This window comes from Planococcus glaciei, assembly GCF_900099655.1.
Taxonomy (GTDB): Bacteria; Bacillota; Bacilli; order Bacillales_A; family Planococcaceae; genus Planococcus; species Planococcus glaciei.
In genome coordinates this window covers 1-55,229 of record NZ_FNDC01000002.1, presented here as the reverse complement: position 1 = coordinate 55,229, position 55,229 = coordinate 1, and the positions used below count along the sequence as shown (strand labels likewise).

The following is a 55,229-nucleotide window of genomic DNA, read 5'->3' as shown; positions in this document are numbered from 1 at the left end:
ACGGCAATATTTGCCCCGTACTCGGCGTATACTTCCGCAATATTTTTCCCTAAACCGCTCCCGCCTCCCGTAATCAGCGCGGTCCGTCCGCTCAGATCAAAAAAAGAATTCGTCATCATCATTCTCCTTCCGCACATACCGGACGCCCGATATAAATACTGAACGTTCGGTATGTTAGTTGTAAAAAAAGACGCTTACAATCTTTCCTGGAAACTGAAACCAAAAATGTAAGCGCTTTAATTAATCATTTTTATTGAGTATACATGAATCCATTCTACAAGTTCAATATGTTTTTTAATTTTTCTGACTAATCAAGTTTTAGAATGTCCTCTTTCGAAAACTTTCCCGCACAACCTTAGCGTTTTTTGGGGGCAATCGCAACGGTGCAGCGCGATACACAAATTAACTTTTCTTCTTCGTCCATTATTTTTATATCCCATACCATTGTGGTGCGGCCTTTATGTAAAGGTGTGCCGACAGCCGTTACCGTTCCTTCCCGCTTTCCACGGATATGGTTGGCGTTGATCTCCAGCCCCACGGCAATTTCATTTTCCTGATCGATTAAATTCCATGTCCCGACGCTTGCGACTGATTCTGCTAATACGACTGAAGCTCCTCCATGAAGAAGGCCGAATGGCTGATGCGTTGCTTCGTGCACCGGCATTGTCGCAACGACGCGATCCGCCCCTACTTCTCCCATTTCGATTCCAAGCGCTCCCATAATGGTTTTTTCATAAGATTTGATTTTCATAAGCTTCCTCCTTTTCGTTAATAGTGAAAACATATCATACCGACGCAATGATGCCCACTCTTTTTCATATCCCTTTTTATGTTCATTGCAAAATTCTGCGGCTTGTTCTCCTCATCAATCCCGCTCGCCTGCTGAAGAACAACTGGCCAAAGACCAGAGCCGATTTATTCCGCTGTCGCTGTTTGCCTCTCTTCTCAAAACGGTATACTGAAAGAAAATGGATTTTGAAAGGAGCAAGACGAATGAATGCAGCAGAAGCGCAATTCAATGGCGTTGTTTTATTGTACGGTTACTTGCAGCGCCTTTTTGTTTACGGAAAAATTAAAAGTTTGGTAGGCACAAAACCGGAAGAGCTGAAACTTGAGCGCCTCTCTTCTCACTTGGATGCCGCCAGTGCCGTTTTTGGAAACTTCGACCGGCAGAACGGCTTAACGAAAATCCAAAAGCAGCAAATGCTTGAGGCTTTGCAGACAGCCGAGGAACTCATGCCCCTAACGCTCAATGCGCCAAAAGAGCCGCAGCTGGAGGATCAGCTAGCTGTTGCCGGTGCTGCACTGTATGCAGAAGAATATATTAACAATGGGCTGATGCACTTCGGCAAGCTCTTTAATCCGCAAGTAGAAGACCGGTTCCGCCAACATATTCCCTATTTTCAAAATCGGGTCAATAGCATCAATTACTTCGTGGAAAAAGTAGAAAACCAAAAAAGCCTGGCGTTTAACGAAACCAAGCAACTAACCAGCTGGTACAAAGATGTTTTAGGAAACGCCGCTCATATTTCGGATGATTTCCAGCAAATCCATCAATATCTTCATGCCTAAGAAGACAAAAAAGCTTCGGAACAGTGATGTTCCGAAGCTTTTTCTATTACCCCCTAGTACTTGGTTATAAACCATGACCTCATGTTTTGTAACACAATTGTAATATTAAAACTTATTGCCTATTTAAATTTTTGAATATACAATTAAATACACCTTAAGTATTCAATAAAATTTACTATTTTATATACAAATTATTCATTAAAAAGGAGAAAAAACATGAAAAAATTAGCTTACTCTGTACTTGCTGCAGGTTCTTTGGCTCTATTCGTTGGGGCTGCGAGTGCAGATGCAAGTTCGTACACGATTAAACCAGGGGATACGTTGTGGAAGGTCGCTTCTTCAAATAATGTCTCGATCGCCAACATCAAACAATGGAACAATTTAAAATCCGATTCTATTTACCCAAATCAAGTTTTAAAACTGACTGCCTCTCAGCCAGCTAAAACAACCGCTCCTGCCAAAACGACTGCACCCGCTTCGACTGGAGCCACCGTGCAAAACACATACATAGTAAAATCGGGAGATACGCTTTACAAAGTTGCTTCTTTACATAAAACAACCGTTAGCAATATCCAAAAGCTGAACAGCCTTTCTACAAACACGATTTTCGTTGGCCAAAAGCTGAAAGTAAGCGGCACTGTGGCAGCCCCTGCTGCACCAAAAGCACCTGCACCGGCTAAAACTACGGCGCCAGCGGTTTCCAGCAATACGTATAAAGTCGTCAGTGGAGATACATTGACGAATATCGCCCATCGCCATGGCATTTCCGTTACACAATTAATGAACTGGAATGGCCTGACTTCAAGTTCGATCCGGGTAGGACAAGTGCTGAATGTAAAAAATACAACAGTCGCCACACAACCTAAACCCACTCCCGTTTCACAGCCCGCCGTCCCAGCAGCTGGAGTGGCCGGGAAAGTGATTTCAACGGCAACTTCCCTAACTGGCATTCCATACGTATGGGGCGGTGCCACGCCAAGCGGATTTGATTGCAGCGGATTTATTTACTATGTATACAACAAAGCAGGCGTCAGCCTTCCACGCACCAACACAACTGGCTACGATGCGCGTTCATACGATGTAAGCAATCCAAAGCCGGGTGATTTGGTGTTCTTCAGCAATACGTACCGTGCAGGGATTTCTCATATGGGCATTTACCTCGGAGACAACAAGTTCATCCATGCCGGCGGCGATCGCGTCCAAATTACCAGCTTGAGCGATTCCTACTGGGGCAAACATTTCGACGGGTTCAAACGCCTATACGCGATGGATTGATCGCAGCAGTTCCTGTTTTTTCTCCTTAAACCAAAAACAACACCGGAATTTTTCCGGTGTTGTTTTCTTTTTTTATTCTTTTGTTGCCTTGAAGAAATTTGGCAGCTCGGACGCTTTCATCGGAAATTCGGCAGGGCGCTTTTCGATAAACGCTCCAATGCCTTCCTCCGCGTCGGCATTTTGCCCGGCCCAATGCAAGAAGCGGGATTCGATCACATGAGAAGCATGCGGATGTTCCTGCCCGAGCATTTTCCATAGCAATTGCCTGGTGAAACTATTCGAAGTGGCTGCGGTATTTTCCACAATGTCTTTGGCGATGTCGTAAGCCTTCGCCAACGGATCCTCCGATTCATATTGCACCAGGCCTGTTCTGACCGCTTCGCTTGTCGGGATGTAACGCCCGGTCAGCGTCCATTCAAGCGCTTTCCCGATCCCTACAAGGCGCGGCAAGAACCAGCCTGAGCTTGCTTCCGGACCGATGCCGCGCCGCCCGAAAACAAAGCCGATTTTTGCGTCTTTTTTGACGATCCGAATATCCATCGGGAGGGTCATCGTCAGGCCAATGCCCACCGCTGCGCCGTTGATAGCGGCAATGATCGGTTTGTTGACTTCGTAGACTTGCAGGCTCACTTGGCCGCCGAGGTCCCGGTATTCTTCTGCCGATTGTTCTGAAGAGAACGTCGCCCCTCCGTCCGACAAATCCATGCCGGCACAAAATGCACGGCCGCTCCCCGTCACCACAATGACCCGGATTTCGTCATTTTGATTCGCCTCTTTGTAGAAATGCAGCAATTCTTCGTTCATTTTGTCCGTATAGGCATTCATCTGCTCCGGCCGGTTTAATGTAAGCGTTAATATCCCATCTTTTAAATCGGCTTTAATCGTTTCATACAAGGCTCCCCACTCCCTCCTTATATTCGGAAATCAGCGTATCCACGATTTCTTTTGTAGTTTCTCTTTTCGTGATAGTGGTAACCCCATGCCCAGCGGACCAAATATCCCGCCATGCTTTGGCGTTGACCAAATGCGATAAATCGACTTCGTCTTTCGGCTTCAAGGTTTTCGGATCAATTCCCTGCTTTACGAGGCTTGGGACCAATACATTGACCGGCACCCCGCTGAACGAATCGGTGTACAGTACGTCTTCGATGGTGGAATCGATGACCATTTGCTTGTAGTCTTCCGGCGCGCTGCTTTCTTCCGCCGCTAAAAAGCGGGTCCCCATATAGGCGTAATCGGCGCCCATCAGTTTGGCCGCGGCAATGTCTGCCCCTGTCGAAAGGCCGCCCGACAAAATAATGGTGCCGCTGTAGAATTTTTTCACCGCGGCAATAAACGCGAACGGATTCAAGGTGCCGCCGTGCCCGCCTGCCCCTGCACAAACCAGCACCAAACCATCCACTCCGCTGGCAGCCGCTTTTTTCGCATGCCGCACATTGGCTACATCCGAATAGACAAGGCCGCCATATGCATGGACAATCTCAATAACTTCACCAGGCGAGCCTAACGAAGTAATGACAATGGGCGGCTCGTATTGGCGGATCAATTCCAGGTCATCGGCGTAGCGGCTGTTGGAGCCCGTATGGCAAATGAAATTGACGGCCCACGGCTTATCGCCGAGAGCACTTTTCACTTCTTGCAGCCAGGCTGCACATGTTTCAACTGGACGCGCATTTAATAGAGGGAATGAGCCGATTACACCGGCATTTCCCGCTTCGATGACCATTTTCGGCGTTGATACCAAGAACATGGGAGAGATAATTACCGGAAGCTTAAGCATACGTAACACCTCCCGAACGTTTGCCCTGGATCCCTTGCAGCTCGTTTCTTTTTGGCTGGATAGTATACATTTTCTAAAATTCCCCTTTCTATTTAAGCCCGTGAGTTTTCTGCAGCCCGCAGCGTATGCTTTAACACTTTTCCGGATGCATTGCGCGGCAATTCATCCAGATATTCCACTGCCAGCGGCACTTTGTATTTTGCGAGCTGGGTCGCACAATACGATTTGATTTCTTCTTCCGACACGGACTTCCCTTCTTTTAGGACAACGTAGGCTTTTGGCACTTCGCCGTATACTTCGTGCGGTACGCCGACAACTGCCGCTTCAAGCAATTGCGGAATTTGATACAGCACTTCTTCGACTTCCACCGGATAGACATTTTCGCCGCCGCGGATAATCATGTCTTTTTTGCGGTCAACAATATACAACAGGCCGTCTTCATCAAATTTCCCAAGATCTCCGCTGTACATCCAGCCGTTTTTAACCGCTTGGCGTGTTGCTTCTTCGTTCCGCAAATAGCCTTTCATCACCTGTGGCCCTTTGACGACGATCTCCCCTACTTGGCCGGTTGGCAGCGAATCGCCGAATTCATCCACCACCTGGATTTCTGTCTGCGGCAGCACTTCGCCGACCGAACCGATTTTATCCAGGGCAAAATGGTCTTTTAAGGAAGAGGCAGCCGGCGCATTTTCCGTCTGGCCGTAGCAGTTCTGGACACCGACAGCGGGAAACGTCTCTTTCAGTTTTTTCACCAGTTCATAAGGCATCGGCGCTGCCCCGTAACAGAACAGGCGCAATGACGGCAATTGGACGTTCTGGATATCCGGCAGATTTAGAATGATGCTGTACATCGCCGGCACACCGAAAAACATGGTTGGCTGGGCAGACTTCAGCATACTCAGCGTCTTATCAGGAGAAAACGCTTCTTCTATCACCAAGGAGCCGCCTTTATGGGTGACAGGCACAACAAAAACGTGAGCCGCGGCACAATGGAAAAGAGGCGTTGAGATCAGCATCCGGTCCTGTTCGGTAATCGCCATGGCTTCGGACCAGATTTCCGCGCATGCTTGTATATTGCCATGCGTCAGCATCACGCCTTTCGGTTTTCCGGTCGTTCCGGAGGTATACATCACCACTGCGGTATCTTCCGCATCCAAGGATACCGGCTTAAATTCGAGTGAAGCATCTTCCATAATGCTCCCTAACGTGTCTTCTCCGCCGATGGTTAACGTATCCTGGAACTTATGCGCCGTGTTTTTGATCACTTCTTCAATACGCACGTCATAGATCAGCGCTTTCGCTTCCGAGTTCGAGAAAATATACTGAACTTCAGGCGCTGCCAGTTTCGTATTGACCGGCATGGCAATAAAGCCGCCTAGCTGGATGCCGAAATAACAAACAAGAAACGTATCGGAATTCAAGGCATACAACGCGATAATGTCGTCTTTTTGATACCCCTTCTGCTGAAAATAAGCCGCCACCCGTTGTGCCTTTTTGTAAAACTCGCTGTAGCTCCATTCTCTCCCTTGATAAGAGGTATATACTTTCGCAGGCTGTGTATCTGCATATTTTGCAATAGATTGTGTAACGAGCATTTTTCCCATCCCCTTTTGTTTGATTGGCATAAGTATGCCAGACCTTTTATGAAAAGGCTTACATTTAAGCGGTAGTTCAAGCTTTTGCGATAGCTTCCTCACCTCAATAGTTTTAGTTTTCTGAAAACTTTTGCTTGAATTTCATCTTAGCTATTTTTATTTTGAAATGCAATGTCTTTCTATATATGCATTTAATTTTCAAACAAGAGTTTAAAGTTGAGTTTTTTTCCTTTTTCCGGCAAAGTTATAGATAGAAGAAAGAATTTTTCATCCAATTGAGAAAAGCCTTATCTCATGAATACTCATTATCCCCTGCATTTTCAAGCATTTTTCTTGATTAGAATAATTATCATTAAGTATTGATTTTAATTTGAAAACTGTTATCATTAGGAATGTAGTGCTTTAACTAATAATGAGAATGAGGTGTTCGATTCATGAGTACAGATAAAAGAACTTTAACGACTAGCTGGGGTGCACCGGTTGGCGACAACCAGAACTCACAGACAGCTGGCCAGCGCGGACCAGTATTGCTTCAAGATGTACATCTTCTTGAAAAATTAGCTCACTTTAACCGGGAACGTGTTCCTGAACGTGTTGTCCACGCTAAAGGCGCTGGCGCTCACGGATACTTTGAAGTTACACAAGACCTTACAAAATACACTAAAGCCGCTTTCTTATCAGAAGTCGGCAAAAAGACGGATATGTTTGCCCGTTTCTCTACAGTAGCCGGCGAACTTGGTTCTGCTGACACTGTTCGCGACCCACGCGGCTTTGCTTTGAAATTCTACACAGAAGAAGGAAACTACGATCTAGTTGGAAACAACACGCCGATTTTCTTTATCCGCGATGCGATCAAATTCCCTGACTTTATCCATACACAAAAGCGTGATCCGCGTACTCACTTGAAAAACCCTAACGCAGTGTGGGACTTCTGGTCGTTATCTCCAGAATCGTTGCACCAAGTAACCTATTTGATGGGCGACCGCGGAATTCCTGCGACTCTTCGCCACATGCACGGTTTCGGAAGCCATACATTCAAATGGACAAATGCTGAAGGCGTATCCCATTGGGTGAAGTACCACTTCCTGACTGAACAAGGCATCCAAAACATCACACAGGAAGTCGCTGACAAAATTGCCGGCGAAAACCCTGACTTCCATACAGAAGACTTGTTCAATGCCATTGAAGAAGGCGACTTCCCAGCTTGGAAAATGTACGTTCAAATCATGCCGTTGGAAGATGCGAACACATACCGCTTCGACCCTTTCGATGTAACAAAAACATGGTCTCATAAAGACTATCCGTTGATTGAAGTTGGACGCATGGTGCTTAACCGCAACCCGCAAAACTACTTTGCAGAAGTTGAGCAAGCAACGTTCTCCCCTGGCACATTGGTTCCGGGCATCGACGTATCGCCGGACAAAATGCTTCAAGGCCGTTTGTTCGCATACCACGATGCACACCGTTACCGCGTAGGCGCTAACCACCAAATGCTGCCGATCAATGCGGCGAAAAACGAAGTAAACAACTACCAGCGCGACGGCCAGATGAACTTTGGCGCAAACGGCGGCGGTTCTGTCTACTACGAACCAAACAGCTACGGCGGACCAGTTGAAGAAGCTGCTTCGAAACCAGCTCCACTTGCAGTGGAAGGGTTCACGGATTCTGTGCCTTATCGCGAAGAAGACTTCTACACACAACCGGGCGACCTTTACCGCTTGCAGACTCCGGAAGAGCAAGAACGCCTTGTTGCAACTTTCGTCGGCGGCTTAAGCGCGGTTACAAAAGAAGACATCAAACTTCGCCAGATCAGCCACTTGTACAAAGCGGATCCGGGATTCGGGACTCGTGTTGCTGAAGGTCTTGGCCTTCCTGTACCAGGCCTTACTGAAATCAAATAAGAATGCTGATGACAGCTGTCCCTTTTGGGATGGCTGTTTTTTGTTGATTTGGGAAGTTGGGCGTATCGGCAGTGAAGTTGGGCATAAAGTGGTGCGAGTTGGGCTTATCCGAATGAAAGTTGGGCGTATTTCCCTTTGACTTGGGCGTAAGTGGTCGGCTTGCTCGTATATGCTCTGAAGCCGCTCGTATTTCATCCGGACTTGCTCATATCCACCCCAAAGTTGCTCATAAAACAAAAACAGGAGAGCAGCCCCTTGGCCGCTCTCCCGTTTTCATTCACCTTTTATGCTTGCTGCAATCTCCATAGCCAAATCTTTGCCGTTTTGGATGCAGGCGCCGATGCCGACGCCGTAAAACGAAGCACCGGCCAGCTTGACATTCGGCACAAGTTCAGCCATTTTTTCTTCCAGCGCAGAAACAGCCGCCTTGTGCTGCATCGTGTAGTTTGGCATCAAGTTTTTCCATCCGGTCACTTCAATCGATACAGGCTTGGCGTCAATTCCCAGGCTTTTTTGGATATCGGTCAAAGCAGCTTCTGCCAGTTCGCTTTCCGATAAATCCTTCAATCGGCTATACGACGGATTCGAGCTTTTATAGAACAATCGAACGAGCAAGTTTCCGTTGCGGGAAGTGTGGCTCCACTTGCGGCTCGTCCACGTGCAGGCATTGCACAGCAAATCCGTATCTTGAGACACAATAAACCCGGTGCCGTCTGCAGGCAGCTGCGCATCCGGCAAATCAAACCCAAAATAGACACTGATCAATGAAGAATTCAAGAGCTGGCCAAATTCCGGTTCCAGCGCTTTTTCCTTCAACAGGTTCTCTGCTGCTTCATGAGGCGTTGCCAGAATGACGTAATCGGCCAGCACCGATCTTCCATCAGCCATCTTCACTTCATAGCCGTCCTCTGTTTTCATGACCGCTTCGGTAGCCACCCCTTTTATGATCGTTGCTTCATCCAGTTTTTCTTCCAGCCGGTCAATCAACATCGCCATGCCCCCGTCGAACGAAATGAATTTCTTGTTCGCAGTCCCTTGGAAATGCTGCTTGTTCGCTTCCAGCCCTTTGATGATGCTGCCGTATTTGTTTTTGTAATCGACCAAATAAGGCAGCGTGGAAGCCAGCGTCAATTCATGGAGATTCCCCGAATAAACGCCTGACAGTACCGGTGCAATCTGGTTGTCTACGAGTTCTTTTCCAAGAAATGCTTCAAGGAACTCCCCAATCGAACTGTCGCGCGTGAAGGTCTCATTGTTCGTTTCAAAGTCCCGCAGGGCTGCGCGCTTTCCTTCATCCGATACCAAAGTCGAACTGAAAAGGGCGTTTTCGTCCATCGGAATTCCAAATACCGTATCGGCGGGAATGGCATGCAATTGGTTATTCGCGTATAAATAGGAAATGCCCGTGCCGTTATAGACGACCCGGTCCTTCAAGTCCAGCTCTTCAATCAACGGCATGACGCTGGCATGGCGGGCAACAATCGAATCCGCGCCGGTTTCCATGATGAATTCGGCATCCTTTACGGTACGGATTTTTCCGCCCAGTTCTGCATCTTGCTCAATTAAAACCAGTTCCAAATCAAGATTCTGCTGTTTTTTTAGTTGCTGTAAATAATGCATTGCGGAAAGCCCTGTAATGCCTCCGCCTACCACTGCTACTGTTGCCATTCCTTATCCACTCCTTACTGTTGTCTTCATTTTACCAACAAACCGGACTGAAAGCAGGCGATATTATGTCAGTTTTGATACGCTTGCCCAGGTTTCCCCTTCTTTTATTTCCCGGGCAATAAAAGAGCACTTGATTGCGTTTTCACGCCCGTTCTGGTTTGATTGAATGAGAAGCTTTATCATTTGTATAAAGGAGAGAGACAGATGCTGACCCCAATAGATCAAAATATTTTAGAGCGCCGGACCATCAAAAAGTTCAAAAAAGACCCGGTGGATATTGAAGAAATCATAGAATTGCTGAATGTGGCAAAATGGGCGCCCAACCATAAAGTAAACCAGCCTTGGCGCTTTCAATTGTATGCAGGAGACGGCAAAGAGAAATTTGTGCAGGCCTTTATCGATGCCATGCCAAAAGAAGACGGAGCCGTTCCACAAAAAGTCTTGAACAAAGCACAGTACTTCCGCGACATTCCCTTGCATTTGGTGGTGATCATGCCGGAAGACCCGCGCCAAAGACGCTGGGACGAAGACTACGGCGCGATTTCATCGCTGCTGCAGAACTTCCAGCTCGCTGCCTGGGCACGCGGCATCGGGATGATCTGGCGCTCGAATGACTGGATTTACGATCCGGTATTCCGGGAAGCCATCGGCGTTAAGCCTGGCGAAAAGATTGTAGCGACCATGATGATCGGCTACCCGATGCATGTTCCGGAAAAACGAGAACGTACGGACATCCGCGAAAAATTAATCATTATCAGCGAATAAAAAAGATGGCGCCGGAAGCGCCATCTTTTTTTATTTTAAACTGATCATAGCGCCGACTGCTCCGGAAAACTCGCCGTTTTCCAAAAACAAAGGTGTCGCACCGCGCAATACCGTGTAACTTTCCACTACTTCTTTTAGCAAAGGATTGTGGATAAAGGAAGATCCGATGTAAATAATAGTTGAACTGGCACACTGGCGAGCGGCTAAGACACTCACTGTGCTGACCGTTTCGCCGACCAGGCCGACCACTGTTGCCAACAGTTCTTCTTTTGATAGTTTCCCAGCAACAGAAAATAAATCATTGCCGAAATTGCTGGCGGTCAATTCGCCGGAAATCGGCGGTTCTTTGCCTTCGTAAATATGTTTCACTTTCAAATCGATGCGGTCTCTAGAACCTTTGCTGGCCAATGCAACAATTTCTTCATAATCCGTGACGCCCGCCAGCAGATGGCTCAACCCCACCAAAGTTCCTCCGCCGACTCCTGTGCCGCCGAGGCGTTCCTGCATATTGTTCTGGATGCAGTGGATGGACGTGCCTGTTCCGACATTGGTCACGACGTACACATCTTCCGAACGCCCCATCCGGTCCAACAGGTATTGAACGCCGAGATGCGTAGCATCAAATTCCACCATTTCCTTTGAATTTATATTTATTAGCGAACGGAGTACACCCGATTTACCGCCGGTGATACAAATCGTGGGATTCTCCAACTCGTTTATCCAAGCGGCAACCCGCTCTATTTCGGCAATTGGGTATTTTATGAAATGGAGTGAACCGTTTTCGGTGTACGCCACTTTAATTAATGTCCCGCCTGCATCGATACCGACAATCATTTTTGCACCTGCTCTTTCTGAACACCCGTAGTGAATTATTGCATACGAAGAAATTCTACCATAATACTTTATGGATTGGGACAGTTTTCCATTGGGTTACTAGAAGCAAGTCTGGCAACCGTGAAAGAAATAAGCCATTTCGTATTTTGGAAAGCAGACGGGAGAATCATTTTAACTGAATAAAAAAGATGTCCATTATGTGGGCATCTTTTTTATTTCGGCCTCCTTCAATCTACACACCAACTCTCAGCATAACAACTGCAATGACGAAGCTTGCCTTCAGTGGCCCGGGAGTCGGGAAATTGTGGTTGACGAACTAAAAAGGGTTTCTTATACCCCTGTTTTCAATAAATTAAACAAAATTCATGGTAATCCACAAAGTTTTCTTCTTCTTTTTGTGAAATCTACTATATAGTTTAACCGGACAAAGTAATAATATTTTAATAATTCTAACTAAAGGGAGTGAATACATGAGCAAGATTGTAGAAGCTAATGCTGCCAATGCCAAAGTGGAAAAACCAAGCTTGTTTCAAAAATTACTAAACAAAGTTGAGATTTACGGAAATAAACTTCCGGATCCTGTAACGCTGTTTGCTGCCTTCACTCTCATCATCTTAGTGGCTTCTGCTATTTTTGCATCTCTTGGCGTTAAGTCGGTTCACCCTGGAACCGGCGAAGAAATCCAGGTCGTCAATTTGCTCAACGGCGCCGGCATCCGGTCCATTGTTGAAACCTTGGTTCCGAATTTCACAGGCTTTCCCCCTCTCGGACTCGTGCTCGTCGTTATGCTTGGCGTCGGCCTTGCCGAATCAACCGGCCTTGTGACGACGTTTATGAAAACGACGATTTTAAATGCTCCGGCAAAAATTATTTTGCCGACTATTTTATTGATTGCAGTCCTTGGAAATACAGCTGCTGATGCAGCGCAAGTTGTGTTGCCTCCAATCGCCGCTATGATTTTTGCTGCACTCGGGCGCAACCCCATTGCCGGCCTGATTGCCGGTTATGCCACAGTTACCGGCGCCTTCAGCGCCAACTTGCTTGTCAGCATGCTGGATCCGTTATTGTCCGGATTTACGCAAGCCGGCGCCAACCTGATTGATCCGAACTATGTCGCCAATCCGGCAATCAACTGGTATTTCATGATCGCTTCCACATTCGTGATTATTCCGGTAGCGATGTTTGTAACGACAAAAATTACAGAACCCCGCTTAGGCGCCTATACAGGCACGGTTGAAAAACTGGAAAAAGCGACGCCGGAAGAAAAGCGCGGCCTCCTGTGGGCAGCCATTGCTCTGGCATTTTACACGATTGTCATCTTGTTGTTGGTTCTTCCGGAAAATGCGATCTTGCGCAACCAGGAAACTGGCGGCGTCATTGTTTCTCCGTTTATGACTGGCATTGTGCCAATTATGCTGTTTGCTTTCTTGTTGCCGGCCCTTGCCTACGGATTTGGTGCAAAAGTCTTGAAAAGCGATAAAGATGTTGCCGAGCATTTAACAAAAGCGATGTCCGGAATGGGCGGCTATATCGTTTTGGCGTTCGTTGCGGCTCAAATGATTGCGTTCTTCGGCATGAGCAACCTTGGTCCGATCATTGCCATCGAAGGAGCCGGATTCTTGAAAGGCATCGGATTTGAAGGGCTTCCGCTTATCCTTGGTTTTATCGTAATCGCCGCTTTGATCAACTTGCTGATTGCCAGCGCTTCTGCCAAATGGGCGCTCCTGGCACCGGTATTCGTGCCGATGTTCATGCTGCTTGGCTACGACCCGGCGGTTACCCAAGTGGCTTACCGTATTGCGGATTCCATCACTAACCCGATTACACCGATGCTTGCTTACTTTGCCATTCTATTGACGTTCGCGAAAAAGTACGACAAGAATATCGGAATGGGGACCTTGCTTGCTTCCCTTCTGCCATATTCCATCGCGTTTGCGATTTTCTGGATCATCTTGTTCATTATCTGGTTCTTGCTCGGTCTCCCGCTCGGACCTGGCGGCGGGATCCATTTGCCACAATAAGGAGGAATTTCTATGACTTTAAAATGGGAAAACATCACATTATACACCGGCACTGGAGAAAAACTTACGCAATCCGCCATTGTGGTGGAAGACGGAAAAATCGTTGCAACGGGGCAAGAAGCTGTCCAAATGGCAGCTTCTGAAACCATCGATGGGCAAGGCAAAGTGATTTTGCCCGGACTATTCGACATGCACATTCACCTCGGGATGGACGGCGATGCCGATCCATTCGCCGAAATGGCGAAAGAAACGCAAGCCTCTTCCGCTTTTCGCCATCAGGCAAATGCCCTGAAGCAGCTGCAGTCAGGCGTCACTAGCGTAAGAAATCTCGGATCGAAATGGCATGTCGACCTTGCTTACCGAAATGCTGTCAACACTGGCCTTCTTACCGGGCCTACTGTTTACGGTTCTGGCCAGCCGATTGTCATGACCGGCGGCCACGGCTACCCGATGGCTTCAGAAGCAGACGGTGAAGACGAAGTCCGAAAAGCTGCACGCCAAACCTTAAAACAAGGGGCAGATGTCTTGAAGCTGATGGCAACAGGCGGCGTCATGACGCCAGGCGTTGATCCCGGTTCTCCGCAGCTGTCGGAAAAAGAAATGCGTGCAGCGGTCGAAGAAGCCTTGCATGCAGGAAAAACGACCGCTTCCCACGCACAAGGGACGCAAGGCATCCAGAATGCGGTGCGTGCCGGCATCACGACGATTGAGCATGGCATTTTTCTGGATGACGAAACGATCGAGCTGATGATCGAATACGGCACTGTCCTGGTGCCGACGCTTGCCGCACCATATTATATTGTGCAAAATGCTGATTCCGGCGCCATCCCGCCGCATGCAGTAAAAAAAGCCATTTTCTGTCTGGATGCCCATCAGGAAAGTTTCCGCAAAGCGGTCAAAGCCGGGGTAAAAATTGCGGCTGGTACAGATGCCGGGACTCCGTTCAATCTGCACGGCGACTTTGCCAAAGAATTGGAATTGATGCATGAATGCGGTATGCCGATCCGGGACATCATCACATCCGCGACTTATCAGGCGGCCAGCGCCTTGAACGTCCAGGACCAAAGCGGTTCCTTAGAAAAAGGAAAAGTTGCTGACTTTATCGTTCTTTCAGAAGATCCGGAAGACAATATTTCAGCATTCCGCAGCGTTGATGCTGTTTATAAAGGAGGAACTCTCGTCCATGACCATTCAAACAGAGAATCTGCCTATACAAAATAAAGGCTTGGAAGAAGTTTGTGCAGATTTGGACACGCTGTTTCCAAGCATGGTGGCGATACGCCGCCATTTGCACCAGCATCCTGAACTGTCCCATCAGGAAGTGGCAACACCGAAATACATTGCGGATTATTACCGGGAGCTCGGCCTTGAAGTGCGCGAAGGCGTTGGCGGACGAGGTGTTGTGGCGAAGTTCGAAGCGCAAGATCCGCTTAAAACTATTGCATTCCGCGCTGATTTTGATGCGTTGCCGATTCAAGACCAAAAAGAAGTTCCGTATAAATCCACCGTTGCAAATGTGATGCACGCCTGCGGACACGATGGACATACGGCAGCACTGATGGTTTTTGCCAAAAGTTTGGTGAACCATGCTGAACATATTCGCCATAATGTGGTTTTCATTCATCAGTTTGGCGAAGAAGAATATCCGGGAGGCGCCCAGGCGATGATCGAGGACGGCTGCCTCGACGGAGTGGATGCCGTTTATGGCTGCCACCTTCAAAGCACCATGCCTGCAGGCGTCATTTTCTATAAAGAAGGATTTATCCAGGCTGCGGTCGATACGTTCACCATTACAATTAACGGCAAAGGCGGACACGGGGCGATCCCTCACGAAACGGTCGACCCAATCGTTACCGCTTCCCATATCGTTACCGCTCTTCAGAGCATTGTCAGCCGCAACACAGATCCTTTAAAGCAATTGGTGATTTCAGTCGGTTCCATCAATAGCGGCAAAGCGAACAACGTCATACCGACAGAAGCGGTGATGACCGGAACCATCCGTTCTTATGAACCGGAAGTGCGCGCGCTGGCTGCGGAGCGCTTAACCGGCATTGCTACACAAGTCGCGCAGGCACTGGGTGCACAAGCTGATGTGGTGATTGATAAAGGCTATGATGCCCTCTGGAACCATCCGGAGGAAACGCTGCTTGCCAAACGGGCCATCGAACGGGTGCTGGGGGCGGAAGCGGTCGCTGAAACCCCTTCCGTAATGCCAGGAGAAGATTTTTCCTACTACACACAGCATGTCCCAGGAAGCTTTATTTTTGCGGGTGCCCAGCGCGAAAACGAACAGGAAGTGTATCCTCACCACCACGCCATGTTCGATTTTGACGAAAAAGCGATGCTGAACACCGCGAAGGCTTTCGCCGCTATTTTGTTCGAATACGACAAAACCAAATAAATGGAAATAAAAGCGATTCTTTTGGGAATCGCTTTTTATTTTTTGAATTTTTTATTTTTAATATCATTTCCTATGTTAAAATGGTTTGAAAAAAAGGAGGATGATCCAATGCCCCGGCTCCTGCAGAAAACCTTTTCCCATTCCCAGATGGAAGCTTTGATCAAAGTAGCAGAAGCGGTGAACTCTACGCTCAACCTAAATGAATTGTTTCAACTCACCTTAAAAGAATCCATTCAAGCCATACCGGATGCCGATGGCGGTGTCTTGTTTTTATATGACGACGAAATCCAAAAGCTTGTTTGCCTTTCTTATGTAAATTTCACCCATGCAGTCGAAAACATCAGCCTGGATGCGAATGAGTCGTTTACCGGAAAATGTTTTTCAACCCGCGAACCCGTCCTCATCAATTCTCCTCAAGGCCTCCCTGTCGAAACAGAAACGATGACGGTCCGGAACCGCCGATTGCTCGAAGAATCCATTGCCCCGCATAAAGGGCAAAATGCACTGCGCGCCATGTGTGTACCGCTTGTGACAGAAAATGACGAGTGCATCGGTGTCATTACACTCAATGGCTTTGCCGATGGCGGCACGTTTACTGACAAGGATTTGCGGCTTCTTCAAGCCATTGCCGGACAAGCGGCCATCGCCTTATCCAAAGCCCGGCTTCACGCAGATTTAAAAAAGAAGAATGAAGAGTTTGAACAAATCATCAGCTATCAGCAGCAATTGCTGTTGAAAATGAACGACGGCGTCGGTTTAAGCGATATGCTCAAGCAATTATCCCTCCAAATCCAAAAACCGCTATCGCTGTTGACCATTTACGGCGAATATTTGCAGATGGGCAATCAACCGGAAGGCTTGGACGTACAGGAATTCCCTATCCGCAGCGGACGTTTGCTCCTCGGCAAACTTTTTGTCTTAACAGGACCGGATGAGAAAATTACGGATACCGACCTTTACTTTATTCAGCAAAGCATTTTGTATTTCACGTTGGAAATCAACCGGGAAGCGGCACTTCGCGAAGCGGAACACCGCTTTAAAGCTGAACTGATGGACGACTTGCTGAACGGCATGCTGACGGAAAATTTCATCAAACGCGCCAAAAGGCTCGGCTTGGATATCGACAACCACTTTCTGCCGGTCGCGGTGGAAGCTTCCGTTTCCGCACAAGATAATTCGATGGCTGACTTACTGTACAAACGAGAACTTACGCACCTGTTCCAAGTAGAAGTGAACCAACGCTTTCCTGGCAGCCTTGTGGTTCAAAAGCAGCAGCATTATATTTTTCTGCTTTCCACACGCAAAGGCATCGCAAAAGATGTGCAGTTTGAAAAAGTAAAACGCCTGGCTTCAGAACTGCAGAACTTTATCGACCAACAGCAGCTGGAAGCCCGTTTGAAGTTCGGCGTCGGCCCATGCGTACACAGCATCGAAGACCTGCCTTCTTCCATCGAGGATTCATTGAAAGTCCTCCGATTCATGCGGACCACCCGGATGAAAGAAAATGTGGTCAATAGCCAGTCGCTTGGCTTTGAAAGCCTGTTGATCGCCAATAAGGACAAAGACATCAACGCCTTTGTGTCAGCGGCTCTTGGCCCTATCATGGAGCATGACCGCGGAAAAGAAGCGGAACTGCTGAAGACTTTGATGATTTATACGCAATTTATCCAGCATCCTGGCCAAGCCGCCAAGGAACTTCATATCCATTTGAACACCTTGCATTACCGGTTAAAAAAAATTGCCGATTTGCTTCAAGTGGACCTGCAAAATCCAGACGACTTATTGAATCTTCAACTGGCCTGCAAGTTGCTGAGAAATTTAGAAGATTGACAAGCACAGCAAAAAACCGGCTCCTGGGAATCAGGAAACCGGTTTTTTGCTTTTCATTGTGAAGCTTACAATTGTCTGAATCCGCCTGTATTGGCACGGACTTTGACTTCTGCGTATTTTTTAGCGTCGCTTTCTTTAGATAAAAGCGTTCCGATGAGTCCCCCGATAAAGCCCAGCGGAATGGAAACAATCGCGGGATTGGTTAACGGGAAGATCGGATTGCCGGTTATAATGGCCGCTCCTGCTTCCGGATTCATCACACTCGGGCTGATTGACACCAGAATCAAGGCAGAAATCAGACCCGTAAAGATAGCGGAAACCGCTCCGGTTGTGTTGAACTTTTTCCAGAAAATCGTGTAGACGATTACCGGCAAGTTCGCACTTGCCGCAATACAGAACGCCAAGGATACGAGGAAGGCCACGTTCAAGCTTTGAGCAAAAATAGCCAAGGTGATGGATAGGACAGCTACACCAACAGATGCATAGCGGGCAGCCAGCATTTGCTGGCGCTCTGTCGCTTTTCCTTTTTTGATGATTTGGCCGTAGATGTCATGGGCAAAAGCAGAAGCCCCTGATAATACCAGGCCGGCCACAACCGCTAAGATGGTTGCAAAAGCCACCGCAGATATGAACGACATCAGAATGTCGCCGCCCAACGCCTGGGCAAGCAGCGGTGCCGCCATATTTCCGGCCGGGTTTGTGCTGATAATGGTCTCAGATCCTACAAATGCTGCTGCGCCAAATCCAAGGAAAATGGTCATAACGTAGAAAATCCCGACAATCCATGTCGCCCACATAACCGAACTTCTCGCAGTTTTCGCATCTCTAACAGTGAAGAAACGCATTAAGATGTGCGGAAGGCCAGCAGTACCAAGCACTAACGCGAGCATTAAGGAAATCGTATCCAGTGGAATTTTGTATTTTACTCCCGGGTTTAAGAAAGCTTCCCCGTGCGGCGTTGCCGTTTTTACTTGTGCAAACATTTCCAGAATGCTGAAGTCAAAACGCTGCAGCACAAGGAATGATAAGATGACTGTACCGACCATCAATAGGACGGCTTTGATGATTTGAACCCAGCTGGTTGCTGTCATGCCGCCGAATAGCACATAGATGGTCATCATGATTCCGACAAGCAGGACCGCCCATAAATAATCAATTCCAAACAGCAATTGAATAAGCGCGCCTGCGCCTACAAGCTGTGCGATCATATAGAAAATAACGATTGTGATGGAACTTAACGCTGCCGCACCACGGACTTTTTTCGCATTAAAGCGGGCATTGATCATATCTGCCAATGTAAATTTCCCGAGGTTCCGGAGAGGTTCTGCAACTACGAACAAGACTACCAAATAAGCGACTAGGTAACCGATCGAGAATAGGAAGCCGTCAAATCCGAATAGCGCTATCGAACCGGCAATCCCTAAGAACGAAGCCGCAGACAGATAATCCCCCGCAATGGCCATTCCGTTTTGCCAGCCCGTCAAACCGCCGCCCGCCGTGTAAAAATCACTCGTCGTATTCGTCCGCTTCGCGGCAAAATAAGTGATGACAAGGGTCATGGCTACGATGACTAAGAAGATAATAATTACTGTAGCATTCATCGATTTTCCTCCTTGTCATAATTGAATTCGACTAATGTTTCCCGGGCCATTTCATCAAATTTCGCCGCCCGTTTCATGTAAACGGTTACAAGGATCCAAGTCATCGCAAAAAGTCCAAAAGCAAATACCCAAACCCAAGAGATATCCCCGATAAACGAAGCATCCAATAAATTCGTATACGAAATAATGACATTAAACAATAGATACAACCCTAAAAATAAGACCGTTGTCGGAATCAAAAAAGCTTTTTTCTTGCGCATTAATTCTCTAAATCCTGCTGATTCTTCAATTGCCTTAAAGTCCGGAATATGCCCTTCCGGCCTTTCCTCTCGAACAGCATGCTGCCGCTCATTCCCATTTGGATGGGCAATGGATTTTTCACTGCCAGCTATCGTCTTCGCCATTTTCAACACCCCTTTGAATTTTTATTTTTCTGAATCTAAAAATAATTAAAACATTTAAGTGAGGGTGCGTCAATAAAGGATATCCATAAAGTGGCATAAAGTCCTGTTTTATGGACATTCTTTTCGTGAAAAGAACCTTTATCTCTTTTGGCCAGAGATAAAGGTTCCTAATTTCCATACTATGACAAAACTGTCCGTTTACCAGAGTCCAAGCACTTTCCACCAGAGTCCGCCGGCACCGAACCAGACGATAATGTGAATGATGGAAATGATAAACCCGAGCATCCACCATTTCTGCTGGCTGACATAGCCGCTTCCAAAAAAGACCGGTGCCGGACCAGCGCCGTAATGCGTCAAGCAGCTGAACAAGTTGGAGAAAAATGCAAGAATCAAGGCAGACAATAGCGGCGGAGCACCTGAAGCGACAATGACCGATAAGAACGCCGCATACATTGCACTGACATGTGCGGTATTGCTGGCAAAAAAGTAATGCGAATAGAAATAAACAATCGCAAGAATTACCAAGGTTAATGTCCAGGACAGTTGGCCGACGGCATTCCCCATCAGCTCGCTGAACCACGGAATCATGCCTAGTTCATTTAAATATGTGGCCATCATGACGAGAACTGAAAACCATACGAGCGTATCCCAGGCACCTTGTTCTTTCTTAATATCCGACCACGTCAATACTCCGCTGAGCAGCAGCACACATAGTCCGATAAAAGCACTAGTCGTCGCATCGACGCCAAAATTCCCGCCAAAAATCCAAAGGGCCAAAAGAAGCACGAATACTCCGATCATATAGCGCTCTTCTTTCTTCAGCGGACCCATTTCTTGCAATTTCTCCGTTGCAATCGAAGAGGCTTCCGGTGTTTCTTTTAATTCCGGCGGATACAGTTTATAAATCACAAAAGGTATTAGGGCCAGACTGATCAATCCGGGCACCAGTGCCGCAAGCGCCCAACCGCCCCAAGTAATGGTCTCACCGGTGATTTCCTGGGTAATCTGGACAGCCAGCGGGTTCGCTGCCATTGCCGTTACAAACATCGCAGAAGTAATCATGTCTCCTTGAAAAGAGACTTTGACCAAAAAAGCTCCGACGCGCCGCTCTGACCCGTCTCCCACTCTGGATCCGTATGTTTCTGAAAGCGAACGGATAATCGGAAAAATGATTCCGCCAGCCCGGGCTGTATTGGAGGGCATTGCCGGGGCCAGTATCAAGTCACTCAGCAGCATCGAATAAGACAGCCCCAGCGTTTTTTTGCCGAACAACCGGACAAAAATATACGAAATCCGTGTACCCAACCCGGTTTTGATAAATCCCCGTGAAATGAAAAAAGCAATAACAATCAGCCAAATGGTCGTATTTTGAAATCCGCTTAACGACTGTTCCAAGGTCAGGATGTCCGTTAACACGATAAGGGTCAGCGCAAGGATGGCCGTGCTTCCCATAGGCACCGGTTTAATCACCAATGCCACAATCGTCGCGACAAAAATACTGAACAAATGCCACGCATCCGTCTCCAGTCCAGAAGGTGCAGGGATGAACCATAAAACCAAACCCAAGGCGGCACAAAATAAGAGCGATTTCCAATTTACTTCTCCCTGTTTTTCAGCAGCCATTCTTCTCCTCCTTTCCGAAAGCATCCCTTGACATTAGCAAAAAATCATTCATTTTCCCATTCTCCTGAACGGTTGAATGAATTCATCAGCTTGACCATGCGCTCAAAATTATTTAAAGCATCCAAGGCAAGAAGCCCGTTTCCTTCCGCAGATTTTGGATAGCCGATCGGTACGGTCCGCCGCACCAGCTGAGCGTACAGTTCCGCTTCTGTCAGCTTTCTTGCAAACTCTTTTTCCGCTATATTTTTCACCAATGCCAACGCTCCCGTTACGTGAGGCGTTGCCATCGAAGTGCCGGACAATGTGGCATATTTTCCGCCAGGATACGTCGAGTAAATGCGGACTCCCGGTGCAACCAGATCAATTTCGTCATTGGTATTGCTAAACGGCGCCAATTTCCGATTAAAATCAACTGCCCCTACTTGAATCACTTCCGGATAAGCTCCGGGATAAGCCGTTTCATCAGTGGACGGGCTGTCATCGCCTTCATTGCCAGCTGCACAAACAACAGGTATCCCGGCATCCACGGCACGTTTCACCGCGGCCTGCAGTTCCGGTACATCATCCGGTCCTCCAAGCGACATCGAGATTACACTTGTCTTCTCTCCATTTGGTCCTTGCCAATCAATCGCGTAATGGATGCCCTCGATGATGCCGGCGTAATCGCCGCTGCCTTCACCGTTCAATACTTTTAGAATCAACAAATTGGCGGACGGTGCCACTCCGGCAATGCCGCCTTCTGGACGTAATGATGCGGCAGCCGTTCCTGCTACGTGGGTGCCATGTCCATTGTTGTCGTCAAAGTTCTTTGGATCACTGCCAAAATCCGGCGTGAAATTTTTGCCGTCAATAACCCGGTCTTTCAAATCCGGGTGATCTACTTGGCAGCCCGTATCCAAAATGGCCAGGACATTGCCGCTCCCGTACTCCGCTTCTTCCCATACAGCCGGTGCCTGAATCATTTCAACACCTGGTGGAATTTGTACTGCTGCGGCAGTAATTTCTTCAACCCGATAAGGAATTAAATGGACATTATTCATCATTAGTCCCCCTTTATAAAAGACGCTTTTGTGATTAGATTGCCCCTTTTCGATTGTTCAGAAACATTAATCGAAAAGCTCGCAATTTTGCCGGGGAAGTGGCACGATATTGTCTAATCCTATTTAGACGGCAGCGATGTTAAACATGGCTGGAAAATTACCACTCATTATAAGGAGGAAATCAGATGGAGAAAAAGTGGATGATTTATGGAGCCAATGGTTACACAGGTGAATTGATTGCACGTGAAGCAGTAAAGCGCGGATTGAAGCCGGTTCTTGCCGGACGGAATGCGCAGAAGCTTGAACCCTTAGCCGTTGAACTGAATCTTGAGATGCGCAGCTTTCCAATAGATGAGAAAACCGCAACGCATCTTTCAGACATGGATGCCGTGCTGCACTGCGCCGGTCCCTTCAGCAAAACGAGCGCCTTGATGATTGAAGCTTGCCTTTTTGCCAAAGCCCATTATATGGACATCACCGGAGAAATTCCCGTCTTCGAACATACCCATTCCCAGCATGAACGGGCAAAAGAGGCAGGTGTTGTCCTTTGTTCGGGTGTCGGATTCGATGTCATTCCAACGGATTGCACGGCCTTGAAACTTAAAGAACTGATGCCTGACGCCACTTATCTGGCGCTCGGCTTTGATTCGGATTCTGGTATTTCCAGAGGGACTTATAAAACCATGATCCAAGGGCTGGGCACCGGCAGCGCCGAACGACAGGACGGAAAGCTGGCTTCCGTGCCCATCGGCAGCCAGCGCCGGACCATCGATTTTGGCCGCGGCAAGCGAGCGGCAATGGGAATTCCATGGGGCGATGTGGCAACTGCGTATTACAGTACCGGAATCCCAAACATTACCACTTGGATCCCGTTTCCAAAGCCGCTTGCTGCTGGCGCCGGATTAATGACTGCTTTGCAGCCGCTGCTGGATTCTTCCCGCGTCCAGGATACACTGTCAAATTGGGTGGAAAAACGCGTTAGCGGACCCGACGAAACGCTCCGCTCCAACTCACCCGCTTATATTTGGGGAGAAGCCAAGAATGACGCAGGAATCGTCAAAGTTGTCCGTATTCAAACGGCCAATGTGTACGATTTAACAGTTTACGGAGCTCTTGCTTCTGTCAACGGAGTGCTAATCGGCAATTTTGCAGGAGGCAGCTACACACCTTCCCAGTTATTCGGTTCTGAATTCCTTGAAACATTGCCGGGGTCCGGAAAATTTGAAGCCGATACTTTTTACCCCGCTTATTAAAACAAAAAAAGCTGTCCTCTGTGGACAGCTCAGCTCTTCATCAATTGCATGCGTTTATTGAATAAGGTTGGATACGATAAAAATCCAAGCAGAATACTGGTGACTGCAGCGGTTGTCAGCAACAGGAACATGATCAGCAATTGAAATTGCACCGCCTGAATCGGGTCTGCCCCTGCGATGATCTGCCCGCTCATCATACCAGGCAATTGGACAAGCCCCACTGTTTTCTGGCTTTCGATTGTCGGGATCATGCTGGCTTTGATCGACTGGATCAATTGCCGATGGATGGCCTGTTTCGGCGTTCCGCCCAGCGATAAGATCAATTCGGTCTGGTCCTGATGCGTCTCCACTTCCGCCGTGAACCGGTTCAGGAACAAGATGGACAGCACCATCGAGTTGCCGATGACCATCCCGCTGATCGGGATGATGTACTGCGCAGTCGGCGGGGTGATATTGAAGCCGATCAAAATGCTTTGGGTCAACACTTCAACAAACACCAAGGTTGCGGCAACCTTAGCGACAATCCCTCGAATAGCGGCTCCCTTTTTCTGTGCGTTATGCGTCGCAGCGACGATCATCAGTGTGACCATCAGGAAGATGTAGATCAGGCTATCCGATTCAAAGACGAATTTCAGCACATAGCCGACGGCAAGCAGTTGGATAATGGAGCGGATTGTAGCGACCAGCGTGTCTCTTTCAAGGCCCAGGTTGAACGTTTTTGATAAAACCAGCGGAATCAATACAAAAATCAAGGTTAAGGATAAAGTAAAATAACTCATCCGGCTTCCCCCCTTACGAACCGTTTGACTTTGTCATTCGCCGGATTGACCAGCAATTCGCTTTCGCCGGTTTCGATCACTTCACCGGCCATCATGACCCACGTATAATCGCCGATTTCCATGGCTTGCTGCAGGTTGTGGGTGATCCAAATAATCGTTGTGCCGTATTTCCGGTTGATCTTTACAATCAGCTCTTCTATTTCCTTTAAGGAAGTCCGGTCCAGTGAAGAGGTAATTTCATCCAGCAGCAGCACTTCGGGTTTATTGACCAATGTACGGGCAATCGAAACTTTCTGGCGCTGCCCACCCGACAGGTCTTTTACATTGCGGCTGATCAATTGCTCTTCCAGCCCGACGTCATGCAGCCATGCCAATGCATCTTGTTCCGGCAGCTTTTTGCCCTGCAGCTCTAACGGCAAATTCAAATTGTCATAAACCGTACCGCTGATCATCGGGGCACTTTGCAAAGCCATGCCGACAAGGCGGCGAAGCTCAACGGGTTCAATATTATCAATCGGCTTGTCTTTCACGTAAATTTCTCCTGTATCCGGCGACAGCAAGCCGTTGCATAATTTCAACAGTGTTGTCTTCCCTGCTCCGGAAGGTCCCACCAATGTGATAATTTTGCCTTCCGGAAAAGATCCTGTAATCTCTTTTAATATATGGGTATCGCCTGCAGAATAATTCACATGATTAAAATGTACAGCAGGTTTATATTGAATGGACACTCGTTTCACTTCCTTTTAAAAAGAAAACAGCACACAGTCAGCCGTGTGCTGTCTTCAACTAATCAGTTTTCCAGTCTGCGTTCTGCGAAGTCGTCATTCATTTTCAAGAAATATTCTCCGCCTTCTTCAATATGGGCCATTCGTGCAATAATGTCGCGGAACATTTTTTCTTCTTCCATTTGTTCTTCAATGAACCAATCAAGGAATGACAAAGTGGAATGTTCCTGCAGCTCATCTGCAAGTGTAACCAGTGCGTAGATATTGCTCGTTACATCTTTTTCCTGAGCCAGTGAACTTTGCAGAACGTCCATAGCATTCACATAGTCGTTTTTAGGTTCCCCGAGCGCCTGAAGCACCGGTTTTTCGTCCATCGTCACCAGGTAGTCGTAAAACTTCATCGCATGCTGATGCTCTTCACGCGATTGGATCAAATAAAAATTGGCGAAGCCATGATACCCTTTTTTCGAAAAGTACGCCGCCATTGCCGTATAGGAATGAGAAGCCTGTAACTCGTTATTGAATTGGTCATTTAATGCCATCGTCAATTTTGGTGGTAACATGAAAAATCCCTCCGTCTTCTTATTTAGAATCATTCTAATGTAGATACTATACCATACCCTGAATTCTATTGCAAAACACATGAGAAAATAATTTTTAATTGAGAATAATAATCAAGTAAAAAAGTATTTTTTAATTTATAATTGATAATAATTATTATCTAGAGAATAATTAGCAAGAGAATGCTGAACTTCCGAATCAATTGCTTACTATTAGTAACTAGTTGTAGTATAATAACTTCATGATTTAAATAGACTCTTCAAACAGGGGGAATTACAATGACACCAATCAAACTTGAACCGAAAGTGTTCGAAGTACTAAAAGATAAAATTGACTTGATCCAAATGGGCAATGAGGCGATTTATGTAGTCGGACCTATCCGGCTGCCAGTGAATTTATATGGAGAAACCGTTGTGTTCCAGTGGTATTGCTGGTTGAAACAAGATGAAGTGACGAACGATTACGAAACCATCATTGAAAAGCTGTCTTCTGCTAATTTGGCGGAATACCAGCAATCAAGCGTATTGGTTTATGGAGATTTTGAAAACAGCGAAGACGCGTTGATCCGCATGCATTCGATTTGCCATACAGGCGATATTTTCGGCAGCAAACGCTGTGACTGCGGATTCCAATTAAAGCAGTCGATGCAGCAAATCGCGGACCACGGATCCGGCGCTTTGTTCTATTTGGCGAACCATGAAGGGCGCGGCATCGGATTGTTCAGCAAAGCCATGGCGTATGTGCTTCAGGAGAACGGCTATGATACGGTCGAAGCCAATGAAAGCCTTGGTTTTGTCGACGATTCCCGCAATTACGACGATGCAATTGCCGTATTGAAATCGCTGCGCACTAAACCGGTGACATTGATGACAAATAACCCAAAAAAGATTTCCGCATTGGAAAATTCAGACCTTGAAATTGCCGGCCGCATTTCGTTATGGGGCGACGAGTCGGAATACAACGCCAAGTATTTGCAGACCAAAATCAATCGCTCCGGTCACTTGGAAGATGAGGGGGATGCTGTTCATGTCAAACCATGAATTTTATATGGACTTGGCATTAAATAATGCGAAGACAATGAAAGGCCAGACGGACCCCAATCCGCTTGTCGGTTCCGTCATTGTCAATGACAACCGCATTGTCGGCATCGGCGCCCATTTGAAAGCCGGCGAGCCGCATGCTGAAATCCATGCGCTTCGCATGGCCGGGGAAGCGGCGCGCGAAGGAACCATTTATGTTACGCTCGAGCCGTGTTCCCATCATGGCCGCACCGGTCCGTGTGCACTGGCCATTATTGAAGCAGGCCTGAAAAAAGTGGTGATTGCCACCCTTGACCCCAATCCGATTGTGGCCGGAAACGGCGTCAAGATGCTGGAAGAAGCCGGCATCGAAGTCCTTGTTGGCATCCGGGAAGAAGAATCCCGAAAGATGAATGAAGTTTTTAATAAATTCATTGTGACCCAACAGCCATTTGTCATCTTGAAAGCCGCTTCTACTTTAGACGGCAAAATCGCTTCGCATACGCTGGACAGCAAATGGATTACTTCGGAAGATGCACGCCGGGATGTCCACGTGCTGCGCAGTGAAAACCGGGCCATTTTAGTAGGTGTCGGCACTGTGATTGCGGATGATCCGGAATTGACTTCGCGGATTCCAAACGGGCGCCATCCCCTTCGCCTTGTCTTGGATTCCAAGCTGCGGATTCCATTGGATGCCAAAGTCGTAACCGATAATTTGGCAGATACGTGGATTTTCACCAGCAAGCAGCACGACCCTGAAAAACGCGCCCGCCTCGAAGCATTGGGCATTACCATTATTGAGACCAGTGGAAAACAGCGCACCGATATCCCGGATGTCGTCCGCATTCTTGGAGAGAGATCCATCTCTTCCCTGTTTATCGAAGGCGGCGGAACCATCAATGCCGCATTTCTGGAAAACGGTTTAGTCGATAAAGTGGTGTTGTATTTTGCGCCGAAATTAATCGGAGGCAAAGACGCCCCGACTTTCCTGGAAGGTTCCGGGTTTGAGCTGATGAAGCAAGCAGTGGAACTGGAAGACGGAGAATTTTTGAAAATCGGGAAAGACTTCAGGTTTACTGGATATCCCGTAAAAAGAGGAGTTTAACAATGAGATTCGGATTTGATATTGACGATACACTGATCAATTTGCGCGAATACGCTTTTCAGTTGTACCAGCGAAAACTTGGGCGTGAAGTGGCCATCGACCTGTTCTATGCCTTGAACCGCGTGGAAATACATGAACTGTTCGGCCTGAGCGACAAAGAAGGTTCTGATATGTGGAACAGCGTGTTGGATGAACTGTATTATACCGATTGCCCTGTTTATCCGGGAGCCGTCGAACTCCTCCAGCAGCTGGACCGGGAAGGCCATGAAATCTTCTACATAACAGCGCGTCCAGCGGAACACGGTGAGAATACAAAAGCCTGGCTGAAACACCAAGGCTTCCCGGTGCACAATGAACGGTTTTACTGCGGCATGAAAGATGCGGAAAAAGTGCACATCATCGAAGACCTGCAGCTCGATTACTATTTTGACGACAAACCGGCAGTGGTCGATACGTTGTCCCACGGATCGTTAAAAGTGATGGTGAAAGACCAGTCCTATAATCGCCATGTGGAATTGCCGCGCATTAAACAATGGGCGGATTTACAGGAACTGATCCAGAAGGAACTTAAATAATTGGGTTAAACCGGCCAGCAAATGGGCCGGTTTTTTGTCATATAAAAAAGTGATTCCCGGCTCCAGGAATCACTTTTCTTCACTTAAACTTTGTCTTCATCTTTCAACCCACTGTCGCCAAATGCATCGTCCAGCGTATCGAATCTCGAAATCCGTACCACTTTGCCGTTCTTAATCTCCATAAACGTGAACACGGTCACTTGGCCATTTTGATCTTCCCATGTGCCTTCTTGTTCAAAAACCACTTTATCGCCTTTGGCATAGCGGGTAACGGTCGTTAAACGAATGCCGGATTCCTCCGCCCACTGCTTTAATGTATCATGCCCGACGGCCGAGCCTCTAGGCCCCATTAATTCAATATTGTGATCCGAAAGTTCCAGCATGCCTTCAATATCTTTTGCATTGACTTTCTCCACCCATCCGTCTGCAATGTTAATGGTTTCTGTCACGTTCATTCGCTCCCTTCATAAGGTAATTTTTCGAAAACGACCAATGCGAGTGTAGCAAGAGGGCCCATTAAAAGGGACAATAAAAACCAGTTGAGACCGCTTCGATTTTTCCCCTGTGCAATGCCTGCATTGATCAATGCCAGTGTCCCCCAACCGATTGCGTAATCATTATCCATTTAACAGCCCCCTTTTTTCTAAATTTTAACACAAAAGAAGACAAGCGATGCGCCTGTCTTCTTCAGTAGTTGGAATTTTTTAATTTTTTAAAGGTTGTCACGAATTGGCCAGGGTCTTCATACACTTTGTACGTTATCACACCACGGTGCGTATGCAGATACAATAAGTTTGCTTCTTCAGAAAATGATTTATAGGACATATCCCAAACATTCGCCAAATGATACTTCGCGGTTGGCGCCACTAAAGTATCTTCATAAAGGTGCAAGTGATATTCCAAGTGCACCAATTTCATCTCACCCGCTTCAATGGAACGCTCCGTGTCAATGTAAGTGATGGAAGATAGTGAGTTTGTATGGTCCACGGCCATTCGCCTCCTGACTTGCGATTGAGTCAAGTTTACCTTATCCGCATTCCAACAAGCAAAAGTTCGGTCCTCAATCGGCTCGGAAAACCGTCCTGTTTCAGCGCCCTACACCGCTATCCTTCAGCTGGCCTTTCCCTTCAATCCGCTGCATCGAAGTATTCGTTCGTTAAATCACCGTTTACTCCGATAGCCGCTGCGCTTCCTTCTCCTGCTGCAATGACCACTTGGGCCGGTACAATCAAAGAAGCGTCTCCAGCCGCATAGACATTCCAGACATTGGTGCGTCCGTATTCATCGGTTTTGATGCCGCCATATTCATTTTCTTCACAGCCCAGCTCTTTTCCGAACTGTGCATTGTGGCTCCATAGGGGCGTCACGAAGCCGCCCACCCGGTCAATGAGCGTGCCGTCTTCAAGCCTGACGCTGCGTAATTGTCCATTTTCGCCTTCCAGCCCATCAATGACTTCTTCCCGAACTCCGATGCCTTTAGCAACCAGCCGCTCCCGGTCTTCCAGTTCCAGCCGGCCTTCGCCGTTCGTAAAAACGATCAAATCCTTGCTCCACGTATAAACTTTTTTTGCCAACTCAAAGACACTTTTATCGGCAATTACGGCCAATGGCTGATCGCGCAATTCCCAGCCATCGCAATAAGGGCAACTGAACAAAGACGTTCCGTAATACTTTTCGATGTCGGGAATATTGGGCTGTTGTTCCCGCAATCCTGTTGCCAGGATAATTTTGATGCTGTGATAGGTTTTGCCTTCTTCGGTAGTGATTTCGTAATGAGTATCTGAAACGCGGTTGATTGACATGACCCGTTCTTGTTTTATTTCAACCGAATCGTATTTTGCAATATCCTTGTGTGCCAGGCGCTTAAATTCTTCCGGTTTGATCCCGTCGCGGGTAATAAATCCGTGAGATTCTCTGGTCACCAGATTGCGCCCGCTGTCATCATCAAAAAGAATCACGTTTCTTCTTGAGCGTCCAAGTACCAAAGCAGCATTTAATCCAGCAGGGCCTCCGCCGACAATCACACAGTCGTAGCGCATATGAACTCCATCCTTTGTTTAGTAGGTTTTCTCCTAAACCTTCCCGCTTCACGGGCTGGATAAACGCTTTTCACGGTACCATAAAAGGAATTTCCACATATAAAAAAACTGCTTCCCATAAGGAAGCAGCTCCAGCTTATACTTGTTTCGCCAATAATCCTGTTAACACCTTAATAAAGAATTCGTTTTCTTCCGGTGTTCCGACGGTGACGCGGATATAATCCGGCAGTCCCCATGTTTTTCCGTAGCGCACAATTACGCCGTTCGCCATCAATGCTTTGTAGACTTCTTCGCCTTCCGCCCCTATTTGGACAAGCACAAAATTCGCCATGCTTTCGATGTAGTTTAAACCGAGGTCCGTGAACGCGGCATAAAGCTGCTCACGTCCTGCTTTATTGGCTTCTTGTGAAGCGCGCACATGCTCCTCATCGGAAATTGCGGCAACAGCTGCAGCTTGCGCCAAAGCATTGACGTTAAACGGTTCTTTCACTTTCAAAATTGATTGGATGATCGCTTCTGGTGCAATTCCGAAACCTACGCGAATGCCGGCGATGCCATAAATTTTTGAGAAAGTTTGAAGAACAAGAACCGGATGCCCAGCGTTTACAAACTCAATGCCATTTGTGTACTCCGGTGCATCTGCAAAATGGCTGTATGCGCCGTCAATGACGACCAGCACATCGGAAACCGCATTCAACAGCTTTTCGATGTCCGTTTTGGAAATGACGGTGCCAGTCGGATTGTTCGGTGTGCAAATATAAATGATCTTTGTTTTTTCCGTAACTGCTGCAATAATGGCCTCTACGTCAAACTGGAAGTTTTCGGCAAATGGCACTGGGACTACAGAAGCCCCCATGATGTGGGCGCCGAAATCGTATTCGCTGAAAGAAGGAGAAGGCACGATGATTTCATCGCCTTGCTCCAAAAATGCTTCCGATACGAGCGTGATCAATTCATCTGCACCATTTGTTGCAATTACTTGCTGCGGCGTTACTCCGTAAGCAGCAGAGATTGATTGTTTCATCGCCGTCGTATCAGCATCCGGGTAGCGGTTTAGCTCAGATAAGCTCGCCTGGATGGCTGCTACCGCTTTTGGAGAAGGGCCAAGCGGATTTTCGTTTGAAGCCAATTTAATCACGCGCTCCAGACCCAATTCTTTTTGCACTTCCCAAATCGGCTTGCCTGGAGAATAAGGCTGGATTGAATTCAAAGTTTTGCGCGGCTGAATGTTTTTATTGTTTCGCATAGTAGTCCCTCCAACAGGTTTGTTTCAATTGCTTGAATTTTTATTTAAATACACTTTTAACTATACCAGTCATTCCTCTAAATCGGCACCCCAAAATGCTGAAGCGGCTTTTCTTTTCCCGAATCATTCGGTTTTTTTCTCCGGAACCAGTGCTTCCGCATGCCGCGGCTGCCGGTTTACGAGGTAAATGCTTAGAATGATCAGGACTAGCCCGATTGCCAGCGTAACTGTGACGGGTTCATCCAAAAATACGGTCCCCGTCAATACCGCGACCAGCGGCACGAGAAAAGTAAAAGCCGCCACTTTACTCGCTTCGCCTTTGTTCATCAGAAAAAAATAAATTACAAAAGCAATCGGCACGCCAAAAGTGGCGCCGAACAAGAGGCCTGCCCAGTAAGGCCAGTTCCAGGTGATATCGGACCAGCTTTCAACCACACTGCCCCCCGCCAACAGTACTGCTCCTCCAATGATGAACTGCAAAGCCACCATCCACATGGAATCCACCTGCCGGCCCACTTTCTTTACATAAATGACGCCGAGCGCCCAACTAAGCGCTGCCAGAAGCGCCATGACGATTCCTATTATGGAAATGTCCCCGGTCAAGCTATCCGCACTGATGACCAAAATTCCGAGAAACCCTGTGAGCAATCCGGCGATTTTAAAAGCAGTCATCTTTTCCCCAAGCCACATCCAGGCAAAAATCCCGATCAGTACTGGCTGAAAATAAACCACAACGGAAAACAAGCCACCCGGCAAATATTCAAGCCCAGCCGTTTGCAAGCCGTAAAACAACACTGCATTTAACAAAGCGGAAATCATATAAGCTTTCCAATTTTCCCGCCAGCGGATTTTGCGCCACGCAGGCAGCAATACAAGCGCCAGCAGCAAGCCGCCAAAAAAAGAGCGGGTGCCGGCAAACAAAATCGGCGGCGTGTATTCAAGTGCCAGCTTGTAAATGGACCAGCTGACTCCCCATATGATGACCAACAGGGCCAGCAACCCGGTCGCCCGGGTAAAGTACTTGCTCATTTCTCTATCTCCTTCAGCAGCTCTTATTCTGAATATCGTTCCATTATACAGAATTGTGCTATTATTTAAACGAGGAACCGCAACTATTTGTATCCCATCTGCAAATATGTTTAACTGTAACGAGACTAACCAAAGAGGAGTTTACACATGATTAAAAAAATGAAATACGCTGCAGCACCGCTTTTATTGGCATTGGCACTTGGGGCTTGTTCAGACAGCGAAGAAGCCGCGCCAAAAGAAGAAACCACAAAAGAAGAAACAGCAGCATCGACTGAACAGCCAGCAGAGCAGGAGTCAAAACTGAAACTGCCCGCTGAAAAAGATGTAGTGGTCGTTGTTAACGATGAAAAAGTGCTGGGCAACGTCTATAACAGTGTGGCCCGCCAACTGGAATCGTCTCTTGCAACGCAAGGCAAAGACACGGCAGAAGCTGAGAACGCCGATTTGATCAAAGAACAAGCCATCACTGTGATTGTCGGCAACAAGCTGATTTTGCAGGATGCAGAAAAAAAAGGCTATAGCGCAGAAGATGCGGCAGTTGAAGAACGCCTAGAAGAACTGAAAGGCCAGTTCGAAGACGAAAAAGCAATGAACGCAGCTTTGAAAGAAAATGGCTATACCCTGGACGATATGGAAAGCCAGCTCCGTGAACAAATCACTTATGAAAACTATGTCGCTAAGGAAGTAAAGGCTGCCGAAGTGACGGATAAAGAAGTGCAAGAAGCGTATGACGGCTTTGCTGAGACCGCTGGAGAAGAAGCTCCCGCTTTTGAAGAAATGGAACCGACCATCCGCCAGTCTCTTGAACAGCAGAATACACAGAAAGCGGTTTACGACCGCATTGAGGAATTAAAAGAAACAGCAAAAATCGATGTAAAAATTTAAAAAAATCCCGGCTCAATTCAATTTGAGCCGGGATTTTTACTAGCATTCTTATAATTTGTCTTTGCAAAAAGCCAATACTTCCGCTTCTTCGTCTTCTTCCAACCCAAACTCCAAAACTTCGCGGGACATTTTATCAGCAAAATTATAATGGGCAATCCGTGCGCCATCTTCCTCTACTGCCAAAATAACACGCAGCTCCAAGCCGCCTTCTGTAAACAGCTCATCGTCTTCTTCCACTTCTACATCCAGCAGAAATTCGTAGCGTTCGCCCTCGATGATGCCGGTTGGATCTTTTAACTGGTTAAAACCAAAATTTGTAATCTCCATTTATACACCTCCGTCTTTCCATTTTAGCCTGTTACCTAGGTTTTTGGTAGCTTCGTCTCGAAATCCACGGACGTTTAACGTGCCAAGCAACGGGAATAATAACTAAATGGTAAACTTTAAAGGAGTGGAACTTACATGAATGTATTAGTTATTGGCGCAAACGGACAAGTCGGACGCCGGGTTGTCCAGGAATTGGCAGCATCTTCACACGATGCGGTAGCCATGGTCCGCAAAGAAGAACAAGTCGATCATTTAAAAGAGCTCGGAGCTGCAAAAGTGGTGCTGGGGGATTTGGAAAAAGACTTCAGCGAAGCATTTGAAGATGTGGATGCAGTGATTTTCGCTGCTGGTTCCGGCGGTTCAACTGGCCCCGATAAAACCTTGACGATTGATTTATGGGGTTCTGTAAAAGCTGCAAGATACGCTGAAGACAAAGGCGTAAAACGCTTTGTCCAATTGAGCTCAATGGGCACGCCTGACCCTGACGAAGGCGGCGAAAAAATGAAGCCTTACCTCGTTGCAAAAAGAGTAGCAGACGACATCTTGCAAACGACTAAGCTCGATTACACCATTATCCGGCCCGGTGCTTTATCCAACGAAGACAAATCCGGCAAAATCGAGGTTTCTTCCGAAGGCTTCACTTCCATGGAAGGCCGTTCGATTCCAAGAGCCGATGTGGCTGCGGTGTTGGTGAAAGCCTTGGATCAGCCGAACACGCACCACAAAATTTTTGAAGTGCTCCAAGGAGACACTCCGCTCGAAGAAGAGCTGAATAATTTATAATTTCTTGGCATCCGTTTACATGAAGAGCGAATAGATTTTCGCTCTTTTTTGTGTTAAGATAGGCATTACGATAATAGAGGACGTGATAAGCATGATTAATATCCAACCACCGAAAGCTGATATCACCATTACGCAGCGCAAACAGGAAATTACAGGCGACGAAGCGGTCATTAAGCCATTGTACGGCTTTATCGATTTGCATGAGATTCCGCGCGATAAAGGCGGCATCATTCAATTCTTCAACCACAGCGGCGAATTGCTTTTTGTCGGCAAAGCCCGCAAATTGCGCCAGCGCGTGAAAAAACACTTCGAAGACAACGTATCGCCTTTGAAAAACCATCGCGAAGAAGTTTACCGCATCACGGTTTCAATTGTAGAAGATCCAATGGAGCGTGAAATTTACGAAACCTATTTGATCAACGCCCATAAAGCGAAATACAATGTCGACAAAGTATTTTACAAAGACCAGGAATAGTTAAAAAAGACGCCGCTTTGGCGTCTTTTTTTCATTTCTTCTCTTACAAGCGTTTCTCAAAAAAGTGCTTAGTGTGCCCTTTTGGATGGTCTTCCAATAAGCCAAACTCACGGAATCCTTGTTTCTTGTAAAAACCAGGCGCCTGAAAGCTGAAGGTTTCAACGACCAGCAGGCTGTAATTTTGGTTTCTTGAGTACTCTTCCATTTGCTGCATCAATTGTTCCGCAATCCGCTGGCCGCGTGCTTTAGGATCCACCCACAGAAAATCGATGTGCATATGCCCCCAGTAAGCGGTGCCTGTAATGCCGCCAATGATATCCCCGTTCTCATCGCGGGCAATAAAGCTGATTCCTTCTTTCGGCGATTTCTGTTCTTCCGGCAAGCTTGCCGTATTGTGTTGAATGACTTTGTTGCGGATAAACTCACGGTCTTCTTGAACTTCTTGTTTAATAATATTCATAATAGTCCTCCTAAACCTGGTTATAGTCTGCAGCTTTTTAGCTTTGGGCTGCCTCTTTTTCGATTGTACTGCATTCTTATGTTTTAATGCGCTCTTCAAAAGGGAATAGGTAAATAATTAACTAGGTTTTTTGGAGGAGAAAATATGACGTCTTATGCAAAAGAAGCGCCGTTTGCCTGGTGCAGAAGCGAATACGATACACTTCAGTCGGTCTTGGTATGCCCGCCGCATTATATGGAAATTAAAGAAGTGATCAATGATGTGCAAAAACGCTATCAAAAAGAAAATATCGATACAGAAAAAGCAACTCAGCAACATAAACAATTTGTAAAAGCGCTGCAGGAAAACGGTGTGGCGGTAGAGCTGCTCCAACCGTCTGAACAGTTTCCAGAACAGGTTTTTACCCGGGACATCGGTTTTACAGTAGATGATACTGTCTTTATCGGAGAAATGGCCTCGTCCATCCGGCAAGGCGAAGAAGCAGAACTGGAAAAATGGCTGAAAAGCCAGCAAATCCGCTTCGAATCGCTCGGCTGCAACCGCGTGGAAGGCGGAGATGTCATTATCGATCATGACACGTTGTATGTCGGCATCAGCAGCCGTACATCCAAAACAGCCATTCAGGAACTGCAGGAAAAACTTCCGCGTTTTAACGTCGTTCCTATTTCATTTGACGAAAAATACTTGCATCTCGATTGTGTGTTTAATATCCTATCACCCACAGAAGCCCTCATCTTCCCGGAAGCATTGGATGCAGAAACGATAAAAATGCTGGCCAAACGCTACACGCTTTTAAAAGTGAATGCTGAAGAGCAATTCGCACTCGGCACCAACGTGCTGTCCATTGGAAACCGGCGGGTCTTCAGCCAGCCCCAAAACAAGAAAGTCAATCATCTGCTGAAAAAACATAACTTCAATGTGATTGAAGTGGACTTTTCCGAAATCATTAAATCCGGCGGTGCGTTTCGCTGCTGCACGATGCCGCTCGTCAGAAAATAGTAAAGAGGAAGGACTCAACAGGTCCTTCCTCTTTCTTTTGATTTTACAGAACGGCAGCCTTCCGCTTGATTTCAGCAAAGAAATTCCCCAGTAATTTAGCGCCATCAGGGGTGCCGATTGATTCGGGATGGAATTGCAAGCCGTACACCGGATAATCGCAGTGTTTGATGGCCATGACGGTATCGTCATCCATTGCCGCAGCATGGACTTCAAAACACAGCGGCAGAGTATCTGCCTGTACCGCCAGCGAGTGATAGCGCATGACCGGGAGCGGATTCGGCAAGTCGGCGAAAATGCCTTGCTGTTCATGTGCCACCAGTGAAACTTTGCCGTGCCGGATGATTGGTGCCTGAGAAATTTCCCCGCCAAAAGCAGCGCCAATCAATTGGTGGCCCAGGCAAATCCCGAGAATGGGAATGCTTTGGTAAACTTGGCGGATCAACCGCAGCGATTCCGGCAAGGCCTCCGGATGCCCTGGGCCGGGCGATAAGATAATGGCTTGCGGTTTTTTCGCAAGTATCTCGTCAATCGTTAATGCACCGTAGCGTACGACTTCCACGTCTTCTCTCAGTTCTGCTGCGGCTTGGTAAATATTGTACGTAAAAGAATCATAATGATCGATTAAGAGAATCATCCGAACACCTCCGTCAATGAACGCGCTTTGTGCAAGGTTTCTTCAAATTCTGCCTGCGGATCGGAATCATAGACGATGCCTGCCCCCGCTTGCACATGGACCTGCTGGTCTTTGACAACAAAGGTCCGAATCGCAAGGGCCACGTCCAGATTTCCGTTAAAGCCGAAATAGCCGACAGCTCCGCCGTAGACGCCCCGCCGCTCTTCTTCAAATTGCTGAATCAACTGCATTGCGCGGACTTTCGGCGCCCCGGATACTGTTCCGGCCGGCAGACAAGATACCAGTGCATCCAGCGGGTGCATTTGGCTGTTCAATTCACCCGTCACTTCCGATACCAAGTGCATCACATGCTGATACCGCTCGATGATCATGTATTTTGGAATCTTCACCGAACCAATGGCAGCTACACGGCCTACATCATTGCGGCTGAGGTCAACCAACATCTGGTGTTCTGCCCGTTCTTTTTCATCGTTCGCCAGTTCTTCGGCAAGAAAGGCGTCTTCTTTTTCCGTACGTCCCCTTTTTCTTGTTCCTGCAATTGGATTGGTCACCATATGGCCATTCCGGATCGTCAATAAACTTTCAGGTGATGCCCCGACAACAGCATACTCATCAAAATCGATGAAAAATTGGTAAGGCGACGGATTTTCCTTGCGCAGCTTGCGGTATAGCCGAAAGGCGTCTCCTTGGTAAGCAGCCGACAAGCGCTGCGACAGCACCAATTGAAACACGTCCCCGTTCCGGATATGTGTTTTTGCCTGCTCTACCTGTGCCCGGAATTTTGCGGCATCGGTTTTGGAAGTGAATTCAAGCGGCGGCTGTTTTTCCTGTTCAACAGTGGGTTCTGATACGCTAAGCTGCGCTTCCACTTCATCCAGTTTGTCTTCAAATGAAATGATGGTAATATCATTTTTCACATGGTCAAATACGACAATGGTCTCGTACAAATGCAAATGAAGGTCTGGCATCTCCAAGCTGTTCACCCGTGCTGCTTCAACCGGTTCGTAAGCGCCAATCGCATCGTAGCCAATGTAGCCGAGTGCCCCGCCGGTAAACGGCAATTCCGCTGCTTTTGCTTCAAAAACTGGCAAACGGGATTTTAAAAGCTCTAATGGCTTTCCGCTATGAATTTCTTCAAGACCGGTTCTGAAATCTATCTCTTTCAATGAATTTCCATTTCCAATATAGGATTTCGAAGGATCCGCTCCGATAAATGAATAACGACCTGTCACACCCGTTTTCAGCGAACTTTCCAATAAACACTTCCGTTTGCCTTGCAGCCGGTTGAACACTACAATCGGCGTCAGCGAATCTCCATCAATTTTTCTCAACTTCATCTCAGCTCATCTCCCTCGATTTTTAGAAAAGCGGAAGCGGCCGTTCCCTTTCAACAGGCATAAGACGGACCAGCGAAGTAGCGCTCTTTGCCACACAGCTGGGTTGGCTTATGACCCGAGAAACTGGCCGCTTCAACTGCACACCTGCAACCAATAAAAAAAGCCCTCTGCAAGGAACAGAAATCTCCCTTGCAGAGGACGGTTTGACCGCGGTGCCACCTCTTGTTAAAGCTGAAAAAGCTTTCACTCGATCCCCTGTAACGCGGGGAAGACGGGTTCCTTTACTGTAGTTCAAGGAACCTCTCATAAGCCCATTCACGCATTTTCCCCGCCGGTTTCCACCTGCCACCGGCTCTCTTTGAGAGGAATTCGATGCGCTACTTTTCTTATTCAACGATTTGCTCTGCTATTCTCAGCTCAACTGTACTTCCGGCGATGCCGCTCCCGGCACCTTCTGCCGTAATCCGTACAAAAAGGTTGCACCTATCTTATTGGAATTTTAATCCTTTGTCAACAAAAAACCGCTCGATATTCGATAATTCAGTATTGTTTGTACATGATGGTATTTTTGCGGTATAACTAATAATAAGCAGTTATTACTTATAAAAAGGGAGGATACAGAAATGACAAAAAAGTTTAAATTTCTAACAGCTGGATTTCTCATGCTGATTTTGATTCTTTCGGGTTGTGCCGGAGAAAGCAACAGCAGCAGTGACAGCGGCAGCGAAAGCGGCGACAAAACAAAAATCAGCTTTATGCATTGGCGCGGTGAAGACAAAGCTGTATTCGATGAAATTATTGCTGAATTCCAAAAAGAAAATCCGGATATTTCTGTTGAAATGAACATCTATCCTTCCGATCAATACCTCGGAACGGCACAGCGCATGCTGCAGGAAGGTTCTACGGGCGATGTATTCGCTTCATTCCCCGGAGCGCAATTCCAGTCGCTTCAAGAAGCCGGTATCTTTGAGGATTTAAGCAGTGAAAAATTTGTTTCTAATTTTGATGAAAACTTAATCAGTGTTGGGCAAGTGGACGGCAAGCAATACGCGCTTCCGTATCAGCTGGTGTTCAATATGCCGATATACAACAAAGGCATGTTTGAAGAGCTGGGTCTGGAAGTGCCAAAAAGCTGGTCTGAATTCCAGGCATTATGCGATACGCTTCTTGAAAACGGCATCACCCCTATCGCTTTCCCTGGCGCCGATATCGGCCCCAACCAATTCATGAACAGCATGGTCATGAACAATGCGCCGGATGAAGAAATTTTCGCCAAACTTTTAAGCGGCGAAGAAAAACTGACAAACGAATGGTGGGTGAAAACCCTCGAAGATTTCCAATTGCTTGAGCAAAAAGGATATATCCAGAAAAATGCATTGGGCACAAACCAGGATGCTGCAATGGCTATGGTAGCCAACGAAGAAGCTGCCATGCTTGCCACAGGCTCTTACCACATGGCTTCGCTTCTAGGCTTGAACCCTGAGCTTCAACTGGACTTGCTTGCACCGATTACCGTTGAAGAAAGCGAAGCGGTCTATGAAGGCATCAACACTGCGACATTCATGCTTGCGGTCAACAGCAATTCCGAGAAAAAAGAACAGGCGAAGAAATTCATCGAATATTTGAGCCAGCCGGAAGTCGCTTCAAAATACGCCAATGAAACAGGCCAGCATTTAACGGTTACAGATGTGAAATACGAATCTGAAGCATTGAAAAATACGGCTTATTGGATTGATGAAAGAAAAACCAGATTCCAGCCGCGTTATTTGATTACCAATGCACAAGTTGAAGATGCTGTACTCAGCTCGATTGAAAACGTATTAGGCGGAGAAGATCCGAAGGCAGCGGCTGAAGCTGCACAGAAAATCGTAGACGAAAACAGGGAATGATGTCATGAAAACCTCAAAAACCATTTTTCTATTCTTTGTGCCGGGCTTAGTCCTGTACAGTATTTTCTTTCTATATCCAACTGTAAGTGCATTGTTCTATTCCTTCACGGATTGGGATGGGTTTAGCGATGCTTTCGCCTTTATCGGATTCGACAATTTCGAACGGGCGTTTACGGGCGATTCGATTTTCAGGAAAACGATCGGCAATAACTTGAAATTCATGCTGGTCGTCGTCGTATTCCAAACCATCGTAGCGCTTGCCTTTGCCATGATCCTGATCAAGAATACAAAGACCACGGTTTTCCTGCGGGCTCTGTATTTCTTTCCGACGATCTTGTCGTCCGTTTCAGTGGCCTTTATCTGGGCATTCGTCTACGATCCGTCGCTGGGCATCCTGAATCAGCTGCTTGAAGGCATTGGCCTTGGCTTTATAGCGCAAAACTGGCTGGGGAACGCCAATATCGCGATTTATTCATTGGCCATTACCCAAGTGTGGTTCCACGCAGGCCAAATGCTGATTGTATTTGTCGCCGGGCTGCAAGCCATTCCGCAGGAAATGTATGAAGTAGCCAAAATTGAAGGGGCATCCAAGTGGCAGACGTTCCGTTCTGTCACATGGCCACTGCTTGCCCCTTCCGCGACCATTGTTGTCGCTTATACCACCATTCAATCGTTTAAAGCGTTCGACTTGGTGTTTGCAATGACAGGCGGCGGTCCGAACAACACGACCGAAATCATCGCTACGTACATTTACGACATCGCTTTTAGAAATTATCAATTCGGTTATGCAAGTGCCATTTCCGTTATTTTCATGATCATCATAGCGATTATCACGTTCCTGCAATTCAAAGCATTGCGCTCGGATCGGGTTTCCTATTAATTGAAAGGAGGAAAACAGCTTGCTTTTCCGAAGATTTTCTCTGCTCGTTTATGCGTTGCTGATCTTGATCCCGTTGTTGGTTGTGGTTTTGACCTCGATGAAAACTTTGAGGGAAACGTTTTCCAATCCGCTCGGGCTTCCTGCAGATGGCATAAACATTGATAATTACGTAGCTATTTTCCAGGAACAGACGATGGCTGGCTATTTCATGAACAGTGTCATCGTTACGCTGTTTTCTGTAACTTTTACGCTGCTTTTTGCCTCCATGATTGCTTTTGGAATCACCCGCCTCAGCAGCTGGCTTGGAAATATTATGTTTACGCTGTTTACACTTGGCATGATGGTTCCGGCGCAAGTCATCATGGTGCCGCTCTATTCGCTGATGCTTGACTTGAATCTTACCAATAGTTTAGTAGGCCTGATTCTGGTGAATGTTTCCACAACCTTGCCGATTGCCGTATTCATTTTGACCGGTTTTATGAAAACTTTGCCAAAAGAATTATTTGAGGCTTCGACGATTGATGGGGCCGGAAATTGGCAGATGTTCACAAAAGTTGCAATTCCGCTGTCGCTGCCTTCCCTATCGGCAACTGCCATTTTCCTGTTTGTGATGCATTGGAACGATTTGCTTTATCCGTTGCTGTTCATCACAGACAATGCCTACAAAACCTTGCCGCTCGCTTTGCTCGAGTTCCAGGGCCAATATTCTACCAACTACCCAATGCTTTTCACCGGCGTCATTATCGCTTCGGCTCCAATGGTCGTCGCGTACGTCTTCCTGCAGCGTTTCTTCGTTGCCGGCATGACCGCAGGCGCCGTCAAAGGCTAATCTATTCAAAAAGGCTGTCGAGAAATTCTCGACAGCCTCTTATTTTTTTCACCATAGCTCTGGCTTGGCCACCATCAGCCACAGCATCGCCAATAAAATTGCAATGTAGATCCACAGCGAACGCTGCAGTTTTTTGATAAGGGAACGCCGGTCGGCATGCGGCTCTTCAAACTTTTTCAAAACCGGTTTGAATGCGCGGGCCAAAAAGACAATGGAGCCAAACATGATGACAAGCGTCATCACAATCCACGACGTCGTCCATTGCCAGTAACTTTGCCAAATCAGCAACACACCCGTCGTAACTAGTACATGGCCTGCATGTTTAACGAGGCGGACCGCTGAACGGAACGTAACGATTTGCGCGCTCAGCACGTCTCCAGATGCTTCATTCATCCGTTGAGTTAATGGTACAAGCACAAAGAATGGCCCGATGGATGAAACGGCACTGAGGACGTGCAGAAACAGAATCACTGTATACATTGTTTAGTTCACAACCGGTGCAAACTCATGGACCCAAACGGACATTTGTGGAAGCCACGGCATGCCTGGATGAAATTTCAGGATGGATTGTTTGTATTCCTCCACACTGCCGTATCCTTCCTGGCGTGCATGTTCGTCCGTCAATTCACCCAGCGTTTGTGCATAGACGCGTTCTACTACAAACTCGCTTCCTTCCAGCACCATCACTTCGCCGATGTCCGCATAGCGGCCATTCCGCCGTGTGGCCGTCTTGCTGCCATCCAGCACTTTTGCCACATCTTTTTTATTCGTCACCAATTTCTCGATGCTGCATGTTTTGGGTGGCAATTCATTGTTCGGTAATTCAGCCATTTTCATTCCGCCTTTCTTTTGCTTTCCTTTCATTATAAACGAAGGAGCAGACCTGCATATCTTTTGTTTGGAATAGTAAAAGCCCTGGAGAAAACTCCAGGGCTTTTCGTTTACTTCGCGAAATAATGCTTGCCGATTTTTGTAATGACGGTCCGTGAGAAAATCCAGTTATCCGTTACGCCAGCCGGATTGTAATAATACGTGGCGCCGGCACTTGGATCCCATCCTTGGTAAGCGTCACGCACTGCCTGGTAAGCGGAAGCGTCCGGCGTTAACCAGTACTGTCCGTCATTAACCGCGGTGAATGCATTGCGCTGGAAAATGACATCGTATGTACTGTTAGGGAAATGGCCGGAATTGATGCGATTCAGAATCACAGCTGCAACAGCCACTTTTCCTTTATAAACCTCGCCTCTTGCTTCTCCATGCACTACGTGTGCCATCATATCTACTTGCTCCAATTTATTTCGAGTCAAAGTTCCCGTGTAACCTGTTGCCGGGACGCCGAAATCACGCTGGAACTGGCTTACTGCCGTTTCTGTAATCGAACCATAATAACCTGTTGGGGTGACATGGAAGTAACCGAGTTTTTTCAGTTTGGTCTGCAATTCAGTAACTGCTTGTCCCTTAGATCCTGAGTGAAGATCTGGACCATGCGCTTCTGCTTCTGCCTGTGAAAAACTCAGGAACAGAACTACAAACAAACCGAATGCTAAAGTTTTAAGACTTTTCATGCTTTCTCTCCTTCCTGTATCCGGAATTGCCAAAAAACAATTCCTTTCCCCAGTATATAGGTCGAAGTTAGAAAATTAAACCCTTCATACCTACTTAATTTCCAATTAATAAAAGTACTAAAGTCTTGCATAATGATTTAATGGAATAAAATTACATAATAAATGCTACATCTTTGCGGGATTTCTCCCAAAAGAAGCTGGGAAAAAGGGTTCAAGTGATGGATTGGCGAATAGAATAAAAACCATGTTATTTTGGGGAGGAATTGCGATGTTCATCCGACAGCCTTTTGATGAATTTTTAGATATGTCATACGAACGGATAAGTGAAAACAGCGTGAAAGTAACGTTGCCTATCCAACCTCTATTCGTTAACAGTGTAGGGGTGATCCACGGCGGCGTTATTGCTACACTCGCTGATGTCGCACTCTGCAATACGGTAGCGCCTGATGCGGACGGCAAGCAAAAAGTGGTGACCGTCGATTTAAATGTCGCGTTCCTTAAAGGAGCAAAATCCGAGTTTTTAACTGCCCGTGCTTTTGCTGTAAAAGAAGGGCGCAACATTACGCATGCAGATTGCATCATCCATGATGACCAGGACCATGTAGTGGCCAAAGCCAGGGCCATTCTGTTTAACCAATAAGGGATAGCTGAAAAAGAAAAAGGACCATGTAGTGGCCCTTGGAGCAAATCATGGATTGACGTGGGCGTCCGGCGCTTTATCGGCAATCAAGTTCAAGGAGATGCCATGTTCCAGGTAGGCTTTCAGGCCACATAGGACGATCGTAAATCCGCCCATCGAATCGAGGGCTTGTTCAACCATCTCATCACCCTCGCCTTGAAACCCGGAATTAATGATCGATACAAAAGTTTCGTATGCGTTTCTTGGAGTAAAGGTCCACTCGACTGTTGAATACCCATATGGTTCTTCCCATTCGATTAGAATGCGTTTGTTTTCTTCCAGCTGTTTTACATAGACGTTTGCAGAAACTCCATACATTTCCCAATCCCATCGAATGTGCTTGCCAAATTCCAATTTCCCGCTGCTCTTGGTAAACCAGAATTTCGTCGTTTTTTCGGGATCGACAAAGGCCGCAAATACTTCATCAACCGGCTTTCTTATATTCATTTCCGCCTTGACGACCGGTTCCTCTTTTAACATAGCCATGTATGTTTCTTCCTTTCATTTGCAGATTAAGTGCAGCTGTGCAAACTGGCCGGATTGCCGGACAGTTTTTAAGGTGAATTCCAGTTCAAAATCCAATTCCTGAAAAAGGGGAATGCCTTGCCCAATCAATGTAGGCGCAACCGAAATTATAAATTCGTCGATCAGCTTTTCCTTTAGAAAATCGTGAAGAAGTGCGCTTCCCCCAACTACCCAAATGTCTTTTCCCGGCAGGGCTCTTTCTCTTTGCACAAAAGACGCCACGTCTTCATTGGTAAAAATGACGTGACCTTCTTGGCCGCTTTTCGACTTTGAAAACACATAGCATTTTTTATCAGGATAAGGAGCTTTCCCCTTTTCCATTTCCATGATCCAATCGTATGTGCGCCGCCCCATCACTACGGTGTCGATGGTTTCCATGTACTCGGCATAGCCGGCATCCCCTTCCATCTCTACTTTAAAAAGCCAATCGAGCGAATCGTCTTTCGTGGCGATATAGCCGTCCAGACTGGCTGCGATGTAACACGTGATTTTACGTTCCTGGTCCATGTTCTCCCTCCTCTTTTCCGCAGATTTAAAACTTGCTTTCATTTATTATCCCCGTTTTTCGGTTGAGTAACCATGGTGGCCAATAGGCGGTTTCCTTAAAATAGGACGCCTTGAGGAAATTTTGTTACAGTGGAAGAAAGTTGATGAATGGAGGCATACCTATGCAAAAAATCGTGATTTTGTCGGATACCCATATCCCGGTGCGGGCGAAAAAGCTCCCCCAGCGTTTGGTCGAGGAATGCCAGTCCGCGGATTTCATTATTCATGCCGGCGATTGGCAGACGCTTGATGTGTATTATGAATTGGCTGCGTATACAAAAACAGATGGCGTTACCGGAAACGTCGACCCTTGGGAAATAGCGGACCGTTTCGGAAAGAAAAAGATTTTTGCTTTCGGTGATTTGAAGGTCGGGGTCATCCATGGCGATGGCAGCCGAAAAACGACAGAACAGCGTGCTTTTGAGGCTTTTGCCGAAGAACAGGTGGATATCATCGTTTTTGGCCATTCCCATATCCCGATGATGCGCGAAGTGGACGGCATCACATTATTCAACCCCGGTTCTCCTACAGATAAGCGGAAACAGCCCCAATATTCATTTGGGTTGCTGGAAATCGGTGATACCTGGAATTTAAGGCATATCTTTTTTGATAAGGAACATTAAAAAATCGAGCCGGATTTCTCACCGGCTCGATTTTTCATTGCATTCTTTCATTAGCACAAATCCCAGCTCCTTCAGCGCCATTTCAAGATTCGCTTGAATCATGACACCTTTTAAAGCTTGGGCGAAATGGGGGACTTTCAGTGCCATAAAAGGCTGGATGCCCGTAACGACTGGCGTAATGCCAATTATTTTTAAGACACTGACAAGTTTCAGCAAATATTCGCCCACGACCGAATTGATTTGGGAAACACCGGAGACATCAATGATCAAATAATCCAATTCGGCTTCACTGCACTTTTCCAAAACATGATTGATAATTGTTTGCGCCCGGCCCGCTGTCACTTCGCCGATCACTGGCAAAATGGCAACGCCTCGCGTCACGGGAACAAGCGGGGAAGAAAGCGATTCAATTTGCTCGTTTGCCTTGGCAAGCTCCAATACATACGTCAGCAATGAAGACATCGTCGCAAATGCTTCTTGATGCTCTTCCTTGAATTCGAAAGGCACCTGGTCAATGCCGCAAATCGTTCCGTACACTTCGCCGCATTCATAAAGAATCGGGATGCCAATAAACGAACCGTTGCCAAAACGGGGAGCAATATCTAATTTGCTTGATAAATCGTTGTGGGAAATATCTTCAATAATCAAGGGTTCTTGGCCATGGTTGATGCTCAAGCTGCAAAAAGTCTGGCCTAAAGGAGAGGCACTTCCTGCAGTCACCAATTCCTCTTTTGCATTTACCGCTTTGACAATTTCATTCGTCTGCCCATCATTTTTGGCAATGAATAAAGTGTTGATCTTTAATTGTTTACTTAACAGGTGAAGAATATGATCAGCAGCGTCGTCAAAGTTTTTAAAACTTCCTGCTTTTTTTGTTTCCTTTAAAGACATTCCCACAACCTCCCCGTCTCGTTTTCTCTTTCTGATTCGTCTCTTATAACTTTCTTTAACATACTATTTGTTCTATGGCTTTGCAAATCTACTCTCTTGCACCCATTTCCTTAATTATACAATTATATTCATTTATTTATCATGTTTTTATGTAACAAAGTTATGAAAGCTGCGCCCTGGGTTCAGGAATTTCCAGAATAGGGTATAGCTTTACTATAACTCTTGTAAGGAGATGGTGGAATGGTTGCGAAGCATCTGGAAATTGATTTACTGCAGCAGACAGATACGACAATTTACTTTGAATGGTCAGATACGGGAGATACGTGTGTAGTCAAAAGAGATGCAGACACAATTTACACTGGCACCAAAAACAGTTTTAGAGATGAAGGTTTGCAAACCGGCGAATTGTATACGTATACGATTGAACGCCTTGGCAATGACGGCCAAGTAAAAGAACGGATCAAAATGCAAACCAGCACGGAAGACCACTCAGAAGACATCATCAATTATTTGCAGCAAATTGCCATTACAACAATCGTTTCGGAGTCGAAGATTATTCTGGCGTGGGGAGCTATCGACGGAATTGATGAATATGAAATTTACCGTGACGGCGAACCGGTGGAAACTACCCGAAAAACCCAGTTTACCGACTCTGATGTCGAATTGGACCGGGAATACTCTTATTGGATCCGTGCAGAACGTCCATTGGAACGATCCGAAACTGGTTTCAGTGAAGAAAAATCCGTTGCTGCCCGTATTTTCGGCTTGCTCAACATCAAGTCGTCTCAGCAAGAAGCTGCGATGGAAAAGTTTTGGATTGCAAAAAAAATAGCGCCATTGGAGCGGCTGCTCGCCGACGCTCCTCAAGTCAATGTGTCGGAATTCAAACGTACTTGGGATTTGCGCTATACCACTTTCCTGCCCGACGAATATTTAGCCAACCCGAATCTGCTGTCGCCCAACCGCTATTTTGCCGGAGACAATCGGACATTCACTCCTGAATCTTCCCATTACCGCACACAAGTTAACTTTTCACTGCAATTGGGAAATGAAGAGACCACTTTGGAATTCCAAAAAGACGTCGGCCCTAGCATTGCATATGATTGGCGGAAAAAATTCCGGAAAGCGGATGTCGCTTCTTCTGAAGGCATTCAATTGGAGAAAGCAAAAGAAGACGACCGTAACGTGATGGTTAACTTGACTCATAGCGTCGGCAATCCATTAACCACGTCACCGAATATCGACTATGACGTATCCGCAACATTTTATCGGGATGGCCACTATGATATCACCGGCCTTCACGACCAGGCACCCAACCATGAAGTCTACTTGAAAAACGATAAAATGGACGACTGGTTCCAAATCCACGAAGCGGAAAGCAAAGGCCTCGCCTGGATGTCACGAAGCACCGCGAGCCAATACTGGCGAATCTCAAATTTTGAGTAGGAAAAGCGGAAGCGGCCGTGTAGATTCGACGGGCATAAGACGAACCGGCGAAGCGGCGATTTTTGCCGCACAGCCGGGATGGCTTATGACCCCGAGAATCTGGCCGTTGCAGCTGGACAGTAGGAAAAACGCAGGCGCCCATGGAGCCCCGACAAGACCGAAGCGACCTCGGGGGGCTGGGCGCCGGAGTTGGACATAGAAAAGCGGAAGCGCCTGTTCAGCTTCGAAAGGCATAAGACGATTTGGCGAAGCGGCGTGTTATCAGCCGCACAGCCAAAGTGGCTTATGACCCGAGGAGCTAGGCGCTGCAGCTGGACAATAGGAAAAGCGGAAGCGCTCATAGAACCTCGACCAACACAAACAAAAAATCCTGATGCGCTTCAGCGCGTCAGGATTTTTATTGTTTATCCAGAAAACGTTTCCGAATATGAGGCGGCGGCAACATACAACTGTTGAGTTTGCCGAATACCTTATAGCGGTTTTTCGCTACGACATCGTAAGCCCCATCACGCAGCGGGCGCGGGAAAGATTTTAAGTAAAAAGCCAGTTTCCATAAACCTGTCAGGTGGCGGGAAATCATCAATGCACCTTCTGATTTCACATACGCTTTGCCATCCTGTATCAAGACCAGGCTGTCCACGTCTTCCGGCACTTCATGTTTCTTTCTCAGTTCTCGGCCAATGTCACTTTGCAAAGAAGCAAATTGGTAATAGCCAGCTGGGTCGTGGTTTATGATGAACTGCACACTGGAATCGCAGAAATTACAATCCCCATCAAATAATACTACCGCATGATCCATCTCTATCCCTCCTTTACGTTAAAACACCTAGTTATTTAATATCCTCTTTTCACTTTCCTCAAACACTTACTGTGAAAGCGTCCCTTGATGAAAAAACAGTTTCCATCCGGTTTCCCGCTTTTTCCATACGGAACTCCGAATGGAAGATGCCCCCGTGGTCTTGTTGAAAATCCGGTATGTAGCGAGCATAGCTTCAGGGCCCAACTCGTCCATCTTGAAGCCGGAAATCTCCATTTCATCAGGTGATAACGAATGATTTTCGTTGTAATCCGATCGTTTCCAGACTTTGCCCGAGCTTCCAAACTCAAAAAATTCATCATCCAGCACTTCTCCCAGTTTTTCTTTTGAAACCCGGACATCGGGTTGGATGTGGCTGCATTCCAGTTCGAAAATCTCTTTTTCCAGCTCTTTCATTCCTTATTCCCTCCAGTTGCCATTTCTTCAATCGCATTTAAACCAAAGAAAACCCCGTGCTCATCAGGCACAGGGTCAGGGTCATTCTCTGTCTCTTTCTTCGTAGAAATCTTTCATATCTTTATCCTCGCCCGGCTGGTCTTGCGGGCTGTCCGAAGATCCAAAGTCTTCGACATCCTGGAAAGTGTCCGTATAATCGCGAAGCCGGCTGTCTTCTTTTTCCACCGGCTGCCCCGTCGAACTTTGCAGCACATCTTCTTCCGGCGGACGAGACGTCATGTCCGTGTCCTGCTGAGCGTGGTCAATGCACGTTAAAGCCGTAGGGAGTGCTTCTAAGCGTTCAAAAGGGATTTCCGTTCCGCATACTGTACATTTGCCGTACGTGCCGTTTTCTATCGCTGCCAGCGCGGCATTCGTATCATTGAGTTCATCTTCTTTGAACTGGTTCAATGCCATTCCGCGTTCCTGGTCAAACAAATCGGTGGCATTATCGGCTGGATGATTATCGTAATTGGACAGTTCCGTTGTATCGAATTCTTCAGTATGTTCAACTCGGTCTTCAAGAGAATTTTTCTGTTCCGTTAATTGGTCTTTTAATTGCTTTAATTGTTCATCAGTCATTGGGCTTCCTCCTCAAAACTTGCTTGTTCTGTATATTTCCTTTTTCAGAGAAATCAAACCTGATGCCAGAGAAGCCTGGCGGTTTTCAAGTGGATTCCAGTTCGAAACGACCGAGCAAACTAAGCAAATAGGCATCCAGCCGCTGCCTGATCAATTCATCTGTCAGTCCGGTCATCCCAAACGTTTCCCAGCCCGGATAAACCATTGGCGGCCCGTCCAAAATATCGGTCAAAGCGAGAATATCCCAATATGCCCGGTAGCTAAAGCCATCGGCATGCCGCATATATGCCTCAAGGAATCGGTCAGCTGTTTCGGTGCCGTAGAGCTGAGCCAGGTTCAGTCGGCAGTGGCCGACGTCTACCCCGGCCGGCCCTCTGCACGCATTCACCCAATCCACGACCCCGCTCACCTTTTTGCCTTCCCATAATACATTGGCCGGGTGAAAATCACGGTGCAGAAAACAAGATTCGACGGATGGCCGGGCTCCGCGGGCAATCGAAAAGGCCTGCATCCATTCTGCCGGATGATCAGACCATGCGGGCCGCTCTAAAGACCGAGCTTGGTTATAAGAAAAGTATTCCCACTGGAAACCGGCGGCTCCATGTGAATGGATCTTCGCGAGCGCCGCCGCCAATCCTTCCAGCCATTCGTCTTCATTGTCCGGCTGCAGCACGACGCTTCCTGCAATTTTCGTCATCAAAACCGCCGGTACGCCGCACTGTTCGCCATTGGCATCAAACGCCAACATTCCCGGTACGGCAAGACCTGTTTTGGCGGCTTCCAGCAAACTTGCCGCTTCATGATCCGCCAAATCCGGTTCCATCGCCAGCCATTCTGCTTTTGTAAAAAGCCTCAGGACGCAGGCCCTGTCCACATTACCTGTTTTATACCGGATATCGGACAAATGAGAGGAAGTCCCTCCGGCAAGCTGTTCAATATTTACCAATTCCGTCCCTATGCCCAGGGTTTCATAGACCCACTCTACGGCTTTCAGCGGAGGCCCGCCTTTTTGGTTCGTTGCCATCTTTCCCTCCCTTATCACATACAAGTTCTGGTCCAAAAAATTTTCACCTGTTTTTTCTCTTTTGAGTATGTATACTTTTCAGTTTAACTTACCCTAGAAATAAATTTGCCAAACAGACGGTTCAAGTCTGTACACCTATGCTTTTCCAGAGCTTACGAGCAACATTTTTAGCTCTGCGTACAGTTTTGCAAAAAAGAGAATTGACAGCAAACCGAAAGTCTTTTACGATGAGTGAGGTAACATCAACTACATAACCCGGCAACGGGAGAGGTTCATAGCATTTCACCCTCTATAAAAAACTATGGATTGACGAAACTCAGCCAAATCCACATGCGATTTGGCTTTTTCTTTTTCCGTTTTTTATAGGCCTCTCTCAAGTCGGACACTTGAAGGAGGCCTTTTTTATGGCAGGAAGAAACGAAGATACATTGGACCACTTGTCGCTTCTCGGCAATCAAAACACGAAATACCAATTTGAGTACGATCCGGACATTCTGGAAGCAATCGACAATTTGCATACACGCGATTATTTCGTTAAATTCAATTGCCCGGAATTCACTTCCCTGTGCCCGCAAACCGGACAGCCGGATTTCGCCACAATTTACTTGAGCTTTATTCCGGACAAAAAATTGGTGGAAAGCAAATCGCTGAAATTGTACTTGTTCAGCTTCCGCAACCACGGCGATTTCCATGAAGACGTTGTCAATATCATCATGAACGATTTGATCAAGTTGCTTGAACCCCGTTATATCGAAGTCTGGGGCAAGTTTACACCGCGCGGCGGCTTGTCGATCGACCCTTATACAAACTACGGCAAACCAGGTACAAAATACGAAGAAATGGCATCTTACCGGATGATGAACCACGACATGTATCCGGAAACGATCACCAACCGGTAAAGGAGAGCGCGATGTTACTTTACTTAAACGGAGCATTTGTCGGACTGCTTATCTTATCGAACATCCTGGCAGTCAAATTATTCAGCATTGGGGAATGGCTGGTGCTGCCGGCAGCAGTGGTCGTCTATGTTTTCACCTTTCCCATTACAGACACGATTGCGGAAGTCTACGGAAAGCAAGCGGCTCGCCAAACCGTTTTTGCCGGATTCTTCACGCAATGCTGTGCGCTTGCTTTCATCTATTTGGCTATTCACTTGCCTTCAGCGCCATTCTTCGGAGACCAGGCATCGTTTGAAACCATTTTCTCTGCCGGGTTCCGGGTCACTTTGGCCAGCCTGATTTCGTACTTCATTAGCCAAAACTTGGATGTAACCATTTTCCATAAGCTGAAAGACCGCCACGGCGAATCCAAACTTTGGCTTCGCAATAACGCATCAACAATGGTAAGCCAGTTGGTCGATACAACGATTTTTATCGTCATCGCTTTTTACGGCACCATGCCGACTGCCGCACTTGTGGCCATGATCTTTACGCAATACGCCTTTAAGTGGCTTGCAGCTGCCTGCGATACTCCGCTTGTCTACTTGCTGGTGAAGCTGTGCAGACGCAGCGAGTCCAGCAGCGTAAGCGTGTATGGATAACGCACATAATAAAAAACTGTAACCAAGTTCATCTTTTCCTGAGCTTGGTTACAGTTTTTTATATAGGAGAAAATGCTTCTCCGGATAAGTTCAATTGCTTAATAAAAGGGCTTGAGTCACTTTAAGCTTCTGGCTCCATTAGCCGTTTTTATTTTACTGCCTACTCGCGACAGAACCAAATCTGCTGTAATCGGCAAATGGTCCGATATGGACGTTTCGATAACAGCGGCTTGTTCAGGCTCCAGGTGTTGATCTGTAAAAATATAGTCGATGCGTGTTACCGGTTTTAACTTCACGCCATCGCTGTCGTGTTCATAGGGAGCCGGATACGTATACATATTGTTTTTGCCAGTTTTTAAGAACACATCGTCAAAATGATTTTCCATTCTTTTGATCTGCAGATGGTCGGGATCCGCATTAAAATCACCTGTAATGATTTTAGGGAAGCGGCTTTTTTCCGTAATCTCCAGAATTTCGTCAATACTGACTTTCAGCTCTTCCTCTTTTAAAGACAAATGGGTGTTGAAAAAGCTTACGTATGTTCCTTTTACTTCGAGTACGACTTCCAGTATTCCACGTTGTTCACTGTTTGCAATGGGAGAAATAACTTTTGTCAGCAGGTGGTTTTCAACATACTTAATCGGGTATTTGCTCAAAACCGCATTGCCGTATTGGCGCCGTGGCCTTTCGGGTTCATTCGGCTCCAAATCCAGATTGGCGCCAAACGCACCGTACATGCCCAGACGATGGCTCAGCCAATCTACCTGATCGATAAAATCACTGCGGTCCGTAAAATGCCGGTCAAGCTCCTGCAAACCGATGATTTCTGCTCCTGACTGTTCAATGACCTTTGCTGTTCTTTCCAAGTCTACAGTGTTGTCCATGCCGAGTCCGTGAGCGATATTAAACGACATCACTTTAATGGGCACCGTGGGGGGGATTTTGTCACTCTCCATAAAAAACATCTCCTTCTAATATGAAACGAGTCCATGGCAAGGGATAATAGATGCATTGATTATAGCAATTTTCTGCTACAAAAGCAGTTAATTATGCGTTAAATTTTTTGTCTATTTTTTGAACTTCAAAATCCAACGAGGTGCACCTCAAGAAACAGTAACTTCGGGAATTTCTGTTTGAGCTGTTTTCTGCTGCTGGGTCTGGGCTGGCGCTACAATAAAATCAGCGGCAATCGGCAAATGGTCGGAGACATTCGTTTCCATGACCGCTACTTGCACCGGATCCAGCTCGGGGTCAGCGAAAATATAATCGATGCGTGTCACAGGCTTGAAGTTTTCACCTGTTTCCGCATTTTGATAAGGCGCCGGATACGTATAAGCGTCTCCTCTTTTTAACTTCAAAAAGGCGTCGCTTAAATGGCGGTTCAACCTCTTGATTTGTCCATCCCGTGGAGGTGCATTGAAATCCCCCAGAACGATTCGTGGAAAGCTGCGCTTTTCGATGATGCCGACCAGTTCGCCAATGCTGACTTTCAACTCTTCTTCCTCTAATGCCAAGTGAGTGTTATATACCGTAATCAGGTTTCCTTTAATTTCAATCACTGCTTCCAAAATGCCGCGCTGCTCATTCTTGCCGAAGTCGGTCAGCACTTGGGTCAATAAATGATTTTCCGAATACTTGATCGGGTGTTTGCTTAAAATCGCATTGCCGTATTGGCGGCGCGGTCCATCCGCTTCCACTGGTTCCAAGTCGAGGTTCGCCCCAAATACTGCCTGCATCCCCAGTCTGTCGCTGAGCCATTGCACTTGATCCACAAAAGCGCTGCGCTCCGAAAAGCAGCGGTCGACTTCCTGCAAAGCGACAATTTGGGCACAGGAATCTTCAATAATGCCTGCCGTTTTTTCCAGATCCACTATTCCGTTCATTCCTAAACCGTGAGCGATGTTAAATGACATGACTTTTACAGAAACAATTGGTTCTTTTCCTCTTTCAAGCATGCAAACCTCTCCTTTTGAATGAAGCAATTTTCCGTTCAGTACCTTAGTCACCTTGAGTATAGCAAACTAAATGATCGATTCTTATTTTAAATATGTAAATTCCTGTTAAGAGTTTGTAAAGCTATATTACAATCGAGTAGGAGGGAGTGATTAACTCCCGACCTCTCACACCACCGTACGTACCGTTCGGTATACGGCGGTTCAATTAAGATGGATGACGCAAAGTTTCATAACGTGCGACCAGACTTTTGAGTCCTTGGGAACTCCAGTAGGAGTTTCCGAGGGCTCTGTGCAATACGGGACTTTTTGAAATTCGCCAGTAGCTCTTTCGCGAGTTGCCCCATTCATAAGCCTTCCCTTTCGGGATACTCAACCCGATGAGTTTTCTCACTTTCGTACTCGGCTTCTTCCAATCTTTCCATATGCACATGCGGAGCCTTCTTCGAATCCACGATTCGAGGT

The 55,229-nt window shown here is 46.9% G+C and carries 60 protein-coding genes, 1 pseudogene, 1 riboswitch and 1 other annotated feature (1 of these 63 running past the window's edge); of the genes and pseudogenes, 24 read left to right on the top strand and 37 right to left on the bottom strand.

Annotation, left to right across the window (positions count from 1 at the left end; all coding sequences use genetic code 11):
• Window positions 1-119, bottom strand: partial view of an SDR family oxidoreductase gene (locus BLQ32_RS03605; protein ID WP_074509159.1) — the beginning only. Its footprint begins 655 nt before the window's first position; only the first 119 of its 774 coding nucleotides appear in the window; the start codon lies at window positions 117-119; its stop codon lies beyond the left edge, outside the window.
• A gap of 236 nt (window positions 120-355) precedes the next feature.
• Window positions 356-751: a hotdog fold thioesterase gene (locus BLQ32_RS03600; protein ID WP_074509158.1), complete on the bottom strand. Its 396-nt coding sequence runs from the start codon at window positions 749-751 to the stop codon at window positions 356-358.
• A gap of 242 nt (window positions 752-993) precedes the next feature.
• Here BLQ32_RS03600 and BLQ32_RS03595 point away from each other — a divergent pair, with 242 nt between their 5' ends.
• A complete protein-coding gene (locus BLQ32_RS03595) occupies window positions 994-1,572 on the top strand; it encodes a hypothetical protein (protein ID WP_074509157.1) in 579 nt (192 codons plus the stop codon).
• 216 nt (window positions 1,573-1,788) lie between these two features.
• Window positions 1,789-2,847 carry a C40 family peptidase gene (locus BLQ32_RS03590; protein WP_074509156.1) on the top strand — a complete coding sequence of 353 codons (1,059 nt, stop codon included), beginning with the start codon at window positions 1,789-1,791 and terminating at the stop codon, window positions 2,845-2,847.
• A gap of 72 nt (window positions 2,848-2,919) precedes the next feature.
• Here the strand turns inward: BLQ32_RS03590 and BLQ32_RS03585 are convergent, their stop codons facing one another.
• From BLQ32_RS03585 to BLQ32_RS03575, 3 genes are all read right to left on the bottom strand, one after another.
• Window positions 2,920-3,741 (bottom strand): enoyl-CoA hydratase-related protein, encoded by an 822-nt coding sequence (locus BLQ32_RS03585; RefSeq protein WP_074509155.1) that lies wholly within the window; start codon window positions 3,739-3,741, stop codon window positions 2,920-2,922.
• Window positions 3,734-4,627, bottom strand: coding sequence for an NAD(P)H-dependent flavin oxidoreductase (locus BLQ32_RS03580; RefSeq protein ID WP_074509154.1), 894 nt, complete (start codon window positions 4,625-4,627; stop codon window positions 3,734-3,736). Before BLQ32_RS03580 ends, BLQ32_RS03585 begins: the two co-directional genes overlap by 8 nt.
• 92 nt (window positions 4,628-4,719) lie before the next feature.
• Window positions 4,720-6,222: a class I adenylate-forming enzyme family protein gene (locus tag BLQ32_RS03575; RefSeq protein WP_074509153.1), complete on the bottom strand. Its 1,503-nt coding sequence runs from the start codon at window positions 6,220-6,222 to the stop codon at window positions 4,720-4,722.
• Window positions 6,223-6,656: 434 nt separating this feature from the next.
• Here BLQ32_RS03575 and katA point away from each other — a divergent pair, with 434 nt between their 5' ends.
• Window positions 6,657-8,123, top strand: a complete 1,467-nt coding sequence (gene katA / locus BLQ32_RS03570) for a catalase KatA (RefSeq protein WP_074509152.1) — start codon at window positions 6,657-6,659, stop codon at window positions 8,121-8,123.
• Between the two features lie 273 nt (window positions 8,124-8,396).
• On the opposite strand, the gene BLQ32_RS03565 is transcribed toward katA, so the two are convergent.
• Window positions 8,397-9,791 (bottom strand): protoporphyrinogen oxidase, encoded by a 1,395-nt coding sequence (locus BLQ32_RS03565; protein ID WP_074509151.1) that lies wholly within the window; start codon window positions 9,789-9,791, stop codon window positions 8,397-8,399.
• Window positions 9,792-9,995: 204 nt separating this feature from the next.
• Between BLQ32_RS03565 and BLQ32_RS03560 the strand changes: the two genes are divergently transcribed.
• On the top strand, window positions 9,996-10,556 hold the full coding sequence (locus BLQ32_RS03560; protein ID WP_074509150.1) for a nitroreductase family protein: 561 nt from the start codon (window positions 9,996-9,998) through the stop codon (window positions 10,554-10,556).
• Between the two features lie 30 nt (window positions 10,557-10,586).
• On the opposite strand, the gene coaW is transcribed toward BLQ32_RS03560, so the two are convergent.
• Window positions 10,587-11,390 (bottom strand): type II pantothenate kinase, encoded by an 804-nt coding sequence (gene coaW / locus BLQ32_RS03555; RefSeq protein WP_074509149.1) that lies wholly within the window; start codon window positions 11,388-11,390, stop codon window positions 10,587-10,589.
• Window positions 11,391-11,860: 470 nt separating this feature from the next.
• Between coaW and BLQ32_RS03550 the strand changes: the two genes are divergently transcribed.
• The 4 genes from BLQ32_RS03550 to BLQ32_RS03535 all read left to right on the top strand — a co-directional run bounded on the left by BLQ32_RS03550 (window position 11,861) and on the right by BLQ32_RS03535 (window position 17,642).
• Window positions 11,861-13,411 (top strand): AbgT family transporter, encoded by a 1,551-nt coding sequence (locus BLQ32_RS03550; RefSeq protein WP_074509148.1) that lies wholly within the window; start codon window positions 11,861-11,863, stop codon window positions 13,409-13,411.
• Between the two features lie 12 nt (window positions 13,412-13,423).
• Window positions 13,424-14,632 carry a metal-dependent hydrolase family protein gene (locus tag BLQ32_RS03545; protein ID WP_074509147.1) on the top strand — a complete coding sequence of 403 codons (1,209 nt, stop codon included), beginning with the start codon at window positions 13,424-13,426 and terminating at the stop codon, window positions 14,630-14,632.
• Window positions 14,595-15,812, top strand: a complete 1,218-nt coding sequence (locus BLQ32_RS03540; RefSeq protein ID WP_083335263.1) for a M20 metallopeptidase family protein — start codon at window positions 14,595-14,597, stop codon at window positions 15,810-15,812. The genes BLQ32_RS03545 and BLQ32_RS03540 overlap by 38 nt, the downstream gene beginning before the upstream one ends.
• 108 nt (window positions 15,813-15,920) lie before the next feature.
• Window positions 15,921-17,642 (top strand): helix-turn-helix domain-containing protein, encoded by a 1,722-nt coding sequence (locus BLQ32_RS03535; RefSeq protein ID WP_074509146.1) that lies wholly within the window; start codon window positions 15,921-15,923, stop codon window positions 17,640-17,642.
• A 65-nt stretch (window positions 17,643-17,707) separates the two neighbouring features.
• On the opposite strand, the gene BLQ32_RS03530 is transcribed toward BLQ32_RS03535, so the two are convergent.
• The 4 genes from BLQ32_RS03530 to BLQ32_RS03515 form a co-directional block, all read right to left on the bottom strand.
• Window positions 17,708-19,243, bottom strand: coding sequence for a solute symporter family protein (locus BLQ32_RS03530; protein ID WP_053165915.1), 1,536 nt, complete (start codon window positions 19,241-19,243; stop codon window positions 17,708-17,710).
• Window positions 19,240-19,647, bottom strand: a complete 408-nt coding sequence (locus BLQ32_RS03525; protein ID WP_083335261.1) for a DUF485 domain-containing protein — start codon at window positions 19,645-19,647, stop codon at window positions 19,240-19,242. The genes BLQ32_RS03530 and BLQ32_RS03525 overlap by 4 nt, the downstream gene beginning before the upstream one ends.
• Before the next feature lie 198 nt (window positions 19,648-19,845).
• Entirely contained in the window at window positions 19,846-21,270 is a 1,425-nt protein-coding gene (locus BLQ32_RS03520) for an anion permease (protein WP_139150502.1), read from the bottom strand.
• 44 nt (window positions 21,271-21,314) lie between these two features.
• Window positions 21,315-22,310, bottom strand: a complete 996-nt coding sequence (locus BLQ32_RS03515) for a S8 family peptidase (RefSeq protein WP_074509144.1) — start codon at window positions 22,308-22,310, stop codon at window positions 21,315-21,317.
• Window positions 22,311-22,495: 185 nt separating this feature from the next.
• Between BLQ32_RS03515 and BLQ32_RS03510 the strand changes: the two genes are divergently transcribed.
• Window positions 22,496-23,563, top strand: coding sequence for a saccharopine dehydrogenase family protein (locus BLQ32_RS03510; RefSeq protein ID WP_074509143.1), 1,068 nt, complete (start codon window positions 22,496-22,498; stop codon window positions 23,561-23,563).
• A gap of 29 nt (window positions 23,564-23,592) precedes the next feature.
• Here the strand turns inward: BLQ32_RS03510 and BLQ32_RS03505 are convergent, their stop codons facing one another.
• The 3 genes from BLQ32_RS03505 to BLQ32_RS03495 form a co-directional block, all read right to left on the bottom strand.
• Window positions 23,593-24,342, bottom strand: a complete 750-nt coding sequence (locus tag BLQ32_RS03505) for an ABC transporter permease (RefSeq protein WP_074509142.1) — start codon at window positions 24,340-24,342, stop codon at window positions 23,593-23,595.
• Window positions 24,339-25,070, bottom strand: coding sequence for an ABC transporter ATP-binding protein (locus BLQ32_RS03500; RefSeq protein WP_074509141.1), 732 nt, complete (start codon window positions 25,068-25,070; stop codon window positions 24,339-24,341). The genes BLQ32_RS03505 and BLQ32_RS03500 overlap by 4 nt, the downstream gene beginning before the upstream one ends.
• Window positions 25,071-25,132: 62 nt before the next feature.
• Window positions 25,133-25,630 (bottom strand): ferritin, encoded by a 498-nt coding sequence (locus tag BLQ32_RS03495; RefSeq protein WP_074509140.1) that lies wholly within the window; start codon window positions 25,628-25,630, stop codon window positions 25,133-25,135.
• 276 nt (window positions 25,631-25,906) lie between these two features.
• Between BLQ32_RS03495 and BLQ32_RS03490 the strand changes: the two genes are divergently transcribed.
• From BLQ32_RS03490 to BLQ32_RS03480, 3 genes are read left to right on the top strand one after another with little or no spacing between them, the layout of a single operon-like run.
• Window positions 25,907-26,668, top strand: a complete 762-nt coding sequence (locus BLQ32_RS03490; protein ID WP_074509139.1) for a GTP cyclohydrolase II — start codon at window positions 25,907-25,909, stop codon at window positions 26,666-26,668.
• Window positions 26,655-27,752: a bifunctional diaminohydroxyphosphoribosylaminopyrimidine deaminase/5-amino-6-(5-phosphoribosylamino)uracil reductase RibD gene (ribD, locus tag BLQ32_RS03485; RefSeq protein ID WP_074509138.1), complete on the top strand. Its 1,098-nt coding sequence runs from the start codon at window positions 26,655-26,657 to the stop codon at window positions 27,750-27,752. Before BLQ32_RS03490 ends, ribD begins: the two co-directional genes overlap by 14 nt.
• A gap of 2 nt (window positions 27,753-27,754) precedes the next feature.
• A complete protein-coding gene (locus BLQ32_RS03480; RefSeq protein ID WP_074509137.1) occupies window positions 27,755-28,327 on the top strand; it encodes a 5' nucleotidase, NT5C type in 573 nt (190 codons plus the stop codon).
• Window positions 28,328-28,410: 83 nt separating this feature from the next.
• On the opposite strand, the gene BLQ32_RS03475 is transcribed toward BLQ32_RS03480, so the two are convergent.
• The 6 genes from BLQ32_RS03475 to BLQ32_RS03455 form a co-directional block, all read right to left on the bottom strand.
• Window positions 28,411-28,776 (bottom strand): nuclear transport factor 2 family protein, encoded by a 366-nt coding sequence (locus tag BLQ32_RS03475; RefSeq protein WP_139150501.1) that lies wholly within the window; start codon window positions 28,774-28,776, stop codon window positions 28,411-28,413.
• Between the two features lie 2 nt (window positions 28,777-28,778).
• Window positions 28,779-28,952, bottom strand: coding sequence for a hypothetical protein (locus tag BLQ32_RS19790; protein WP_175557065.1), 174 nt, complete (start codon window positions 28,950-28,952; stop codon window positions 28,779-28,781).
• 62 nt (window positions 28,953-29,014) lie between these two features.
• Window positions 29,015-29,320, bottom strand: coding sequence for a hypothetical protein (locus BLQ32_RS03470; protein WP_235524989.1), 306 nt, complete (start codon window positions 29,318-29,320; stop codon window positions 29,015-29,017).
• Between the two features lie 134 nt (window positions 29,321-29,454).
• Window positions 29,455-30,366, bottom strand: a complete 912-nt coding sequence (locus BLQ32_RS03465; RefSeq protein ID WP_074509136.1) for an NAD(P)/FAD-dependent oxidoreductase — start codon at window positions 30,364-30,366, stop codon at window positions 29,455-29,457.
• 136 nt (window positions 30,367-30,502) lie between these two features.
• Window positions 30,503-31,612, bottom strand: a complete 1,110-nt coding sequence (gene hisC / locus BLQ32_RS03460; protein ID WP_053165908.1) for a histidinol-phosphate transaminase — start codon at window positions 31,610-31,612, stop codon at window positions 30,503-30,505.
• Between the two features lie 123 nt (window positions 31,613-31,735).
• Window positions 31,736-32,641, bottom strand: a complete 906-nt coding sequence (locus tag BLQ32_RS03455; protein ID WP_074509135.1) for a DMT family transporter — start codon at window positions 32,639-32,641, stop codon at window positions 31,736-31,738.
• 147 nt (window positions 32,642-32,788) lie between these two features.
• Between BLQ32_RS03455 and BLQ32_RS03450 the strand changes: the two genes are divergently transcribed.
• On the top strand, window positions 32,789-33,526 hold the full coding sequence (locus BLQ32_RS03450) for a SurA N-terminal domain-containing protein (RefSeq protein ID WP_074509134.1): 738 nt from the start codon (window positions 32,789-32,791) through the stop codon (window positions 33,524-33,526).
• A gap of 48 nt (window positions 33,527-33,574) precedes the next feature.
• Here BLQ32_RS03450 and BLQ32_RS03445 read toward each other — a convergent pair whose 3' ends face one another.
• Window positions 33,575-33,853, bottom strand: a complete 279-nt coding sequence (locus tag BLQ32_RS03445; protein WP_074509133.1) for a DUF6509 family protein — start codon at window positions 33,851-33,853, stop codon at window positions 33,575-33,577.
• 135 nt (window positions 33,854-33,988) lie between these two features.
• On the opposite strand from BLQ32_RS03445, the gene BLQ32_RS03440 reads away from it, so the two are divergent.
• Both BLQ32_RS03440 and BLQ32_RS03435 read left to right on the top strand, forming a co-directional pair.
• Window positions 33,989-34,636, top strand: coding sequence for an SDR family oxidoreductase (locus BLQ32_RS03440; protein WP_053165906.1), 648 nt, complete (start codon window positions 33,989-33,991; stop codon window positions 34,634-34,636).
• A 91-nt stretch (window positions 34,637-34,727) separates the two neighbouring features.
• Entirely contained in the window at window positions 34,728-35,111 is a 384-nt protein-coding gene (locus BLQ32_RS03435; protein ID WP_036802782.1) for a nucleotide excision repair endonuclease, read from the top strand.
• 43 nt (window positions 35,112-35,154) lie between these two features.
• On the opposite strand, the gene BLQ32_RS03430 is transcribed toward BLQ32_RS03435, so the two are convergent.
• Window positions 35,155-35,571, bottom strand: a complete 417-nt coding sequence (locus BLQ32_RS03430) for a GNAT family N-acetyltransferase (protein WP_074509132.1) — start codon at window positions 35,569-35,571, stop codon at window positions 35,155-35,157.
• Window positions 35,572-35,715: 144 nt separating this feature from the next.
• Here BLQ32_RS03430 and BLQ32_RS03425 point away from each other — a divergent pair, with 144 nt between their 5' ends.
• Complete coding sequence (locus BLQ32_RS03425; RefSeq protein ID WP_036802779.1) at window positions 35,716-36,570, top strand: dimethylarginine dimethylaminohydrolase family protein; 855 nt, start codon at window positions 35,716-35,718, stop codon at window positions 36,568-36,570.
• 43 nt (window positions 36,571-36,613) lie between these two features.
• Here the strand turns inward: BLQ32_RS03425 and BLQ32_RS03420 are convergent, their stop codons facing one another.
• A complete protein-coding gene (locus BLQ32_RS03420; RefSeq protein WP_074509131.1) occupies window positions 36,614-37,204 on the bottom strand; it encodes an anthranilate synthase component II in 591 nt (196 codons plus the stop codon).
• Complete coding sequence (gene trpE, locus BLQ32_RS03415; RefSeq protein WP_074509130.1) at window positions 37,201-38,541, bottom strand: anthranilate synthase component I; 1,341 nt, start codon at window positions 38,539-38,541, stop codon at window positions 37,201-37,203. Before trpE ends, BLQ32_RS03420 begins: the two co-directional genes overlap by 4 nt.
• A gap of 191 nt (window positions 38,542-38,732) precedes the next feature.
• Window positions 38,733-38,944, bottom strand: a binding site (T-box leader).
• Window positions 38,945-39,164: 220 nt separating this feature from the next.
• On the opposite strand from trpE, the gene BLQ32_RS03410 reads away from it, so the two are divergent.
• The 3 genes from BLQ32_RS03410 to BLQ32_RS03400 are packed head-to-tail and all read left to right on the top strand — an operon-like array spanning window position 39,165 to window position 42,139.
• Entirely contained in the window at window positions 39,165-40,430 is a 1,266-nt protein-coding gene (locus BLQ32_RS03410) for an ABC transporter substrate-binding protein (RefSeq protein WP_074509129.1), read from the top strand.
• 4 nt (window positions 40,431-40,434) lie between these two features.
• Window positions 40,435-41,310 (top strand): carbohydrate ABC transporter permease, encoded by an 876-nt coding sequence (locus BLQ32_RS03405; RefSeq protein ID WP_074509128.1) that lies wholly within the window; start codon window positions 40,435-40,437, stop codon window positions 41,308-41,310.
• Window positions 41,311-41,329: 19 nt separating this feature from the next.
• Complete coding sequence (locus BLQ32_RS03400; RefSeq protein WP_074509127.1) at window positions 41,330-42,139, top strand: carbohydrate ABC transporter permease; 810 nt, start codon at window positions 41,330-41,332, stop codon at window positions 42,137-42,139.
• A gap of 48 nt (window positions 42,140-42,187) precedes the next feature.
• On the opposite strand, the gene BLQ32_RS03395 is transcribed toward BLQ32_RS03400, so the two are convergent.
• The 3 genes from BLQ32_RS03395 to BLQ32_RS03385 form a co-directional block, all read right to left on the bottom strand.
• Window positions 42,188-42,619: a DUF2269 family protein gene (locus tag BLQ32_RS03395; protein ID WP_074509126.1), complete on the bottom strand. Its 432-nt coding sequence runs from the start codon at window positions 42,617-42,619 to the stop codon at window positions 42,188-42,190.
• Window positions 42,620-42,622: 3 nt separating this feature from the next.
• Window positions 42,623-42,970, bottom strand: a complete 348-nt coding sequence (locus BLQ32_RS03390) for an ASCH domain-containing protein (protein WP_115650538.1) — start codon at window positions 42,968-42,970, stop codon at window positions 42,623-42,625.
• Between the two features lie 110 nt (window positions 42,971-43,080).
• Window positions 43,081-43,704: a cell wall hydrolase gene (locus BLQ32_RS03385; RefSeq protein WP_074509125.1), complete on the bottom strand. Its 624-nt coding sequence runs from the start codon at window positions 43,702-43,704 to the stop codon at window positions 43,081-43,083.
• Window positions 43,705-43,972: 268 nt separating this feature from the next.
• Between BLQ32_RS03385 and BLQ32_RS03380 the strand changes: the two genes are divergently transcribed.
• A complete protein-coding gene (locus tag BLQ32_RS03380; protein WP_074509124.1) occupies window positions 43,973-44,344 on the top strand; it encodes a PaaI family thioesterase in 372 nt (123 codons plus the stop codon).
• 48 nt (window positions 44,345-44,392) lie between these two features.
• Here the strand turns inward: BLQ32_RS03380 and BLQ32_RS03375 are convergent, their stop codons facing one another.
• Entirely contained in the window at window positions 44,393-44,869 is a 477-nt protein-coding gene (locus BLQ32_RS03375; protein WP_074509123.1) for an SRPBCC family protein, read from the bottom strand.
• A 15-nt stretch (window positions 44,870-44,884) separates the two neighbouring features.
• The gene (locus tag BLQ32_RS03370) at window positions 44,885-45,415 is read right to left on the bottom strand and encodes a dihydrofolate reductase family protein (protein ID WP_074509122.1); all 531 of its coding nucleotides are present in this window, start codon (window positions 45,413-45,415) and stop codon (window positions 44,885-44,887) included.
• A gap of 161 nt (window positions 45,416-45,576) precedes the next feature.
• On the opposite strand from BLQ32_RS03370, the gene BLQ32_RS03365 reads away from it, so the two are divergent.
• Window positions 45,577-46,077 carry a metallophosphoesterase family protein gene (locus BLQ32_RS03365; protein WP_074509121.1) on the top strand — a complete coding sequence of 167 codons (501 nt, stop codon included), beginning with the start codon at window positions 45,577-45,579 and terminating at the stop codon, window positions 46,075-46,077.
• Between the two features lie 18 nt (window positions 46,078-46,095).
• Here the strand turns inward: BLQ32_RS03365 and BLQ32_RS03360 are convergent, their stop codons facing one another.
• Entirely contained in the window at window positions 46,096-46,968 is an 873-nt protein-coding gene (locus tag BLQ32_RS03360; protein WP_053165899.1) for an STAS domain-containing protein, read from the bottom strand.
• 240 nt (window positions 46,969-47,208) lie between these two features.
• Here BLQ32_RS03360 and BLQ32_RS03355 point away from each other — a divergent pair, with 240 nt between their 5' ends.
• A complete protein-coding gene (locus tag BLQ32_RS03355; RefSeq protein ID WP_074509120.1) occupies window positions 47,209-48,414 on the top strand; it encodes a DUF3238 domain-containing protein in 1,206 nt (401 codons plus the stop codon).
• A 397-nt stretch (window positions 48,415-48,811) separates the two neighbouring features.
• Here BLQ32_RS03355 and BLQ32_RS03350 read toward each other — a convergent pair whose 3' ends face one another.
• From BLQ32_RS03350 to BLQ32_RS03335, 4 genes are all read right to left on the bottom strand, one after another.
• Entirely contained in the window at window positions 48,812-49,213 is a 402-nt protein-coding gene (locus BLQ32_RS03350; RefSeq protein ID WP_036802752.1) for a thiol-disulfide oxidoreductase DCC family protein, read from the bottom strand.
• Window positions 49,214-49,279: 66 nt separating this feature from the next.
• Entirely contained in the window at window positions 49,280-49,627 is a 348-nt protein-coding gene (locus tag BLQ32_RS03345) for a nuclear transport factor 2 family protein (protein WP_074509119.1), read from the bottom strand.
• A gap of 81 nt (window positions 49,628-49,708) precedes the next feature.
• Window positions 49,709-50,248, bottom strand: coding sequence for a TraR/DksA C4-type zinc finger protein (locus BLQ32_RS03340; RefSeq protein ID WP_074509118.1), 540 nt, complete (start codon window positions 50,246-50,248; stop codon window positions 49,709-49,711).
• 85 nt (window positions 50,249-50,333) lie between these two features.
• Window positions 50,334-51,272: a phosphotransferase family protein gene (locus BLQ32_RS03335; RefSeq protein ID WP_074509117.1), complete on the bottom strand. Its 939-nt coding sequence runs from the start codon at window positions 51,270-51,272 to the stop codon at window positions 50,334-50,336.
• A 261-nt stretch (window positions 51,273-51,533) separates the two neighbouring features.
• A riboswitch (PreQ1 riboswitch) is annotated at window positions 51,534-51,581 on the top strand.
• Between the two features lie 95 nt (window positions 51,582-51,676).
• On the opposite strand from BLQ32_RS03335, the gene queF reads away from it, so the two are divergent.
• Both queF and BLQ32_RS03325 read left to right on the top strand, forming a co-directional pair.
• Window positions 51,677-52,171 (top strand): preQ(1) synthase, encoded by a 495-nt coding sequence (queF, locus tag BLQ32_RS03330; RefSeq protein ID WP_036802747.1) that lies wholly within the window; start codon window positions 51,677-51,679, stop codon window positions 52,169-52,171.
• 11 nt (window positions 52,172-52,182) lie between these two features.
• Window positions 52,183-52,812 (top strand): queuosine precursor transporter, encoded by a 630-nt coding sequence (locus BLQ32_RS03325; protein WP_074509116.1) that lies wholly within the window; start codon window positions 52,183-52,185, stop codon window positions 52,810-52,812.
• A gap of 116 nt (window positions 52,813-52,928) precedes the next feature.
• On the opposite strand, the gene BLQ32_RS03320 is transcribed toward BLQ32_RS03325, so the two are convergent.
• From BLQ32_RS03320 to BLQ32_RS20000, 3 genes and pseudogenes are all read right to left on the bottom strand, one after another.
• Window positions 52,929-53,768 (bottom strand): endonuclease/exonuclease/phosphatase family protein, encoded by an 840-nt coding sequence (locus tag BLQ32_RS03320; protein WP_074509115.1) that lies wholly within the window; start codon window positions 53,766-53,768, stop codon window positions 52,929-52,931.
• A 147-nt stretch (window positions 53,769-53,915) separates the two neighbouring features.
• Window positions 53,916-54,767, bottom strand: coding sequence for an endonuclease/exonuclease/phosphatase family protein (locus BLQ32_RS03315; RefSeq protein ID WP_074509114.1), 852 nt, complete (start codon window positions 54,765-54,767; stop codon window positions 53,916-53,918).
• A gap of 205 nt (window positions 54,768-54,972) precedes the next feature.
• A pseudogene (locus BLQ32_RS20000) lies at window positions 54,973-55,229 on the bottom strand (group II intron reverse transcriptase/maturase); the annotation flags it as partial.

Excerpts from the sequence above, each read along its gene's own strand:
- BLQ32_RS03535 (WP_074509146.1), top strand. The coding sequence starts at position 15,921 with ATGCCCCGGCTCCTGCAGAAAACCTTTTCCCATTCCCAGATGGAAGCT.
- BLQ32_RS03575 (WP_074509153.1), bottom strand. The coding sequence starts at position 6,222 with ATGCTCGTTACACAATCTATTGCAAAATATGCAGATACACAGCCTGCG.
- BLQ32_RS03550 (WP_074509148.1), top strand. The coding sequence starts at position 11,861 with ATGAGCAAGATTGTAGAAGCTAATGCTGCCAATGCCAAAGTGGAAAAA.
- BLQ32_RS03540 (WP_083335263.1), top strand. The coding sequence starts at position 14,595 with ATGACCATTCAAACAGAGAATCTGCCTATACAAAATAAAGGCTTGGAA.
- BLQ32_RS03560 (WP_074509150.1), top strand. The coding sequence starts at position 9,996 with ATGCTGACCCCAATAGATCAAAATATTTTAGAGCGCCGGACCATCAAA.
- BLQ32_RS03480 (WP_074509137.1), top strand. The coding sequence starts at position 27,755 with ATGAGATTCGGATTTGATATTGACGATACACTGATCAATTTGCGCGAA.
- BLQ32_RS03510 (WP_074509143.1), top strand. The coding sequence starts at position 22,496 with ATGGAGAAAAAGTGGATGATTTATGGAGCCAATGGTTACACAGGTGAA.
- katA (WP_074509152.1), top strand. The coding sequence starts at position 6,657 with ATGAGTACAGATAAAAGAACTTTAACGACTAGCTGGGGTGCACCGGTT.
- BLQ32_RS03420 (WP_074509131.1), bottom strand. The coding sequence starts at position 37,204 with ATGATTCTCTTAATCGATCATTATGATTCTTTTACGTACAATATTTAC.
- BLQ32_RS03470 (WP_235524989.1), bottom strand. The coding sequence starts at position 29,320 with ATGGCCGTGGACCATACAAACTCACTATCTTCCATCACTTACATTGAC.
- BLQ32_RS03455 (WP_074509135.1), bottom strand. The coding sequence starts at position 32,641 with ATGAGCAAGTACTTTACCCGGGCGACCGGGTTGCTGGCCCTGTTGGTC.
- BLQ32_RS03345 (WP_074509119.1), bottom strand. The coding sequence starts at position 49,627 with ATGAAAGAGCTGGAAAAAGAGATTTTCGAACTGGAATGCAGCCACATC.
- coaW (WP_074509149.1), bottom strand. The coding sequence starts at position 11,390 with ATGATTGTCGGTATCGATGCAGGCGGGACATTAATTAAAGTGGCGTAC.
- BLQ32_RS03395 (WP_074509126.1), bottom strand. The coding sequence starts at position 42,619 with ATGTATACAGTGATTCTGTTTCTGCACGTCCTCAGTGCCGTTTCATCC.
- BLQ32_RS03445 (WP_074509133.1), bottom strand. The coding sequence starts at position 33,853 with ATGGAGATTACAAATTTTGGTTTTAACCAGTTAAAAGATCCAACCGGC.
- BLQ32_RS19790 (WP_175557065.1), bottom strand. The coding sequence starts at position 28,952 with ATGGATAATGATTACGCAATCGGTTGGGGGACACTGGCATTGATCAAT.
- BLQ32_RS03355 (WP_074509120.1), top strand. The coding sequence starts at position 47,209 with ATGGTTGCGAAGCATCTGGAAATTGATTTACTGCAGCAGACAGATACG.
- BLQ32_RS03545 (WP_074509147.1), top strand. The coding sequence starts at position 13,424 with ATGACTTTAAAATGGGAAAACATCACATTATACACCGGCACTGGAGAA.
- BLQ32_RS03530 (WP_053165915.1), bottom strand. The coding sequence starts at position 19,243 with ATGAATGCTACAGTAATTATTATCTTCTTAGTCATCGTAGCCATGACC.
- BLQ32_RS03375 (WP_074509123.1), bottom strand. The coding sequence starts at position 44,869 with ATGGCTATGTTAAAAGAGGAACCGGTCGTCAAGGCGGAAATGAATATA.
- BLQ32_RS03405 (WP_074509128.1), top strand. The coding sequence starts at position 40,435 with ATGAAAACCTCAAAAACCATTTTTCTATTCTTTGTGCCGGGCTTAGTC.
- BLQ32_RS03380 (WP_074509124.1), top strand. The coding sequence starts at position 43,973 with ATGTTCATCCGACAGCCTTTTGATGAATTTTTAGATATGTCATACGAA.
- BLQ32_RS03465 (WP_074509136.1), bottom strand. The coding sequence starts at position 30,366 with ATGCGCTACGACTGTGTGATTGTCGGCGGAGGCCCTGCTGGATTAAAT.
- BLQ32_RS03360 (WP_053165899.1), bottom strand. The coding sequence starts at position 46,968 with ATGTCTTTAAAGGAAACAAAAAAAGCAGGAAGTTTTAAAAACTTTGAC.
- BLQ32_RS03365 (WP_074509121.1), top strand. The coding sequence starts at position 45,577 with ATGCAAAAAATCGTGATTTTGTCGGATACCCATATCCCGGTGCGGGCG.
- BLQ32_RS03505 (WP_074509142.1), bottom strand. The coding sequence starts at position 24,342 with ATGAGTTATTTTACTTTATCCTTAACCTTGATTTTTGTATTGATTCCG.
- BLQ32_RS03590 (WP_074509156.1), top strand. The coding sequence starts at position 1,789 with ATGAAAAAATTAGCTTACTCTGTACTTGCTGCAGGTTCTTTGGCTCTA.
- BLQ32_RS03565 (WP_074509151.1), bottom strand. The coding sequence starts at position 9,791 with ATGGCAACAGTAGCAGTGGTAGGCGGAGGCATTACAGGGCTTTCCGCA.
- trpE (WP_074509130.1), bottom strand. The coding sequence starts at position 38,541 with ATGAAGTTGAGAAAAATTGATGGAGATTCGCTGACGCCGATTGTAGTG.
- BLQ32_RS03440 (WP_053165906.1), top strand. The coding sequence starts at position 33,989 with ATGAATGTATTAGTTATTGGCGCAAACGGACAAGTCGGACGCCGGGTT.
- BLQ32_RS03390 (WP_115650538.1), bottom strand. The coding sequence starts at position 42,970 with ATGGCTGAATTACCGAACAATGAATTGCCACCCAAAACATGCAGCATC.
- BLQ32_RS03595 (WP_074509157.1), top strand. The coding sequence starts at position 994 with ATGAATGCAGCAGAAGCGCAATTCAATGGCGTTGTTTTATTGTACGGT.
- hisC (WP_053165908.1), bottom strand. The coding sequence starts at position 31,612 with ATGCGAAACAATAAAAACATTCAGCCGCGCAAAACTTTGAATTCAATC.
- BLQ32_RS03430 (WP_074509132.1), bottom strand. The coding sequence starts at position 35,571 with ATGAATATTATTAAACAAGAAGTTCAAGAAGACCGTGAGTTTATCCGC.
- queF (WP_036802747.1), top strand. The coding sequence starts at position 51,677 with ATGGCAGGAAGAAACGAAGATACATTGGACCACTTGTCGCTTCTCGGC.
- BLQ32_RS03495 (WP_074509140.1), bottom strand. The coding sequence starts at position 25,630 with ATGTTACCACCAAAATTGACGATGGCATTAAATGACCAATTCAATAAC.
- BLQ32_RS03600 (WP_074509158.1), bottom strand. The coding sequence starts at position 751 with ATGAAAATCAAATCTTATGAAAAAACCATTATGGGAGCGCTTGGAATC.
- BLQ32_RS03340 (WP_074509118.1), bottom strand. The coding sequence starts at position 50,248 with ATGACTGATGAACAATTAAAGCAATTAAAAGACCAATTAACGGAACAG.
- BLQ32_RS03580 (WP_074509154.1), bottom strand. The coding sequence starts at position 4,627 with ATGCTTAAGCTTCCGGTAATTATCTCTCCCATGTTCTTGGTATCAACG.
- BLQ32_RS03435 (WP_036802782.1), top strand. The coding sequence starts at position 34,728 with ATGATTAATATCCAACCACCGAAAGCTGATATCACCATTACGCAGCGC.
- BLQ32_RS03525 (WP_083335261.1), bottom strand. The coding sequence starts at position 19,647 with ATGGCGAAGACGATAGCTGGCAGTGAAAAATCCATTGCCCATCCAAAT.
- BLQ32_RS03335 (WP_074509117.1), bottom strand. The coding sequence starts at position 51,272 with ATGGCAACGAACCAAAAAGGCGGGCCTCCGCTGAAAGCCGTAGAGTGG.
- BLQ32_RS03520 (WP_139150502.1), bottom strand. The coding sequence starts at position 21,270 with ATGGCTGCTGAAAAACAGGGAGAAGTAAATTGGAAATCGCTCTTATTT.
- BLQ32_RS03315 (WP_074509114.1), bottom strand. The coding sequence starts at position 54,767 with ATGCTTGAAAGAGGAAAAGAACCAATTGTTTCTGTAAAAGTCATGTCA.
- BLQ32_RS03385 (WP_074509125.1), bottom strand. The coding sequence starts at position 43,704 with ATGAAAAGTCTTAAAACTTTAGCATTCGGTTTGTTTGTAGTTCTGTTC.
- BLQ32_RS03450 (WP_074509134.1), top strand. The coding sequence starts at position 32,789 with ATGATTAAAAAAATGAAATACGCTGCAGCACCGCTTTTATTGGCATTG.
- BLQ32_RS03370 (WP_074509122.1), bottom strand. The coding sequence starts at position 45,415 with ATGGACCAGGAACGTAAAATCACGTGTTACATCGCAGCCAGTCTGGAC.
- BLQ32_RS03350 (WP_036802752.1), bottom strand. The coding sequence starts at position 49,213 with ATGGATCATGCGGTAGTATTATTTGATGGGGATTGTAATTTCTGCGAT.
- ribD (WP_074509138.1), top strand. The coding sequence starts at position 26,655 with ATGTCAAACCATGAATTTTATATGGACTTGGCATTAAATAATGCGAAG.
- BLQ32_RS03320 (WP_074509115.1), bottom strand. The coding sequence starts at position 53,768 with ATGGAGAGTGACAAAATCCCCCCCACGGTGCCCATTAAAGTGATGTCG.
- BLQ32_RS03425 (WP_036802779.1), top strand. The coding sequence starts at position 35,716 with ATGACGTCTTATGCAAAAGAAGCGCCGTTTGCCTGGTGCAGAAGCGAA.
- BLQ32_RS03490 (WP_074509139.1), top strand. The coding sequence starts at position 25,907 with ATGACACCAATCAAACTTGAACCGAAAGTGTTCGAAGTACTAAAAGAT.
- BLQ32_RS03325 (WP_074509116.1), top strand. The coding sequence starts at position 52,183 with ATGTTACTTTACTTAAACGGAGCATTTGTCGGACTGCTTATCTTATCG.
- BLQ32_RS03410 (WP_074509129.1), top strand. The coding sequence starts at position 39,165 with ATGACAAAAAAGTTTAAATTTCTAACAGCTGGATTTCTCATGCTGATT.
- BLQ32_RS03515 (WP_074509144.1), bottom strand. The coding sequence starts at position 22,310 with ATGAATAATGTCCATTTAATTCCTTATCGGGTTGAAGAAATTACTGCC.